Source organism: Helicobacter cinaedi CCUG 18818 = ATCC BAA-847, assembly GCF_000155475.1.
Lineage (GTDB): Bacteria > Campylobacterota > Campylobacteria > Campylobacterales > Helicobacteraceae > Helicobacter_C > Helicobacter_C cinaedi.
Window position 1 is genome coordinate 254,809 of the sequence record NZ_DS990392.1, and the last position, 55,351, is coordinate 310,159.

General features: G+C 40.2%; 59 protein-coding genes, 1 other RNA gene and 1 pseudogene. 41 read left to right on the plus strand and 20 right to left on the minus strand.

Annotated features, from left to right (window positions below):
- Positions 1-19 precede the first annotated feature (19 nt).
- The 5 genes from HCCG_RS05630 to pgp3 form a co-directional block, all read right to left on the minus strand.
- Entirely contained in the window at positions 20-892 is an 873-nt protein-coding gene (locus HCCG_RS05630) for a NeuD/PglB/VioB family sugar acetyltransferase (protein WP_034548174.1), read from the minus strand.
- Positions 892-2,103 carry a LegC family aminotransferase gene (locus HCCG_RS05635; protein WP_014666839.1) on the minus strand — a complete coding sequence of 404 codons (1,212 nt, stop codon included), beginning with the start codon at positions 2,101-2,103 and terminating at the stop codon, positions 892-894. Before HCCG_RS05635 ends, HCCG_RS05630 begins: the two co-directional genes overlap by 1 nt.
- Positions 2,104-2,167: 64 nt before the next feature.
- Positions 2,168-3,334, minus strand: a complete 1,167-nt coding sequence (locus tag HCCG_RS05640) for a radical SAM/SPASM domain-containing protein (RefSeq protein ID WP_002956480.1) — start codon at positions 3,332-3,334, stop codon at positions 2,168-2,170.
- 20 nt (positions 3,335-3,354) lie between these two features.
- Positions 3,355-4,359 (minus strand): NAD-dependent 4,6-dehydratase LegB, encoded by a 1,005-nt coding sequence (locus HCCG_RS05645; RefSeq protein ID WP_002956481.1) that lies wholly within the window; start codon positions 4,357-4,359, stop codon positions 3,355-3,357.
- A gap of 19 nt (positions 4,360-4,378) precedes the next feature.
- Positions 4,379-5,242 carry a peptidoglycan metallopeptidase Pgp3 gene (gene pgp3 / locus HCCG_RS05650; RefSeq protein ID WP_002956482.1) on the minus strand — a complete coding sequence of 288 codons (864 nt, stop codon included), beginning with the start codon at positions 5,240-5,242 and terminating at the stop codon, positions 4,379-4,381.
- 137 nt (positions 5,243-5,379) lie between these two features.
- On the opposite strand from pgp3, the gene rplU reads away from it, so the two are divergent.
- Together rplU and rpmA are read left to right on the plus strand one after the other, a co-directional pair.
- Entirely contained in the window at positions 5,380-5,694 is a 315-nt protein-coding gene (gene rplU / locus HCCG_RS05655; RefSeq protein WP_002956483.1) for a 50S ribosomal protein L21, read from the plus strand.
- A gap of 10 nt (positions 5,695-5,704) precedes the next feature.
- Positions 5,705-5,962 carry a 50S ribosomal protein L27 gene (rpmA, locus tag HCCG_RS05660; RefSeq protein ID WP_002956484.1) on the plus strand — a complete coding sequence of 86 codons (258 nt, stop codon included), beginning with the start codon at positions 5,705-5,707 and terminating at the stop codon, positions 5,960-5,962.
- 17 nt (positions 5,963-5,979) lie between these two features.
- On the opposite strand, the gene HCCG_RS05665 is transcribed toward rpmA, so the two are convergent.
- Together HCCG_RS05665 and HCCG_RS12565 are read right to left on the minus strand one after the other, a co-directional pair.
- Positions 5,980-6,783: a hypothetical protein gene (locus HCCG_RS05665; RefSeq protein ID WP_002956485.1), complete on the minus strand. Its 804-nt coding sequence runs from the start codon at positions 6,781-6,783 to the stop codon at positions 5,980-5,982.
- A 323-nt stretch (positions 6,784-7,106) separates the two neighbouring features.
- Positions 7,107-7,388 (minus strand): annotated as a pseudogene (locus tag HCCG_RS12565) (glycosyltransferase family 2 protein); the annotation flags it as partial.
- Between the two features lie 102 nt (positions 7,389-7,490).
- Here HCCG_RS12565 and obgE point away from each other — a divergent pair.
- Positions 7,491-8,645: a GTPase ObgE gene (obgE, locus tag HCCG_RS05675; RefSeq protein ID WP_002956486.1), complete on the plus strand. Its 1,155-nt coding sequence runs from the start codon at positions 7,491-7,493 to the stop codon at positions 8,643-8,645.
- A 135-nt stretch (positions 8,646-8,780) separates the two neighbouring features.
- Entirely contained in the window at positions 8,781-9,440 is a 660-nt protein-coding gene (locus tag HCCG_RS05680) for an LbetaH domain-containing protein (protein WP_002956487.1), read from the plus strand.
- Positions 9,441-9,456: 16 nt separating this feature from the next.
- Here the strand turns inward: HCCG_RS05680 and HCCG_RS05685 are convergent, their stop codons facing one another.
- The 3 genes from HCCG_RS05685 to HCCG_RS05695 are packed head-to-tail and all read right to left on the minus strand — an operon-like array spanning position 9,457 to position 11,719.
- Positions 9,457-10,194: an amino acid ABC transporter ATP-binding protein gene (locus HCCG_RS05685; RefSeq protein WP_002956488.1), complete on the minus strand. Its 738-nt coding sequence runs from the start codon at positions 10,192-10,194 to the stop codon at positions 9,457-9,459.
- A complete protein-coding gene (locus HCCG_RS05690; protein ID WP_002956489.1) occupies positions 10,181-10,888 on the minus strand; it encodes an amino acid ABC transporter permease in 708 nt (235 codons plus the stop codon). Before HCCG_RS05690 ends, HCCG_RS05685 begins: the two co-directional genes overlap by 14 nt.
- Positions 10,889-10,894: 6 nt before the next feature.
- Positions 10,895-11,719 carry an ABC transporter substrate-binding protein gene (locus HCCG_RS05695; RefSeq protein WP_015453415.1) on the minus strand — a complete coding sequence of 275 codons (825 nt, stop codon included), beginning with the start codon at positions 11,717-11,719 and terminating at the stop codon, positions 10,895-10,897.
- A gap of 168 nt (positions 11,720-11,887) precedes the next feature.
- Between HCCG_RS05695 and HCCG_RS05700 the strand changes: the two genes are divergently transcribed.
- From HCCG_RS05700 to HCCG_RS05710, 3 genes are read left to right on the plus strand one after another with little or no spacing between them, the layout of a single operon-like run.
- On the plus strand, positions 11,888-12,631 hold the full coding sequence (locus HCCG_RS05700; RefSeq protein WP_230197909.1) for a ribonuclease HII: 744 nt from the start codon (positions 11,888-11,890) through the stop codon (positions 12,629-12,631).
- A gap of 58 nt (positions 12,632-12,689) precedes the next feature.
- Positions 12,690-13,265: a hemerythrin family protein gene (locus tag HCCG_RS05705; RefSeq protein WP_002956493.1), complete on the plus strand. Its 576-nt coding sequence runs from the start codon at positions 12,690-12,692 to the stop codon at positions 13,263-13,265.
- A gap of 23 nt (positions 13,266-13,288) precedes the next feature.
- Complete coding sequence (locus HCCG_RS05710; protein ID WP_002956494.1) at positions 13,289-13,855, plus strand: hemerythrin family protein; 567 nt, start codon at positions 13,289-13,291, stop codon at positions 13,853-13,855.
- Positions 13,856-13,908: 53 nt separating this feature from the next.
- Here HCCG_RS05710 and HCCG_RS05715 read toward each other — a convergent pair whose 3' ends face one another.
- The 3 genes from HCCG_RS05715 to HCCG_RS05725 form a co-directional block, all read right to left on the minus strand.
- The gene (locus tag HCCG_RS05715) at positions 13,909-14,955 is read right to left on the minus strand and encodes a CapA family protein (RefSeq protein WP_002956495.1); all 1,047 of its coding nucleotides are present in this window, start codon (positions 14,953-14,955) and stop codon (positions 13,909-13,911) included.
- A 22-nt stretch (positions 14,956-14,977) separates the two neighbouring features.
- A complete protein-coding gene (gene trpF / locus HCCG_RS05720; RefSeq protein WP_002956496.1) occupies positions 14,978-16,486 on the minus strand; it encodes a bifunctional indole-3-glycerol phosphate synthase/phosphoribosylanthranilate isomerase in 1,509 nt (502 codons plus the stop codon).
- Between the two features lie 69 nt (positions 16,487-16,555).
- Positions 16,556-17,848 carry an autotransporter outer membrane beta-barrel domain-containing protein gene (locus tag HCCG_RS05725; RefSeq protein ID WP_002956498.1) on the minus strand — a complete coding sequence of 431 codons (1,293 nt, stop codon included), beginning with the start codon at positions 17,846-17,848 and terminating at the stop codon, positions 16,556-16,558.
- 262 nt (positions 17,849-18,110) lie between these two features.
- On the opposite strand from HCCG_RS05725, the gene HCCG_RS05730 reads away from it, so the two are divergent.
- The 10 genes from HCCG_RS05730 to HCCG_RS05775 all read left to right on the plus strand — a co-directional run bounded on the left by HCCG_RS05730 (position 18,111) and on the right by HCCG_RS05775 (position 28,696).
- Positions 18,111-20,267, plus strand: a complete 2,157-nt coding sequence (locus HCCG_RS05730; protein ID WP_002956499.1) for a carbon starvation CstA family protein — start codon at positions 18,111-18,113, stop codon at positions 20,265-20,267.
- Positions 20,268-20,563: 296 nt separating this feature from the next.
- Positions 20,564-21,385 (plus strand): hypothetical protein, encoded by an 822-nt coding sequence (locus HCCG_RS05735; protein WP_230197910.1) that lies wholly within the window; start codon positions 20,564-20,566, stop codon positions 21,383-21,385.
- Between the two features lie 11 nt (positions 21,386-21,396).
- On the plus strand, positions 21,397-22,293 hold the full coding sequence (locus HCCG_RS05740; RefSeq protein WP_034548182.1) for a hypothetical protein: 897 nt from the start codon (positions 21,397-21,399) through the stop codon (positions 22,291-22,293).
- 17 nt (positions 22,294-22,310) lie between these two features.
- A complete protein-coding gene (gene kcuS / locus HCCG_RS05745; RefSeq protein WP_002956502.1) occupies positions 22,311-22,511 on the plus strand; it encodes a KCU-star family selenoprotein in 201 nt (66 codons plus the stop codon).
- Positions 22,512-22,602: 91 nt separating this feature from the next.
- Positions 22,603-23,655: a microcin C ABC transporter permease YejB gene (gene yejB, locus HCCG_RS05750; RefSeq protein WP_002956503.1), complete on the plus strand. Its 1,053-nt coding sequence runs from the start codon at positions 22,603-22,605 to the stop codon at positions 23,653-23,655.
- Complete coding sequence (locus tag HCCG_RS05755) at positions 23,648-24,799, plus strand: ABC transporter permease (protein ID WP_015453418.1); 1,152 nt, start codon at positions 23,648-23,650, stop codon at positions 24,797-24,799. The genes yejB and HCCG_RS05755 overlap by 8 nt, the downstream gene beginning before the upstream one ends.
- Positions 24,799-26,382, plus strand: coding sequence for an ATP-binding cassette domain-containing protein (locus tag HCCG_RS05760; RefSeq protein WP_002956505.1), 1,584 nt, complete (start codon positions 24,799-24,801; stop codon positions 26,380-26,382). The genes HCCG_RS05755 and HCCG_RS05760 overlap by 1 nt, the downstream gene beginning before the upstream one ends.
- A gap of 22 nt (positions 26,383-26,404) precedes the next feature.
- A complete protein-coding gene (locus HCCG_RS05765) occupies positions 26,405-27,091 on the plus strand; it encodes a 3-methyladenine DNA glycosylase (protein ID WP_002956506.1) in 687 nt (228 codons plus the stop codon).
- A 183-nt stretch (positions 27,092-27,274) separates the two neighbouring features.
- Entirely contained in the window at positions 27,275-28,120 is an 846-nt protein-coding gene (locus tag HCCG_RS05770) for a fumarate hydratase (RefSeq protein ID WP_002956507.1), read from the plus strand.
- Positions 28,121-28,138: 18 nt separating this feature from the next.
- Positions 28,139-28,696 carry a Fe-S-containing hydro-lyase gene (locus HCCG_RS05775; protein WP_002956508.1) on the plus strand — a complete coding sequence of 186 codons (558 nt, stop codon included), beginning with the start codon at positions 28,139-28,141 and terminating at the stop codon, positions 28,694-28,696.
- Between the two features lie 3 nt (positions 28,697-28,699).
- On the opposite strand, the gene HCCG_RS05780 is transcribed toward HCCG_RS05775, so the two are convergent.
- Positions 28,700-28,960 carry a hypothetical protein gene (locus HCCG_RS05780; RefSeq protein ID WP_015453419.1) on the minus strand — a complete coding sequence of 87 codons (261 nt, stop codon included), beginning with the start codon at positions 28,958-28,960 and terminating at the stop codon, positions 28,700-28,702.
- A gap of 199 nt (positions 28,961-29,159) precedes the next feature.
- Between HCCG_RS05780 and HCCG_RS12570 the strand changes: the two genes are divergently transcribed.
- Genes HCCG_RS12570 through HCCG_RS05795 form a run of 3 tightly spaced genes read left to right on the plus strand, consistent with a single transcriptional unit; the run spans position 29,160 to position 31,055 of the window.
- Positions 29,160-29,501, plus strand: coding sequence for an exodeoxyribonuclease VII large subunit (locus tag HCCG_RS12570; RefSeq protein WP_015453420.1), 342 nt, complete (start codon positions 29,160-29,162; stop codon positions 29,499-29,501).
- Positions 29,494-30,012: an exodeoxyribonuclease VII large subunit gene (locus HCCG_RS12575; RefSeq protein WP_015453421.1), complete on the plus strand. Its 519-nt coding sequence runs from the start codon at positions 29,494-29,496 to the stop codon at positions 30,010-30,012. The genes HCCG_RS12570 and HCCG_RS12575 overlap by 8 nt, the downstream gene beginning before the upstream one ends.
- A 53-nt stretch (positions 30,013-30,065) precedes the next feature.
- On the plus strand, positions 30,066-31,055 hold the full coding sequence (locus tag HCCG_RS05795) for a catalase (RefSeq protein WP_034548187.1): 990 nt from the start codon (positions 30,066-30,068) through the stop codon (positions 31,053-31,055).
- Positions 31,056-31,165: 110 nt separating this feature from the next.
- Here HCCG_RS05795 and HCCG_RS05800 read toward each other — a convergent pair whose 3' ends face one another.
- From HCCG_RS05800 to corA, 4 genes are all read right to left on the minus strand, one after another.
- A complete protein-coding gene (locus tag HCCG_RS05800; RefSeq protein WP_015453423.1) occupies positions 31,166-31,438 on the minus strand; it encodes a hypothetical protein in 273 nt (90 codons plus the stop codon).
- Between the two features lie 37 nt (positions 31,439-31,475).
- Positions 31,476-31,931 carry a hypothetical protein gene (locus HCCG_RS05805; RefSeq protein WP_002956514.1) on the minus strand — a complete coding sequence of 152 codons (456 nt, stop codon included), beginning with the start codon at positions 31,929-31,931 and terminating at the stop codon, positions 31,476-31,478.
- A gap of 100 nt (positions 31,932-32,031) precedes the next feature.
- Positions 32,032-32,781, minus strand: coding sequence for a TerC family protein (locus HCCG_RS05810; protein WP_002956515.1), 750 nt, complete (start codon positions 32,779-32,781; stop codon positions 32,032-32,034).
- Positions 32,781-33,749 (minus strand): magnesium/cobalt transporter CorA, encoded by a 969-nt coding sequence (gene corA, locus HCCG_RS05815; protein ID WP_002956516.1) that lies wholly within the window; start codon positions 33,747-33,749, stop codon positions 32,781-32,783. Before corA ends, HCCG_RS05810 begins: the two co-directional genes overlap by 1 nt.
- A gap of 185 nt (positions 33,750-33,934) precedes the next feature.
- Between corA and pgsA the strand changes: the two genes are divergently transcribed.
- The 7 genes from pgsA (at position 33,935) to oadA (ending at position 40,489) form a co-directional block, all read left to right on the plus strand.
- A complete protein-coding gene (pgsA, locus tag HCCG_RS05820) occupies positions 33,935-34,480 on the plus strand; it encodes a CDP-diacylglycerol--glycerol-3-phosphate 3-phosphatidyltransferase (protein ID WP_002956517.1) in 546 nt (181 codons plus the stop codon).
- Positions 34,481-34,490: 10 nt separating this feature from the next.
- Positions 34,491-35,555, plus strand: coding sequence for an RIP metalloprotease RseP (gene rseP / locus HCCG_RS05825; RefSeq protein ID WP_002956518.1), 1,065 nt, complete (start codon positions 34,491-34,493; stop codon positions 35,553-35,555).
- A 12-nt stretch (positions 35,556-35,567) separates the two neighbouring features.
- Positions 35,568-36,245, plus strand: coding sequence for a YggS family pyridoxal phosphate-dependent enzyme (locus HCCG_RS05830; RefSeq protein WP_015453427.1), 678 nt, complete (start codon positions 35,568-35,570; stop codon positions 36,243-36,245).
- Positions 36,246-36,273: 28 nt separating this feature from the next.
- Complete coding sequence (locus tag HCCG_RS05835) at positions 36,274-36,657, plus strand: hypothetical protein (RefSeq protein WP_002956520.1); 384 nt, start codon at positions 36,274-36,276, stop codon at positions 36,655-36,657.
- Between the two features lie 39 nt (positions 36,658-36,696).
- On the plus strand, positions 36,697-37,875 hold the full coding sequence (locus HCCG_RS05840) for a DUF3298 and DUF4163 domain-containing protein (protein ID WP_002956521.1): 1,179 nt from the start codon (positions 36,697-36,699) through the stop codon (positions 37,873-37,875).
- Positions 37,872-38,621 (plus strand): YaaA family protein, encoded by a 750-nt coding sequence (locus HCCG_RS05845; RefSeq protein ID WP_002956522.1) that lies wholly within the window; start codon positions 37,872-37,874, stop codon positions 38,619-38,621. The genes HCCG_RS05840 and HCCG_RS05845 overlap by 4 nt, the downstream gene beginning before the upstream one ends.
- 68 nt (positions 38,622-38,689) lie before the next feature.
- Positions 38,690-40,489 (plus strand): sodium-extruding oxaloacetate decarboxylase subunit alpha, encoded by a 1,800-nt coding sequence (oadA, locus tag HCCG_RS05850; RefSeq protein WP_002956523.1) that lies wholly within the window; start codon positions 38,690-38,692, stop codon positions 40,487-40,489.
- A 68-nt stretch (positions 40,490-40,557) separates the two neighbouring features.
- On the opposite strand, the gene HCCG_RS05855 is transcribed toward oadA, so the two are convergent.
- Positions 40,558-41,139, minus strand: coding sequence for a hypothetical protein (locus tag HCCG_RS05855; RefSeq protein ID WP_002956524.1), 582 nt, complete (start codon positions 41,137-41,139; stop codon positions 40,558-40,560).
- A gap of 84 nt (positions 41,140-41,223) precedes the next feature.
- Complete coding sequence (locus HCCG_RS05860) at positions 41,224-41,706, minus strand: hypothetical protein (RefSeq protein WP_002956525.1); 483 nt, start codon at positions 41,704-41,706, stop codon at positions 41,224-41,226.
- Between the two features lie 84 nt (positions 41,707-41,790).
- On the opposite strand from HCCG_RS05860, the gene HCCG_RS05865 reads away from it, so the two are divergent.
- The 14 genes from HCCG_RS05865 (at position 41,791) to dapF (ending at position 55,180) form a co-directional block, all read left to right on the plus strand.
- Positions 41,791-42,171 carry a RidA family protein gene (locus tag HCCG_RS05865; RefSeq protein ID WP_002956526.1) on the plus strand — a complete coding sequence of 127 codons (381 nt, stop codon included), beginning with the start codon at positions 41,791-41,793 and terminating at the stop codon, positions 42,169-42,171.
- A gap of 133 nt (positions 42,172-42,304) precedes the next feature.
- Positions 42,305-43,099, plus strand: coding sequence for a signal peptide peptidase SppA (gene sppA / locus HCCG_RS05870; RefSeq protein ID WP_306307054.1), 795 nt, complete (start codon positions 42,305-42,307; stop codon positions 43,097-43,099).
- Positions 43,096-43,962: a formyltetrahydrofolate deformylase gene (gene purU, locus HCCG_RS05875; RefSeq protein ID WP_014666812.1), complete on the plus strand. Its 867-nt coding sequence runs from the start codon at positions 43,096-43,098 to the stop codon at positions 43,960-43,962. Before sppA ends, purU begins: the two co-directional genes overlap by 4 nt.
- Before the next feature lie 56 nt (positions 43,963-44,018).
- On the plus strand, positions 44,019-44,216 hold the full coding sequence (locus HCCG_RS05880; protein ID WP_002956531.1) for a hypothetical protein: 198 nt from the start codon (positions 44,019-44,021) through the stop codon (positions 44,214-44,216).
- A gap of 10 nt (positions 44,217-44,226) precedes the next feature.
- Entirely contained in the window at positions 44,227-44,529 is a 303-nt protein-coding gene (locus tag HCCG_RS05885; RefSeq protein ID WP_002956532.1) for a hypothetical protein, read from the plus strand.
- 106 nt (positions 44,530-44,635) lie between these two features.
- The gene (carB, locus tag HCCG_RS05890; RefSeq protein ID WP_015453432.1) at positions 44,636-48,334 is read left to right on the plus strand and encodes a carbamoyl-phosphate synthase large subunit; all 3,699 of its coding nucleotides are present in this window, start codon (positions 44,636-44,638) and stop codon (positions 48,332-48,334) included.
- A gap of 6 nt (positions 48,335-48,340) precedes the next feature.
- Positions 48,341-48,469, plus strand: a complete 129-nt coding sequence (locus tag HCCG_RS12835; protein WP_002956534.1) for a hypothetical protein — start codon at positions 48,341-48,343, stop codon at positions 48,467-48,469.
- Positions 48,470-48,665: 196 nt separating this feature from the next.
- A complete protein-coding gene (gene flgL / locus HCCG_RS05895; protein ID WP_002956535.1) occupies positions 48,666-51,233 on the plus strand; it encodes a flagellar hook-associated protein FlgL in 2,568 nt (855 codons plus the stop codon).
- On the plus strand, positions 51,230-51,988 hold the full coding sequence (locus tag HCCG_RS05900) for a polysaccharide deacetylase family protein (protein ID WP_002956536.1): 759 nt from the start codon (positions 51,230-51,232) through the stop codon (positions 51,986-51,988). The genes flgL and HCCG_RS05900 overlap by 4 nt, the downstream gene beginning before the upstream one ends.
- 47 nt (positions 51,989-52,035) lie before the next feature.
- Complete coding sequence (hsrA, locus tag HCCG_RS05905) at positions 52,036-52,716, plus strand: homeostatic response regulator transcription factor HsrA (protein WP_034548192.1); 681 nt, start codon at positions 52,036-52,038, stop codon at positions 52,714-52,716.
- Positions 52,717-52,763: 47 nt separating this feature from the next.
- Positions 52,764-52,861, plus strand: an RNA gene (gene ffs, locus HCCG_RS13105) — signal recognition particle sRNA small type.
- Between the two features lie 93 nt (positions 52,862-52,954).
- Positions 52,955-53,743 (plus strand): spermidine synthase, encoded by a 789-nt coding sequence (locus HCCG_RS05910; protein ID WP_015453435.1) that lies wholly within the window; start codon positions 52,955-52,957, stop codon positions 53,741-53,743.
- 8 nt (positions 53,744-53,751) lie between these two features.
- Complete coding sequence (coaE, locus tag HCCG_RS05915) at positions 53,752-54,360, plus strand: dephospho-CoA kinase (protein WP_002956540.1); 609 nt, start codon at positions 53,752-53,754, stop codon at positions 54,358-54,360.
- A 1-nt stretch (position 54,361) separates the two neighbouring features.
- Positions 54,362-55,180, plus strand: a complete 819-nt coding sequence (dapF, locus tag HCCG_RS05920; RefSeq protein WP_002956541.1) for a diaminopimelate epimerase — start codon at positions 54,362-54,364, stop codon at positions 55,178-55,180.
- Positions 55,181-55,351 lie beyond the last annotated feature (171 nt).

Below are 55,351 nucleotides of genomic sequence, written 5' to 3' on the forward strand. Positions count from 1 at the left end.
TTTATGCTGTAAAATCCACTCATACAGCAATCTTTACAGGATAAGATGAAGTGATATGTTTTGAGAAAGGGTAAAAAGATATTGCTTGGAATCTAAAGAAAGAAAAGCTGGAGTTACAAGGATAGAGATATTTTACTCTATCCCCCCCCCCCGTTAAATTTTTATCTATTTGTAAAGAGAGATTCTTATTGGAATAATGCGTGGTGGATTCTTGCAAACTACTTTGCGAATTGCTTTTGTTGGCTAGGCTTGGGCTTATGCGAGAGATATTTTGTGAAACTTCTAGCGGATTGTTATAAAGCAGAGAGTTTGGGGCAACAGCGGTATTGTGAGCTAAAATCATATTGCTCCCTAAAAAACTTCCTTCGCCGATGTGGCAGTTACCATTGATGACACTTGCGGTGGAGAGATGACAAAAATCTTCTACAACGCAGTCGTGTTCCACAAGGGCTTTGGAGTTAATGATACAAGCTGTGCCGATTTTAGCATTCGCATTCACAAGGGCGTGGTGCATAATGATACTTCCCTCCTTAAGATTCACTCCCTTTGCGATATAGGCAAGTGGGGATATGATAGTGGGGAGATTATAGCCTATGGTTTTAAGATTTTGGTAAATACGCATTCTGTGAGTTGGCGTTTTAATCTGTCCAAGGGCGATAAAGGCGATTTTGACTTGAGTATATAAAGATTCTAGCAATTCATCTCCGCCAAGTATAGGGTAGCCTAGCACTTCGCTAATGCCATTTTGTAAGGCATTAGAATCTACAATGCCACAAATCTTAAAGCGATTTTCCTTCTCTATCACATCAATACAAGCCCTAGCGTGTCCGCCACCGCCGATAAGCACAAGCTTTGGCTTAATATGATGAAGTATGTGGAATCTTTTAGCCATCAGCTAGACTTTTTAAGGCTATGGATTCTCGCACTGCTTGGGATATTGACAATCCTATCACGCAAGAATCTGGCATTTTTTAGCTCATCGCTTTGGCAGTGGCGATACATATTAAGTTCATTATTAAGCTTCCAAATAGGGCGTGTCATAATGCCTTGAGCGTTGCTCTGCTTTAAAAACTCATCACGCAAAGATTTGGAATCTAGTAGTAGGGCATTAAGCCAAAAATTAGGCTGTGTGCCTACTCTAGCACCTATAAAGCTACAATGTAATTGCGTAGCAAAAAACGCTTCATATTCTTTAGCAATGTCTTGCTTATCGCGTAAAAATGCTGGGAGCTGCTCTATTTGAGCTAGGGCTAGGGCTGCGTTGATATTTGGAAGACGATAATTGAAACCTAGCATATCGTGTTTATACTCGTAAGGGTGGGGGATTTTAGCCGTGGTGGTAAGGTGCTTAAGCTTTTTTGCTAATGCTTCATCTTGGGTAAGAATCGCCCCACCGCCACCGCAGGTTATGGTTTTGTTACCATTGAAGCTAAGGATTCCGCAGATTCCAAAGGTGCCGGTGTGGATTTGTGAATCTTTACTCTTTTGAGAATCTGTGTGGCATACATAGCTCCCTAAGCTCTCCGCACTATCTTCAATGAGTAAAATCCCCCATTCATCGCATATTGCTTTAATCTCTTGGATTCTTGCAGGGTGTCCAAAGGTGTGCATTGGCACACAGGCTTTAAGAATCTTGCCACTTTGCTTGTTGTAGGTAACGCCCCCCTTTTTTATTGCATAAGATTCTAAAAAGGCTTTGAGTGAGAGTGGGGATAGTCCCATTGTGTCTAAATCCACATCAATATATACCGGAGCGGCTCCCGTGTAGGCAATGGCGTTGCTTGTGGCGATAAAGCTTAGAGGCTGGGTTATCACTTCGCATTCTGCATTGACATTCAGGGCGTGAAGTGTAGCGTGTAGGGCTGAAGTGCCATTTGTGGCGGCTATGGCGTATTTACTAGAGCAAAACTTGGCAATTTCCTTTTCAAATGAATCTACAAACGCCCCTACACTTGAGACAAAGCCGCTATCAATACATTCTAAAAGATATGCCTTCTCATTCCCCATAAATCGTGGCTCGTGTAATGGGATAAAGCCCTGCGGACTATCATAAAGCTCACGGATAAAGCTAAAAATATCATTAAAATCACTCATAGAACCCATAGATTCTAACCCCTTTTTGTGTTGTTATCGTGCAATAATCTGGTATTGTAGCAAAAAAACTATCTTAGAGAAAATTATCGCTTGGGATTATAGCAGGTTTATTGCCTTGGAGCAATGTATCAATCGCTACATTATAGGATATAGCTCGGCAGTTTTCACACGCACCTTTGGCAAATTTCTCGTGTAGCTTGGCAATCGCTTCATTATGTCTTTTTGCATTCCATAAGTCTAAAAATCTCTGCTCGTTAAGATTGCCTAGGCTATATTCTTTGTTGCCTATAAGGGGTTGGCAGAGATACACTTCGCCATCATAGTTTATAAATACATTGCTCCGCATAGCAATGGCGTTGCATAACACGCTTTTTTGGAGTTTAGGCAGGTATGTGCTGCCATAATGCCCCACACCATTATTTTTGACATTAATAAGATTTGTCGTGGCGGGGTTTATGTGTGAAAGTCCATTTTCTATCTGCTTTAATACACTTTGCTTTTGCTCTTCACTCAAATTAATGGAGCGTTTCTCATAATCCACCGCAGGGATAAAGATAATATAATCAAAGCCCTCTTCCATAGCCTTTTTGTAGGTGTTAAAAATCTCTTGGTAATTAATGCCATTGATGACACATCTTGCCCCAACGATGAGTTTAGAATCTTGATCTTTTAGCTTTTTGGGCAGTGAGAATTGCCCCTCAAAATGATTAGCTCCCACGATTGCCTTATACTGCTCCTCTTTTGTGGAATACACTGACACGGCAATGTAGTTAAATTGTCGCAAGAGCTTATAATGCTCAGGCTTAATCGCCACAGAATTTGTGATAAGGGCTACTTCCATTTGTGAATCTAGCATCATTTGAGCATAATCGTGCCATTTGCTAAGGGTAGTTGGTTCTCCACCACCGGAGATATAGGCGGCTTTTGTGCCAAGGGAGCTTAAGTCTTTGATTGTTTGGGTGATGACTTCGGGGCTTAGGCGGGATTTGTTTTGGCGTCTTTGTCCGTAGCTACAATGTACGCAGTTGTAATTACAGCTCGCACACCAGTGAAATTCCGCAGCAATGGGTGGTAAAGAGTTTAGTATATCCCCCCCCCCCGTTAAAATTCTCTCTCTTATGCTTTCATAATGTGGAATAATTTTATTAGAATCTAGCAAGGTGGCGAGATTCACTTTTGGGCGATTCGTTTCTCCACTATTGACATTTTGTGTGGGGTTTGTGTTTTGTGAAGTTGGCATTTTTTCTCCTTTGGATTTTTTTAGATATTGTAAATATCACTTTTGTATTTAGCAAGATTATTTGGGTTTGAAAACCACTCAATTGTTTCCTGTAAGCCTTCTTTGAGTGTGTATCGTGGGCTAAAGCCTGTGAGAGATTGAATCTTTGTATTATCACACCACAAACGGAAGACTTCGCTCTTTTCGGGGCGGATTCTCTGCTTTTCTGTGATAAATTCCACATCACTTTTCATTAGCTCTTTTATCAGCTCTAGTGTATCGTGGATACTTATTTCAGCATTTGAGCCGATATTGATAACTTCGCCTATGGTATTTTCCGCTAAGGCTAGAGCGATAAATCCCGCACAAGTATCTTTGACATAGTTAAAATCCCGCGTTGGCGTCGTGTCGCCTAGCTTAATCTGCTTTGCCCCATTGGCAATTTGCGTAATGATAGTTGGGATAACCGCCCTTGCACTCTGCCTTGGTCCATAGGTATTAAAGGGTCGTGCTATGGTAAGGGGCAGACAAAAGGCGTTATGAAAACTCATTGCAATGGCATCTGCACCGATTTTACTTGCGGAATATGGGCTTTGAGGTTGTAATGGGTGCTTTTCATCAATGGGGACATATTGTGCCGTGCCATAGACTTCGCTTGTGCTTGTGTGGATAATGCGTTTCACACCTGAATCTAGTGCAGCTTGGCAGATATTGAGTGTGCCTTTGATATTAGTATCCACATAGCTATCTGGTGCAACATAAGAATAGGGAATGGCGATGAGTGCGGCAAGATGAAATACCATATCCACACCTTTACAAATATGCTTACAAAAATGCGGGTCGCGTATATCGCCACTTATCACTTCAATAGAATCCAAACAATCAATATCTTCAAGCCAACCCCACGAGTTAAAGGAATTATATAAGCTTAACGCCTTAATTTTTGCGTTAAAAAATACTGAATCTTGTATTTTGCTTTGCTCATAAAGGGCCTGTGTAAGATGAGAGCCGATAAAGCCATCTGCTCCTGTGATTAGAATCTGCATAAATCTCCTTTTATTTTTATTAAAACAACGCATTGACTTGTTCAATAAAGTCCATTGCATCAACATTTGTGCCATTTACCACAATGCCAAAATGCAAATGCGCCCCACTTACGCGTCCTGTATCGCCACTTTTGGCAATGACTTGCCCTTGCTTTACCATATCCCCTTGCTTGACTAGGAATTCATCAAGGTGAAAATACACACTATACACGCTAGAGCCGTGATCAATGTAGATTGATTTGCCTGAAAGGTAGCGATCCTGCACGAGGGCTACTTTTCCGTCATTTGTAGCAAGGATAGGTGTGCCAATACTGGCGCGTAAATCTGTGCCGCCGTGGTAGCTATTAACCTTGCCATTAAAGATTCTAGCACTCCCATAAGGGCTAGTGATAGCAGAATCTAGCGGCTTGATAAAAGGCTTATCCCACAAACGCCCTTTTGTGATGGTGGCATAAGTTTTCACAGCGGCATTTTTTTCTTGTTCTATGCGTTTTGCTACTTCATTAGAATAGCTCACTTTATCGTTGGCGACATTGATTTGCTCCTTTTTTGGATAGTCTTTTTGGAGAATCTTGATTGTTTGCGGACTAGATTCTGTTTGCTTTGGGCTATGCAAGGTTTTAACGCCCTCGTCATAATAGCCTATGGGAATAAAGGCTATAAATTCCCCCTTTTTACTAGGGTGAAGCATATAATGCAGGGATTTTTTGCCATTATTGTAGTTAAGTGGGTTTGGCGTAGAAGTTTGATAAATAAAGATTGTGCCATTATAGGCTGTGGGGACTTTAGGGCTTTGTGTCTTGGCATAGAGATTTGACATTTGAAATGTCATAAGCAAGGCTAGTAAAGCAGTTCTAAACCGAATCTTGTGAAAAAAAAGCATATAAATCCTTTGTGTTATAAGAATCTAAAAAGGCGGGATTATAGCAATTCAAAGCTTAGATTAAAGAATGTTGCGATAAAATCGCCACCTTTGTTTTCTAAAAGCAAAAATAACACTTCAATTCACAAGGATACGCGATGTATGCAATTTTTAAGAATGGAGGCAAACAATACAAGGTTGTTGAAGGGAGCATTGTGCTACTTGATAAGATGAGCCTTGAGCCGAAGTCAAAGGTTGAATTGAACGAAGTTTTAGCCATTGTAAGCGATGATAAGGCACAAATTGGTGATCCTTTTGTAAAGGGTGCTAAGATTGAAGCGGAAGTCATTAACGAAGGCAGGGGCAAAAAGGTCGTTACATTCAAAAAACGCAGAAGAAAAGACAGTAAGACAAAAAGAGGTTTTAGACGCGATTTTACTCGTGTGAAGATTCTCAAAATCATAGCAAAATAAAGGAGTAGAAATGGCACACAAGAAAGGTCAGGGTAGCACCCAAAACAACCGCGATTCAGCTGGACGCCGCTTAGGTGTGAAGAAGTTTGGTTCTCAATTTGTGCGTGCGGGGAGTATCATTGTCCGCCAAAGAGGCACGAAAGTGCATCCGGGCGATAATGTAGGACTAGGCAAGGATCATACGATTTATGCGTTGATTGATGGGATTGTGAAATTCCAGCAAAAAGACAAAAACCGCAAGAAAGTTTCTGTTATCCCCGCTTCTTAAAACTTTTAGATTCTGCATTACGGCAGAATCTGGCTATTTTGAATTTTTCCTATTCTCACCCTCTTCCTTTTCCCATTTATCCATTTTAAAATCTTAAAAATCCTTGGCATAAAATAGGCTATTTTGTTAGCTTTACTTACTTTTTGCATATAAGGTTCTAAAGGCTTTAATAGTGGGCGGACATATTTAGGATCAGATTCAAAACTCACAGCACCAAAAGCATATACAGCCCTCACTTGTAAAAATTCTATAAGTTTATTTTTTAATGCTAATTGAGAATCGTCCAAACTCTCAATATAGGCTAAAAGTCCAAGACAAATATAAGTGCAGGAGTAGGCAAAGTGATAGTGCTTGATTTTATAACTATTAGCAAATGTGTAGGCTATCTCTGCAAGATAGGGTGGATAGGGCTTGAGCGTGGAATCTTGTTTAAGCGTATGATCGCTTGTAGAATCTGCCCTTAAGCGATAGATATATAGGGGATTTGGTAAAATTTTGATAGCTTTTGCCTTAGCAAAAAGGAGCATACCAAAGAGTGCATCTTCACTTTGGATTTGCGGAGCAAATCGGAGTTTTTCACATAATGATATATGAAAAACTCCCCCACACACACACGAGAAGCCTTCTATATTAGCCCATATCTCACTTGCATTTAATGGCTTTTCAATCGCTTTGCTATCAAGTTTAAGCCACTCTAAAATACTTTGTTCATAAGGGCTTGGGCTTATGCCATCTTCATAAATATACTTCGTATCGTGCCAAATAATATCGCATTCCCCTATATTCTCTATACATTGCTCTATACAATCAACGCTTAACATATCATCAGAATCTACAAAATGTATATATTCAACTTGTTTTGGTGGTGTAGGGGAGTGAGAAAAAATAATGCAAGAATAAATGGAATAATCAAGCGGTTTAGATAAAGAATTTAGCTTATACCCCCCCCCCCAATAGCTACATAGCTAGAAGCAAAAGAAAAAGTCTCTCCTGTAAGATAGTCTATATGATTGGCACTAAGGGCATTTGGCTTAAGCGTAGCCTGAAAGGTAAAAGGCATAGATTGATAATCAAAAGTGGTATATGTAGGGTTTATAGAATCTACTGTATCTAATGCTGTGCATTTTGGCTCAAAAAGTGGCGTTAGAACAAAGCCATTGCTTACATATTCAATCCCCGCATTTCTCGCACTCCCTTGTCCTCCATTGCTTTTGCATATAAGTGTGATTCTATAATCTTTTTCAAAATATGCTTTTGCTATATCAGTGCTTTTATCTGTGCTTCCATCATCAACGAGTATAATCTCTAGATTCTTATATGTTTGATTGATAAGAGAATCTAAGCAATCTTTTAAATACTTCTCCACATTGTAAATTGGCACGATAATGGCGACTTTTGGCTGATATGAATTTGTATCTTTTGACATTGTAACGCTCCTTGGTTGGTTGATTGTAGGGAATGTTTGGAATTATAGCGTATTATTTTATTAATGTTTTGATTTTGCAAAAATTAGAGTGTAGGAAAGTGTATGTTTGTAGATAGTGTGGATATTTTTATCGCTTCTGGTAAGGGTGGAGCTGGGGCTGTGAGCTTCCGCAGGGAAAAGTTTGTGATTCAAGGTGGTCCTGATGGCGGCGATGGCGGCGATGGCGGCGATGTGTATGTGGAGGTGGATAATAATACTGATACGCTTTCAAAATTCCGCGGAGCAAGGCATTATAAGGCTAAGAATGGGCAGCCCGGTGGGGCTAGGCGGTGCAGTGGCAAGAGAGGGGAGGACATTACTATTAAAGTGCCTTTGGGGACGCAGATTCTAGATTTTGACACAAAAGAGATTATTATTGATATGGATAAATGCCCTATGCGTTCGCGTTTGCTGAAAGGTGGCAAGGGTGGGCTAGGGAACTCGCATTTTAAAAACTCCACAAATCAAGCACCAACTTACGCTCAAAGTGGCTTAAGCGGGGAGGAGCGACATATTGCTTTGGAGTTAAAGCTGATTGCTGATGTGGGGCTTGTGGGCTATCCTAATGTCGGTAAATCCACACTCATTTCTGTGCTATCAAACGCCAAGCCAGAGATTGCGAATTATGAATTTACCACGCTTGTGCCAAATCTTGGTGTGGTTGATGTGGGGGATTATAGCTCGTTTGTGGTGGCGGATATTCCGGGCATTATTGATGGGGCAAGTGAAGGCAGGGGGCTAGGCTTAGAGTTTTTAAAGCATATTGAACGCACTAAAATGTTGCTATTTGTGCTTGATGTGAGTAGGGATATGGATATTTCCTTACAATTTGAAAGCTTGTGTAATGAGCTAGGAAAGTTTTCACACACGCTTCAAACCCGCCCCTTTGGCATTGTGCTAAGTAAAAGTGATACTTTGGGTGGAAGTGATTTAGAATCTAGTTTTAACGCATTTGTGAAAAAGCATTTTCCTGCGATGCGGGGTTTATCGGGGGAATGTGAGATTGTAGCAGAATCTTTAAGGCAGGAGAGTTTAGATTCTATGTTTGACACGCAGAGCGATATACAAAAGACACAAGATTCTAAAAATTTATGTTTTGTTATGACAATCTCTAGCGTGGCAAATCAGCGGATTGATAGGCTAAAAAGTCTTTTGGCAAAGAGTTTAAGTAATTCTCATTCAACTCAAAATAAAACAAAGGAATACAATGAAAAGTAAAATAATATTGCGGGGGGGGGTGCCCTTCAAAGCTAAAAAATAGAATACAAAGTCTTTGTGCCTTCTTACAGATAAATAATTTCTTTGTTTGTGCTAATTTTTTAAATATTGACACAAACTTTTTAGGGGTGGGTTATGCTAACCTCTAAAGTTTTGTTGCTTGTGCAAGGACAAATAGATGTGTTCTTTTCTAGGCTAGATTCTCTAAAGCTAGAATCTAGCGATGTGAAAAGGGCGTTAGACGCATTTTGGCGTTGCAATAAGCAAATTTGCCTTAAGTATTATGAAACTCAATTAAGCATAGAAGATTTTTATCATACTGATAAATATGCGACATTTTTGTATTTTCTTTCACACTCTCTGTATAAAGCAGATAAGGCAAAACTCGCCACAAAGGTGTATTATTTAAATAAGATTCTACACGGGATTGATATATATTATGAGATATGTCTGCCCGAAGTGTTTTATCTCACTCACCCTGTGGGAAGTGTATTTGGCAGAGCAGGATATGGGAATTATCTTTGCGTGTATCAAAACTGCACTATTGGGGGCGATACACGAGATGGCGAGATATGTTATCCTACTTTGGGTGAAGGCGTGGTGCTATGTGCGTCAAGCAAGGTTATTGGGACGTGTCAAGTTGGCGATAATGTCATCTTTGGTGCAAATGCGTTTATTATCAATACAGATGTGCCGAGCAATTCCATTGTGGTTGGCTCGTATCCACATCATAGAATCCTGCCTAGCAATCACAATGTGCTAAAAGAGTTTTTTGGGATAGACAAAGATTTGTAAATAAAGATTCTAAAGACTAGTTTCTAATTTTGCTTAGAAAGTCTTTAAGTCTTGGGGTTTGGGGGTTTTCAAAAATTTCTTGCGGAGTGCCTTGCTCTATGATTTTACCCTCACTCATAAAGATAATGCGACTCCCCACTTCCCTAGCAAATCGCATTTCGTGCGTTACACACACCATACTCATACCCTCATTTGCCAAATCCCGCATTAAATCAAGCACTTCGCCCACCATTTCAGGATCAAGTGCAGAAGTTGGCTCATCAAAAAGCATAACTTCAGGCTTATTCATAAGCGCTCTGGCAATGGCTACGCGTTGCTTTTGTCCGCCGCTTAGGCGGGAGGGATACACATCTTGCTTATCAAGTAGTCCTATGCGTTTAAGCAGTGTTTGGGCTTTTTGTTTAGCTTCATTTTCATTTAAGAGTTTTAAAAGTGTGGGGGCAAGGGTGAGATTTTGCAAAACGCTAAGATTATTAAAAAGATTAAAATGCTGAAACACCATACCCATTTTTGTCCTAGCCTTGTTTAAGTCCCAAGAATCTTGCTTGTTTTGAGGGAAAATCATCTTACCATCAAGCCAAATCTCGCCAGAACTAGGCACTTCTAGGAGATTCAAACAACGCAGCAGGGTTGATTTACCACTCCCGCTTGGTCCTATGATGACAACCTTTTCGCCTATTTTAATATGGAGATGAATATCTGCTAATACAAGCTTAGAATCAAAATATTTTTTTAGCCCACTAATGCGTATCACTTGCTCGTAACTTCCTTTCATAGAGTTTCACAAGATAGCTTGCACACATCACAAGTAGCAAGTAGGCTAGGGCTAGGAAAAAGTATGGAAACATATATTCATAAGTCGCACTGCCTATGCTTTTAAACGCATAAGTCAAATCGTGAACCGTGATGTAGTTTGCCACGGAAGTTTCTTTCAATAAGGCGATAAACTCATTACCCAAAGTTGGCAGGGAATTTTTCAACGCTTGGGGGAAGATGATATAACGCATACTTAAACTTGAGCTAAGCCCCAATGCCCTTGCAGCTTCATCTTGCCCTTTATCAATGCTTAAGATTCCACTGCGGATAATCTCACTCACATACGCTCCACTATTTAGCCCAAAAATCACCACCGCCACAAGTAACGCACTCATACCCTTTAGCCCAAAGGCTGGGAGAATCACAAAGTAGATAAAAAGTAGCTGCACCACAATGGGTGTCCCGCGGAAAAAACCAACATAGGCTTTTAAAAACACACATAAGATTCTATGCGGGATTGAAGGGGTTTTGTGCGTAATGGCAATGGCTACAAGTGTGCCGACAATCACGCCAATGATGAGAGCGGCAATAGCAAGCAGCAGTGTCGTGCCAAGCCCTTCTAGGATAAGCTTGTAGCCGCCATTTGTAATAAACTGGTGATAGAAAAGCTCGTATTTTTGTGTGAGTTCCATATAGTCCTATTGTGCGTAATATTTATTGATGATAGATTCTAATGTGCCATCTTGCCGGATTTCATTGAGAATAGCATTTATAGAATCCTTAAGCTCTTTATCATTAGGTGCTATGCCAATAGCGTATTTTTCATTCGTCAAGGCAATATCAATGAGCTGTGTGCCACTATTTGCCTTGACAATCTCACGCGCTGGCATTTCATCAATAATCACAATGTCAATCTGCTCATTTTTCATAGCAATTGCAGCTAATGCCCCATTTGAGAAGCTTTTTACCTGTGCGTTATGGAATCCTTCAAAGCCCCAATCGCTATCGCCTTTAGCGTAAAACTCGCCCGCTGTGCCGACTTGCACACCAATTTTAAGATTTGGAATAGATTGAAGTGTTTTTAAAAGCTCTTCTTTTGTGGTGATATTTGCAAATCGTGTATCATTAGCCCTAGCAATTACCATTTGTGAAGCACTAAAATAAGTTTGGCTAAAATCAATAACTTTGGAGCGCGTGTCGTTAATCGTCAAGCCTGAAAGGGCGATATGCGCGTTTCCACTTGCAAGTGAAGTAACCACAGAATCAAACTCCATATCTTTAATTACAAGCTTTTTGTTAAGCTTTTTGGCAATGACTTCAGCAATATCCATATCAATACCCTTAAATTCCTTGCCATCAATATATTCAAAAGGTGCAAAATTTGCCGAAGTGGCTACAACAAGATCATTATCACTGCACGCATTGAGAGTAAATATACCTAGCGTTGCTGTAAGTAATGCTAGGCTTTTAGCCCATAGCGTGAGAGATCTACAAGATTCTAGCAGCTTCATCAATGTTTTCATTTGAATGTCTCCATAAAAGATAATTTAAGATTTTATAAATTAAAGGGCTTAATTGTAATGTCTTAAGCTTAAAATAAAGCCTTGAGCTGTGAATTTTGGATAGATTTATGCGAAATAGTATAGAATCTGGGCAGTTTTGGTATGCCTTGTGGGGCATAAAGATACTATTTGAAGTTAAAAGGTGCAGATTCTATGTGGTTAGCAGGGATTGATGAGGCTGGGCGAGGCTGTATTTGCGGGGCGTTGTTTGTTGCTGGTGTGATTGGGAGAGAGGAAAATATTGCACATTTTGGTGCAAAAGATAGTAAAAAGCTATCCCCAAAGCAAAGAGAGCGTATCTATCAAACTTTGTTAGAATCTCAACATAAGGGCGAAATAGGGTTGTTTGTGGCACAGATTGAAGCGTGGGAGATTGATAAGTTTGGTTTAAGCATTGCGATGAAAAATGGCATAGAGCAGATTCTGTGTAGAATTGCGGATTTTGCTACTTTGCAAAATCTTATAGGGCAAAATGTGGAACAAAACACCGCAAAACACAATCTTTTAGAACAAGATGTAGAGCAGAATCCTACAGATTCCACGGATTCAAAGAATGCTTTACAGGAAATAATAATGGATGGCAATACAACCTTTCAGGCTAAGATTCCACATATCCTTACACAAAGTGGCGTTGGGGTGCAGACTTTGGTGAAAGCCGATGATATTATGCCCATTGTATCCTGTGCGTCTATCGTGGCAAAAGTGAGTAAGGATAGGCAAATGCACGAGCTTGATAAGCTGTATCCGCAGTATTTTTTAGCTAAAAATAAGGGCTATGGGACATTGCAACATAAAAAAGCCATCGCCAAAAATGGATATTGTCCCCATCACCGCAAAAGTTTTAAGATTCTTATGCAAGAATGTTTATTTTAACTTAAAATTAAATATAAAAGAGATAAAATCCAAGTCGCTTTCAGTTTAAAATAAGGAAATGGGGTTTGCTATGTTGCCGAGTTGGAGTGAAAAATTTAGCGTTCATCACGAGATTATTGACCAGCAACATCAAATATTATTTGACCTTGCACATAAGGCGTATAAGATTGCCAACAGCCACACTACGCGCAATGAAGTCAAAGATATGATTACCCAATTTTTTGATTATATGAAAACGCACTTTAAAGATGAAGAGCAGTATATGCAGGCGATTGGCTATCCACGCTTGGAGGAGCATAGGAAGATTCACCGAAAAATCGTTGCTGATATGGCAGCTATGGTAAAAAGTATTCACTCGGCAAATGAGCTAAAAGACAAAATTATGATTATGGCGCAAGACTGGCTTTTGACACATATTTTGCAAGAAGATATGCAGATTGAAAAATATCGCAAAGAAGCTCAAAGTAAGAATCCAACCAAACAACCTCAAAAATTTTACCTTTATACTTGTGCGTGTCCGGGCAAGGAGCATAAACTCACAGAATCTATGCATATTTTTGTGAAAAATAGCACACAAAGTATTCGCTGCAAAGAGTGTCAGCAGAGCATTAAGGTTCAAAATGCACTTGGATAAATCACTTAGCTTAAGGGGGAGATATGCTACCAGATTGGAGCGATGATTTTAGCGTTCATCACGAGATTATTGACCAGCAACATCAAATGCTTTTTGCTTTGGCTCATAAGGCGTGTCGTATCGCTAATAGCCCTAGTTCAGCCAATGAAGTAAAGATGATCCTTATTGAGTTTTTTGATTATATGAAAACGCACTTTAAAGATGAAGAGCAGTATATGCAGGCGATTGGCTATCCACGCTTGGAGGAGCATAGGAAGATTCACCGAACAATTGTTGCTGATATGGCAGGAATGGTAAAAAATGTGCATTCTGTGGAGATTCTAAAAGAGATGATTTCAACAATCGCTAAAGACTGGCTTTTGACGCATATTTTGCAAGAGGATATGCAGATTGAAAAGTATCGCGAAGAGCAGTTGGAGAAAAATGCGAGTTGTGAAGTGCGAGATGTCAAGCACTATTATTATACTTGTGCGTGTCCGGGCAAGGAGCATAAACTCACAGAATCTATGCATATTTTTGTGAGTAATTCTACCCACCCCATTAATTGCAAAGAATGCCATCAACGCATTCATTTTAAAGCACAACGCTAGAATCTTTGGCTAGAATCTTACCTACCGCTAGATTCTAGTAGCTCATCTTAAATCTATAACCCAATTTGAATCTCACTTTTTCCTTGAGTGATAATATTTATATATTGCTTATAAATTTTCTTATAATCAGGCAGAATTGCGTTGTTGAGGTCGCTAAACCACATTAGCTTAAAATCCTTAAAGTGTGAATTGTAGTAGGTATAAATCAGCTCTGCCCTAGGATTTTTCACTTTCACCTTGCCATTTTCAAGCTTTTCAATCTCCACGCTTCCTAGCATTCCTATGCGTTTATTTGTGCCTTTTTGTGCGGAGATAAGATTCCCAAGTGAGTAAAATATTAAAGTATCTCCTATGTATTCTGCGGGTTGCACAACATGCGGATGTGTGCCGATGACTAAATCCACTCCCAAATCCGCCAAAAGCTTAGCATATTTTCTCTGCTCTACACTTGGCTCAAACTCATACTCAATCCCCCAGTGCATTGATACAATCAGCAAATCCACTTTATCGCGTATAGCCTTAATGTCCTTTTCAAGCATTGCCTTTGTATAGACATTCACAAGATATTCTTTGCCCTTTGGAACGGGGATTCCATTTGTGCCGTAAGTGTAGGCTAAAAGTGCGTATGTAATGCCATTTTTTTCTAGAATCTGTGGAGTATCACGCGTTTTTAAAGATTCATAGCTTCCAGCGGTGAGAGCAGGTTTGTCTTTCCAGTATGCAAGGGAGGAGCGTATAGCCTTTTCACCCCTATCAAGCGTGTGATTATTGGCTAATGAGATAAGATTAAAGCCTAAAGAGAGTATATTATCGCCAAATTCTTGTGGGGAGTTAAAGGCAGGATAAGTGCTTAAGCCAAGCTCCTTGCCACCTAAAATCGTCTCTTGATTATAAAAAGCAAGGTCATATTTTGGGACAACATCTTCAAGTGCTTTAAGCATAGGGCTAAAGTCGTAATGGTTATTTTCCCTTTTTGCATCATTATATACAGAAGCGTGCAGCAGGGCGTCTCCAGCCATAATAAGTGTGAGTTTAGAATCTGTGTAAGCAGAAAGCGAAAGATTTAAAATGACACAAAATACAAAAAACAGCTTTTTCATTGATATTCCTTTGTGTTTGGGATTATATTGCTTTAGGGTTATGGCTAGATTCTAGTGTGTTAAGAATCTGCTGAATTGCGTTTATATCTTTTAGCCCTGCGGATTTTTCCACGCCAGAGTTTATATCAAGTAGAGAGGGTTTGAGTGCTAGAAAGCTTTTTAGATTCTGCGGATTAATGCCCCCAGCAACGCACAAATACCGCTCCTTAAGCGATAAAAGCACATCTTTTGCCACGCTTTTACCAGAGCCTCCCCCTTGAATACTTTTAGAATCTATAAGGCAGAATGCCCCTGCGTATTCCTTGCTAAAATCCTCTAAATTCTCTACATTTTGTGCTACATAGTAGCAATACAGGGCGTCTTCAAGCGAAGTGTTGGCATACATTTTTGGTGTTTGTGGATTAAGGCTATGGAGCTGAATCCCATCAATATAACCCTCTTTATACAGCGTTTTAGCGGTGTTTAAGGAGTGTTTATCATTCACCACAGCTATGCGTAAAATATGCGGATAAAGCTTTTGCAGGGCTTTTGCTATGTTTTGAATCTGCTTAGATTCTATAAAACGCGGAGAGTTTTTAGCTAAAATAAAGCCTAACATATCCACCCCACCATAAGTTTCTAACTCGCCTATTTGCAGGGCATCATCAAGGCTTGTAATACCACATATTTTAATAAGAATCTTTTCTCTGTGCCATTTGTGAAACACATCATTACAGAATCGTGGCTTTTGCGTAAAGCCAAGCTCAAAGGCTTTTTTAAGTGATTGAATAGCGTGAGTTGGGTTTTTGTGAGCTACAAGGTAGCTACCGCATAATAATCCATTAAAGCCTAGAGAGCCTACCATAAAGCCACTTGAAGCTGAATCTATGCCAGATTCAAAAATGACTTTGCTTGTGGGCAGAGAATCTTGTAAAGATTGTCGCAAGATACAAGCGGAGGGTATATCAATCTCAAAAGTGTGGAGATTGCGTGAATTCACACCCACAAGGGCGGGTTGCAATGGAGAGATAAAGTCAATCTCTCTTTGATTATGCACTTCAAGTAAGGGCGTAATGCCAAAAGATAGGCATTTTTCATAAATCTTTTGAAGTTGCAAAAAGCCATCTTTTTCATCAATAAACATCGCCGCAATAAGCAGCACCATATCCGCCCCAGCACGATAGCTAATCTCAATCTCTTGTGAATCTTGTATAAAATCTTTGCGTAAAACACAGGCATTTGGATAGGTAGCTTTAACCTGCATTAAATCTCTCAAACTCCCATTGAAATGTCGCTCTTCGCACAGCACAGATATGGCTGAAGCTCCGCCATTAAGATAGCTCTGTGCTAAATGTGTAACTGAATGTATATCCCCTATATGCCCAGCTGAAGGCGAGGCGCGTTTAATCTCTGTGATAATGAGTGGCTTATCTAGCTTTGGTGGGATAAGTGGGTGGATTCTATTTTGTGGGATAGTATGTCCAAAGTCTAAGCCCTTTGTGGCGATATCTTGTGATCGTTTGGCGATAATTTTAGCTAGGACTTCTACCATAAGCTTATGTATTCCTTAAGTGATATGAGATAGGTGGATAGGGCGTATTCTAGCATAGCTTGGGCAATATTAAAAATAATATGAAAGATTGAGTGTGCCTGAATATGTCTTAAATTGCGTGTGAGATTGAGCGTATAGGGCATAAAGGCTAAGTGAGATGTGTTTATGTAAAGGCACAGAGCCACCTAAATGAAGTGTGTAGCCAAGCGTTTGCGGGTTTGTAAAGTAAAGTGGTGAATTGCCAAAATAGGCTGTTGTCTGCGAGGTAGAGGTTGGGACATATTGTAGATTTAGCCCACCAAAGAGAATATGACGAGATCCAAAATAATAACACATTTGAGTGCCTAGCAAGAGACTTAGCGTGTGGTATTGCTGGGCTTTAAGAGAAAGTGTTGGCATAGTTGCATTATTTGCTTGAAATTCAGCAAATTCCCCCTGCGTACCAAGCGTGTAAGAAAGCCCTAAAAATGGCTTAAGATAGAATCTGTGATAGTTTATAGGATAGCCAAGTGTGCTTTGCAATCCTAGCTCGTTGTAGGAGAGTTTGCCCTGAAAGGTGCTTGAGCTAAAAAAGACTTCGCGTTTGCTTGTATGCTGTGTGTTACCATAATAAGCAAGGAGTGTTAGCTTAAGCTTTGGGAAAGTGAGTTTGCTATATGTGCCGATAAGCGATGCGGTTGAGTTAAGGTAGGTTTGTGTAGAATTTAAAGCACTTGTGCCTTGAGAAGTTGCATAAGTGGCAAATACACTGAGAGAATACGCATTGTGTTGCACTGAAGTGCTTAGGCTTGTGCCATAAAGTGGGGTGGAGAGGTTTGCACTACTTGCATTTGAGACAAAAGGAGTGAGATTAAATGAAAATCTTTTCATCGGCGGCTGATAGATAAGGGGCAATGTGGTGTTTTGCATAATGCTCCAAAGGCTTAAGCTAGGGGCTTGTGTGCTTAGTATATTCGCAGAAGTGTCAATATTGGAACTCAAATTTGTGAGAAACGCCCTATCGCCATAAGTATAAAGGCTCTTTGAATCTTGCCCTAAATTACTTTCAAGGCTTGTTAGAATACTGTTTTGATTTTTATCTAGGCTTTGGAGAAAGGTATCAATAGCTTGGGTGTTCTTTTCAAGCTTGATAGAGCCATTGCCTTGCGAGCTAGAGTTTATAAACTCACTTTTGCCCCCACTAGCTAGAATCTCTATATTTGTATTTCCACTTAATGTGCCTGTGATAAGCTGATGTGAGCCTAGTTCTGCTCTGGCAATATCTACTTGAATCTTGCCTTGATTATCTACATTGCCGATGAGTTGTCCTAGCTTACCATTATATGAGCCAAAGATAAGGCTACTATCTGCGGCATTTGTCATACTACCATCTACCCTAATGCTCCCACCATATAAAATCCGCGGATTCTATTCCAGCATAGCTTAAGGCAAACTGCGTAAAAGCCACAAAATCACGCAAAAATCATTACAAAATGAAACAGATAGAATTTTCTCATATTAATGATGTTACTAAACTGCCATATTTTTCAAAAAAATCAAACATTTATTTTATTGCGTGATAGCCTTTAAGTTTGAAGTGTTTAGACTTAGAGCCATAATCCATCTTACAAAATAAAGGAGTGTTATGAATAAGATTCTTAGCATAGGATTGTGGGCGATTGTTTCGCTCATTGGTGCTTACTGCTTTGGTGTTTTGGCTCTGCATACGGGTGAAAGCATTTCAGCAGTGTGGATTGTGGTAGCGGCGGTATGTATTTATGCCATAGCGTATCGTTATTACTCTAAATACATCGCTTTTAAGGTGTTAGAGCTTGATGATAATCGTGCGACACCTGCGGTTGTGAATAATGATGGACGCGATTTTGTGCCGACAAATAAAATCGTGCTTTTTGGACATCATTTTGCTGCTATTGCTGGGGCTGGTCCGCTTGTTGGTCCTATCCTTGCGGCACAAATGGGGTATTTGCCAAGTATGATTTGGATTGTTGTGGGTGTTGTGATAGCTGGGGCGGTTCACGACTTTACCGTGCTTTTTATCTCTATGCGTAGGAATGGTAAGTCTATCGGTGAAATCATTAAGCTTGAGCTAGGTAAGGGTGTTGGAAGTATCGCAATGGTTGGGATTCTAGGCATTATGATGTTGATTATTGCGATTTTGGCTCTTGTGGTGGTAAATGCCTTGGCTGAATCTCCGTGGGGACTTTTCACAATCGCTATGACAATTCCCATTGCCATTTATATGGGGCTTCATATGCGTTTTATCCGTCCGGGTAAAATTGGCGAGGCAAGTGTCATTGGCTTTGCACTCTTGCTTTTAGCCTTGTATTATGGGCGTGATGTTGCGGCAAATCCGCAGTTAGCAGAGATTTTTACACTCTCTCCGGTAACACTTACTTATGTAATGATAGTTTATGGCTTTGTTGCGGCGATTTTGCCGGTGTGGTTCTTACTTGCTCCGCGTGATTACCTTAGCACATTCTTAAAGATTGGTGTTATTGTGCTTATGGCAGGTGGAATCTTGGTGGTTATGCCTGAAGTGCGATTTGAAAGCGTTACAAAATACATTGATGGCACAGGACCTGTCTTTAGCGGACAGCTTTTCCCATTCTTGTTTATCACCATTGCTTGTGGGGCTATTAGCGGATTCCACGCTTTAATCTCAAGTGGGACAACGCCAAAAATGCTAGAGAAAGAATCTCACGCACGAATGGTGGGTTATGGCTCTATGATTATGGAATCTGCAGTGGCTGTAATGGCACTTATCGCAGCGGTGATTCTCACCCCCGGGCTTTATTTTTCAATCAATGTCGCTCCTGCAGCACTTGGCACAGCTGGGGTAAAAGATGTCGCAGAAGCAGCAGCCATTGCTGCACAGACGATTAGTAGCTGGGGCTTTGTCATCACGCCTGAAGACATTCTTGGTATGGCAAAAGAAGTAGGAGAGCCAACGATTCTAAGTAAGACCGGTGGAGCACCGACATTTGCTATTGGACTAGCGACCATCATCTCTCAAGTGCCACTTTTCAATCAAGGCTCTATGGCATTTTGGTATCACTTTGCGATTTTGTTTGAAGCGTTGTTTATTCTTACTGCTGTTGATGCGGGGACTAGAGCAGGACGCTTTATGGTGCAAGATGTGCTAGGGAATGTGTATAAGCCTATTGGTAACATTCACTCAATGTTTTGGGGTGTCGTGGCGACATTAATTTGTGTGGCTGGTTGGGGTTATATCCTTTATCAAGGTGTTACAGACCCACAAGGTGGGGTAAAATCACTTTGGACACTCTTTGGTGTTTCTAATCAAATGTTAGCGGGAATGGCGTTGCTCACCGTGATTGTGGTGCTTTTCAAAATGGGTAAAGCAAAACAAGCTTGGGTAGCTATCGTCCCGGCAGCTTGGGTGCTTATTAGCACGCTCTATGCTGGAATCTTAAAACTTCTCCCAGCAAATGGTGAAAAGGTGCACGATGCGGTAAGCCACATAGCATTATGGCAGATTAATAGCCAAAAGGCAGCGGCAACTATGCAAAAGATTCAAGAAACAACAGATGAAAGTGTCATTGCAAACCTTACAGCTGAAGCGGCAAAATTTGCTACTATTGCAAATAATAATCTCATCAATGCTTTGCTTTGTGGCTTGTTTATGGTGGTTACTTGTTTGATTTTGATTAAATGCGTGATGATTTGTTGGCGTTGTGCTAATGGAGAGAAACTCCCAATGGCTGAAAGTCCATATCGCAAGGCAAGTGATTTTGAAGGGCGTATGGCAGGAGCACATTAAAAGTGCGTTAGATTCTGCCTTTTAGATTCTTGCTTATGATTCTAAGCTTAGTTGCTTAGAATCTCCGCCTTTGTAGGAGTGGCTTTTAGGCTTATCTTACGGGGCGGAAATCCATAAAGACTCTGTTAAGCTCAATGTAAAGTGAAAAAATGTGAAATCCTGTATCGTTTTGAAATAATGTAGGGTAGGCGTAAGGCTCATTATATTTTTTTTTATATAAAATGTTGTGATCACAAAAAAAAGTTACAAGGCAATCTATGGAATAAAGGTATATAGGACTTATGCGGAGGTTTGAGATGAAAAGGTATATTTTTTTGCTGTGTGGAATCTCTCTGTGTTTATTGCAGGGGCGTGAGAGCATTGATAGGATTGGGATTCAGGAGGCGTGGTTTAATCACAAGGCTGGAAAGAGTGAGTTTAACGCCGCACATACGATGATTTATTATGAGTATGAGACGATTTATGATAATCGCTTCGCACATAATATGTTTGTAGGTCTTGGTGGCAGTGCTGGGAATCTTAATGGTATTGCTCCTGTTGCGGGTTCTGAATTTTTAAGCACAGCACCGGTGCGTGGGGGTATGGGGCTGAATATTGATTTTAATTTTGGCTTGGGCTATTACTTCATCACACGCACAAGGGATAACCCGCTCTATCTTGGCATAGGATTGCGTGAATCTGTTGGGGCGATTGGCTATGTCAATATGCCTGTTATGGGGGAGTTTAGTGGGACTTATCTGCCTTTAGAATTACGCGGTGATGTAGCCTTAAATCATAAAGTAAAGCTAGAATACATTGCTGCGTATGATGTGCTTTTGGCTGCAAGTGGTGCGACAGTTGTGTATGGCGGTGGAAATGCACAGCATAAACTTACATTTGATGGAGGGCAAAATGCTCTGCGTTTTGTGCTGGGGCTTCGGTATTATGTGAATGCCACTTCCTTTTTCTTTACTCAGCTTTATGCGAGATTTGAAAGCTTAGGTGCATCTTCAAGCGTCAATGTCAGTATGCCAGCAGATTCTACCACGCCGGGTGTAAAAGCGAATGCAACTGCTACAATCCATTATCCTAAATCCCACACAAGCTTTGTAGGCTTACGCGTGGGCTTTGGGTTTTAGAAGGTGCTGTGATGAAAACTAGAATCTTAACTCAATTTAAAGCCTGTGTGCTAGGTATGCTATGTGTGGGTTTTGGCATATTTGGCGTGATAGAAGGCATAGCAGATGAAGAATATATCGCTTATGGCAGTCAAAAAAGCCTTATGAAAAGTGGCTTGTATCGCTCTTTGGGCTTTTATACGGGCTATCATCATTATGGCGAAGTAGGGCGTGATGGCTCTAGGGTAATGAGAATAGATACCGCAACTTTTGGGCTTATGGGGGAGCTTGGCTTGGTAAATCCTTTGGGAATAAAGCTTGAGGGGAGTGCAAGGCTTGGGTATGCACTTGGAATCTACACAGGCAGCATACTTGATACAGACAATACACAAAGGAATGGGCAAAAGCTTGTCAGTATGATGGGTATGTTTGCTGGTGATGTGGAGCTAAGGGGCGGATATAATCTTTTGAAATATTCTCAAAAGGCGAGTTTGTATCTCCAAGGTGGTTTGGGCTATTTTTTCAACCGCACAGAATTTATGGCAATGGATAGACTTCAAGGCTACTTGTATGTGCCGCTTGAGCTTGAGGGTGAAGCACATATAGGCAATAAAGGTGTGTTAAACTATGGCTTAGGCTATCGGTATTTAATTTTTGGTAATCATCTCTCCACCGCCTCGGAGTATGGATTCAATGATGATTATTATGTAACGCAAAAAAATGGCTTTGGACTAAGTGTCTTTATCGGTCGCACATATTATGGTGAAGATTCTACAGTGCGGTCTATCCGCTTAGTGTATAAGTATTGGCACATTGGTGCAGCAGATCCTATGCGAACAAGCAGTAGCATTACAAGTGCTCCCACAGCAATCTATGAGCCAGAAAACTCAACGCATAGGCTACTTTTGCAGTATAGTTATAGATTCTAAAAAGAGAGTGTAAAAAAGTGAAAAAACTATTTGCTAGGCTTAAAGCTCTCTATCGGCGAAGTGATAGATTCTTTCACTTGCTGGTGGGTATGCCAAGCTATGATAAATATGTGGAACATATGAGAATCCACCACCCCGATAAGATTCCAAAAACGCAAAAAGAGTTTTTTGCCGAGGCATTAGAGGCAAAATACGGAGCGGGTAGGACAAAGTGCTGATAAGGATAAACTCGCAAGGTTTGCGATGACAAAAACTTATCTTCATTTTGCTACAATATGGCTTTAAACTCTTAGATTCTAAAGGAAAGCGGTGCTAGACTATATATTCAAGCGTTTGTTGTTGCTTATCCCCACACTTTTGGGAGTTATGACTATCAACTTCTTACTTATGCAACTCTCCCCGGGCGGTCCAGTGGAGCAAAGTATCGCTAAAATGGAAAATCTCTCTCAAATTACCGAAGCCCCAACAGGCTCAAATACACTTTACAAAGGCTCTGTGGGGCTAGATTCTGAACTTATTGAAGAGATAAAAAAGCTCTATGGCTTTGACAAATCTTTAAGTGAGCGATATGTTGAAATGCTATGGCGTTTTGTGTGCTTCGACTTTGGCGAGAGCTTTTACGCACAATCAAGCGTGTTATCAATCATCGCTCAAAAACTCCCTGTGTCTATCTCTCTAGGTGTTTTTAGCACATTGCTGATTTATCTTATCAGCATTCCATTAGGCATTGCAAAGGCGGTGCGTAATGGCTCAAAGTTTGATGTGCTAAGTAGCGTTGTGATTGTGGTGCTAAATGCTATTCCGGCGTTTATGTTTGCGGTGGTGCTTGTGGTGCTATTTTGTGGGGGGAGCTATTTTGATATTTTCCCTTTGCGTGGGCTAGTGAGTGAGAATTTTGAATCTTTAAGCGTTTTTGAAAAGATTGTAGATTATTTATGGCATTTATTTTTGCCGGTGCTGTGTATTTCTATCGGTGGGCTTGCGACTTTGAGTATGCTAAGTAAAAATTGCTTTTTAGAAGAGATGCATAAAAGCTATGTGATGAGTGCTAGGGCAAAGGGCGGAAGTGAAAAGCATATTTTGTATAAGCATATTTTTCGCAATGCGATGCTTTTGATTGTGAGTGGATTCCCTGCGGTGTTTGTAGGGGCATTTTTAAGCGGGAGTTTGCTTATAGAGATTATTTTTAGCCTTGATGGGCTTGGGCTGTTAGGCTATGAGAGTGTGGTAAATCGCGATTATCCCGTGGTGTTTGGGACATTGTATATTTTTACCTTTATAGCCCTTGTGATAGGCATTATTAGTGATATTTTGTATTGCTTTATTGATCCTAGGATTCACTTTGGAAGTAAAAATGTCTAAGATTCAAAAACACATAAAATCTACGCATATAGAATCCATAAAGCCAAGCAATTTGGAGCGGAGCAATTTACAACTGCGTTGGGCGGTGTTTAAGCAAAATAAACGCGCGTTTTACTCTTTGCTTATCTTTCTTGTGTTGCTTGTGTGTAGCATTTTTGCGGAGTTTATCGCTAATGAAAAGCCACTTTTTATCTATAAAGATTCTAAGATGTATTTTCCTGTGTTTGTGGATTACCCAGAGAGTGCGTTTGGTGGGGATTTTCAAACGCCTTGTGATTACCTTGATAGCTATGTGAGAGATGAGCTACTTAAAGACGCCTTTGTGCTAAGAGCGATTATCCCTTATAGCTATGATAGTATTATTATGGATTTAGACGCTCAAGCCCCAACGCCCCCAGATTCTAAGCATTGGCTTGGCACAGATGATAAGGCAAGAGATGTAGCAAGTCGGCTACTTTATGGATATAGAATCTCCATTATTTTTGCTCTTATTTTAAGTGTGTGTAGTGTGGTGATAGGCGTTGTGGTGGGAGCGTTGCAGGGGTATTATGGTGGGGCTTTAGACTTGGTGGGACAAAGAATGATAGAGATTTTTAATGCTGTGCCTATTTTATTTGTGATTATTATCATCTCAAGTGTGTTTGAGCCTAGCTTTTGGTGGATTCTGTGCGTGGTAGGGGCGTTTTCGTGGATTTTACTTGCGAATCTTGTGCGAGCTGAATTTTTAAAGGCTAGGAATTTAGAGTATGTCAAAGCCGCTCACGCAATGGGAGTGAGTGATATAAAAATCATCTTTTCATATATCTTGCCTAATGCGATGAGTGCGACTTTGACTTTCACACCTTTTATTATGGCAGGAAGCATTGTAACGCTAAGTAGCCTTGATTTTTTGGGCTTTGGTATGCCGGTTGGAAGTGCGAGTTTGGGTGAGTTGCTTTCCCAAGGTAAAAACAATCTCACTTCGCCACATTTAGGCATAAGTGCGTTTTTGGCTTTGTGTGTGTTGCTTTCAATCCTTGTATTTATCGGCGAGGGGTTGCGTGATGCACTTGATCCGCATATTAAAGCACATCTTAAAGCTCACATTAAAGAAGCTAGGCGAGAATCTAGCCTAGATTCAAAAGATTCAAAGCAAGGCGTGTAATGCTAAACATCTCTCATCTTAATGCTCATTTTCTGCATTCTACTCGTTTTAGTTTGCAAGATATTTGCTTACACATTAAGCCCGGCGAGAAAGTGGCGTTAGTTGGAGAATCTGGCTCGGGTAAGAGTATGTTAGCTCAACTTATTTTGAATCTTAATCCGCATATTGCTTTGCAAAGTGGTAGTGTGGAGTTTGAGAATAAAAATCTAGCGACACTCACGCAAAAAGAGCTAGAATCTCTGCGTGGCAGGGACATTGCCTATATTCCACAAGAGCCGCTTTCAAGCCTTAATCCCCTGCATAAAGTCGGCAAACAAATAATGGAGAGCTTTTATCTCCACGCTAATGAGCTTTACCCCAATCTTAAGGGCAAGGCGTTACACAACAAATCAAAAGAGCGACTAGCAGAACTTTTAGCATTAATCGGGCTAGATTCTAGCTTGGCTCACGCTTATCCCTTTGAACTAAGCGGGGGGCAAAAGCAACGCGTAGCCATTGCTATGAGTATTGTGAATAATCCAAAATTGCTGATTTGTGATGAGCCTACGACTGCCCTAGATGTGCTGGTGCAGCGGCAAATTATGGAGCTACTCTCAAGCCTAGCCAAGCAAAGTGCGATTGTGTTTATTAGCCACGATTTGGGCGTTGTGCGTGAATTTGCCGATAGGGTTGTGGTGTTAAAAGAAGGCAAGATTATAGAATCTGCTTTGAGTGAAAAGCTTTTTAACGCCCCACAGCATTCCTATACGCGATTTTTAATTGAATCTTTAAGGCTCCCTAAACGCAAAGCTCTCACACAAACAAGCCAAGATTTTACACAACAAGACATTGTGCTAAGAGCCAAGGATTTAAGCGTGGGGGTAAAAAAGCAGGGATTTTTCACAAGCACTTATAAGCAGATTCTATCCCCATTAAGCTTTTGCCTGAAAAAAGGGCAGATTCTAGGAATCGCCGGGGAATCTGGCAGTGGCAAGTCTAGCCTTGCCCTAGGGCTTTTGCATTTACTTGAGACAAAAGGGGAGTTATATCTTAATGAAAGGCAGGTTAAACGCACAAAGGCAGATGTGAAGCTTTTGCGAAAGCAGATCAGTATGGTGTTTCAAGATCCTTTTTCTTCACTCTGCCCGCGGTTTCGTGTTGGCGATATTATTAAAGAAGCTTTGGGAAAGCTCCCCAATGAAGCATATAGGGAAAAAATCGCGTGGGCGTTAGAAATGACAGGGCTAGATTCTAGCTTGGCTCACGCTTATCCCTTTGAACTAAGCGGGGGGCAAAAGCAACGCGTAGCTATTGCTAGAGCCATTGTAAGAGAGCCTAAGATTTTGTTACTTGATGAGCCAACAACCGCCCTTGATAAAAGCTCTCAAAAGCTCATACTCACGCTTTTATTAGAACTACAAGAGAAAATGCAGGTGAGCTATATATTTATCACGCACGATTTGGAGATTTTGCGAGAGTTGAGTGATGAAGTGCTGATTTTACACAAGGGCGTGGCGGTGGAATATGGCAGGAGTGAGAATGTGTTTGAAACTCCGCAGAGTGTGGAGGCAAGGGCTTTGATTGAAGCATTTTTTGGTAAATAAAAGAAAAGGGGAGTGAAAAACAATGCTAGATTCAAGTTTTGATTTATTTATGGCGTTAAAAAAGCAGAATCTATTAAGTGGACTGCCTAGCTGGTGGTGGGAGGGCTATGGTAGCTTTGATGTGGTGTTGGGCAGTATTTTAACGCAAAATACGCAATGGAGCAGGGTGGAAAAAAGCCTAGATTCTATGCGAAAAGCTGGGATTTTAGAAAAGAGTAGCAAAAGTGAATCTAATCTTGTGTCTGTGGCTAGGCTAGAACCTTATGTGCTTGAAAGTCATATCAATGGATTTCAAAAGCAAAAGTCTGTGCGGATTGTGAATCTTGCTGCTGCGATTGTCCGCGATTTTGGGAGTTTTAGCGCATTTGTAGAATCTGTAAGTTTGGAGTGGCTTTTAGCACAAAAGGGCATAGGCTTAGAGAGTGCGTATAGCATTTTGAATTATGCGTGTTTGCGGGAATATATGGTGGTAGATAAATATACTTATAAGCTTTTATGTGCGTTGGGGCGACAGATAGATGACTATGAGGAGCTAAGGGAGTTTTGTGAGTGTGGGATAAGGGATAATCTAGATTCTGTGCTTGAGCTGTATAAGGGTGAGATAGATGATATAAGTTTGGGGCAGATTTTTGCGAGATTCCACGGGAAAATTGTAGAGTTTGGGAAGAAAAAGAGCGATATTGCGAGTTTAAAAGAAGCAATGGGTTAAACTAAGCTAAGAATATTTTAAGTAAGTATTTGACTTTGTATTTTTAAAAACACAAAGAAGGCTTTTTGCTACCTTTGGTTTGAGTATTTGAATCTCATATAAGCAAAAAAGCTTATTTAAAGCGTTTTTTACATTTGGGGTAGTAGAATTCTGCTGTTTTCAAATACATTTAAGGAGGAAGTAATGAGAGAAGTGCGGTTTGAAGATATTAAATCTGCTGTTGCCAAACTTGCCATTGATGCGTGCTGTATCCAAACACCGGATATTAAGCGTGCTTTTGTCGCTGCAAGCAAAAGTGAGAAGTCCCCGCTTGGGAAAAATATCCTTAACACACTAATGGAAAATGGAAAAATTGCCGAAACAAATATGATGGCTATCTGCCAAGATACGGGAATGACCGTGGTGTTTGTGGAGATTGGGCAAGATGTGCATATCGTCGGGGGTTACCTTGAAGATGCGATTAATGAAGGGATTAAAGAGGGTTATACAAATGGCTATTTGCGAAAGTCGGTTGTAGCCGAGCCACTCTATGAGCGTAAAAATACCACAAATAACGCTCCTGCTGTGATTCATACACGCATTGTAAGGGGTGATAAACTGCATTTAAAAGTCTGCCCTAAAGGCTTTGGAAGTGAAAATAAGAGTATTTTAAAAATGCTTGTTCCTGCTGATGGTATTGAGGGGGTGAAAAAGGTTTTTACAGAAGCGGTTAAACTTGCTGGACCAAATGCGTGTCCGCCTATGGTGATTGGTGTAGGGATTGGTGGGACAATGGAAAAAGCTGCTCTTTTAGCAAAACAAGCCGCAGTGCGTGAGATAGATTCTAAAAACGCCGATGAGCGATATGCCAAGCTTGAGGAAGAGCTCCTTGAGATTGCGAATAAAACGGGTGTTGGACCACAAGGGCTAGGTGGCACGACAACGGCATTTAAGGTCAATGTAGAGTGGTATCCCACACATATTGCCGGGCTTCCTGTTGCGGTGAATATTAACTGCCACGCTGCACGACACGCTGATATTGAGCTATAAGCATTGAAGGAGGAGAAAATGACAGAGCCGAAGAAAATCACAGCCCCTTTAAGTAAAGAAGTGGCAAAAAGCCTAAAAGCAGGGGAAAGCGTACTTATAAGCGGAACGATTCTAGCTGCTCGTGATGCTGCACATAAGGCATTGACTGAAGCATTGGCAAGGGGAGAAAAGCTCCCTGTGGATTTGGCAGGTGAGACGATTTACTATCTTGGTCCTACTCCTGCAAAGCCGGGCAATGCGATAGGTTCAGCAGGTCCTACAACAAGTGGGAGGATGGATAAATACACGCCTACAATCATAGAGCAGGGTATTCACGGAATGATAGGCAAGGGCTATCGTAGCCAAGAAGTGGTGGATTCTATGGTGAAGCACGGCGTTGTGTATATGGTAGCTGTGGGCGGTGCAGCGGCACTCATTTCTAAATGTATTACAAAGTATGAGGTGCTAGCTTACCCAGAGCTTGGACCTGAAGCGGTAGCAAGGCTTACAATTGAGAATTTTCCAGCGATTGTGGCTATTGATTCACAAGGGAATAACTACTATGAAGTAGGACAAGCCCCCTACAAACTCGTCTAACTTCTAAGAAGCCTCCAGCTTCACCACCCAGTCCATAGATAAGCCTGATGGGGTGGTGAAGTTTAACCCAAAGTTTGTCTTTAATCCTAAAATCTCATAAGTGCGAGTTTTATAAAAAATCTTTGGGACGGGCTGAAGTGTTTGCTTGGCATAGCCATCAACAATCGCTCCATTTTTACCGCCAAATTGTTCACAGCCACCTATAGTGTTTCCAGCAGCACCACACATATTTGTGTCAGAAGCTTTCTTGCAGCTTAGTTTCATACCCTTATCCCTACTTACCACATCAAACTTAAATGTAGGGATATAGATAATACTTGCATCTATTTCTAGCTCACGCTTATCGCCATATTCGCGGGATTATAATATGTAGAATCTGCCCCATACGCCCCGGCGAAGTAAGCAATCTTACTATTCATAGTAGCGGTTTTATTTTTTTAGCCTTAAGGATAGCAATTCTCAAGTGCGCTGTGTTATTTTTAAAGGGAATGCAAGCAAGCTAAGATTCCAAATGCAAGAGGGGCTAAACCTCATTGTGCGTGGAAGCGTGAGTGCATACATACCGCGTGGCGAATACCAGATAAACTGCCTAGAAGTCCTGCCAGATGGTATAGGAGAGCTTTCGCTCACTTATCAGCAGTTAAAAACCTCACTTCAAGCAAGGGGATATTTTGATAACAAAAAGCCAATCCCAGCATTCCCAAAGCGTGTGGCAGTGCTCACTTCTATCACAGGCGCGGTGATAGAGGATATTAAAAAAAGTCGCACAAAAGCGGTGGAATCTTGCGAAGTTTTTTGTGCTTAATACCCTCGTGCAAGGCGAGAAAGCAAAGGAATCTATCGCTACAAATATTGCATATATTGATAGCTTTTTTGGTACGCCTAAAGGCTTTGATGTCATTATCATTGGCAGAGGTGGAGGCAGTATGGAGGATTTATGGGCGTTTAATGAAGAAATTGTCGCAGACGCCATTTATAATGCTAGGATACCAATCATTAGCGCAGTGGGGCACGAAAGCGATACGGTGATTAGTGATTATGTCGCTGATATGCGCGCACCCACACCAAGTGCTGCGATTGAAATGTTGTTGCCCGCTCCAAATGCTCTAACACAGGGGATAACACATAGATTTGAGTGCGCCACAAATGATATAAAGCAATTATGTAATGCCATAAATGCGCGAGACCCACAGCGTTTAGGTGCGTTTGTGCAGATTGAAAAAGATGGGGAAATAAGGACATTGCAATCCTTAGTAAGCGGTGATGAGGTGCAACTCATAGGAATCTCACAATCAAAGGGTGCGAAGATTCTCTAAAGAAAGTTTTATGCTACAATGTTTGGGTTAGAAATTATTGTAAGGAAGTAAGAATGCAAAAAAGAATTTCACAAACTTTTGTTTGGAATGGGCTAAAAGTGCTTGTTGTGGTGTTTTTGGGATTTGTTGGTGTGCTAAGAGCAGATGTGCAAGATGATGCACAAGAGATTGTAGAGTATTTTTACACACTTAATGCAGAGGAGGCAAATCCACATAAAAAAATCAATCACGCTAAGGGTTTTTGCGCTATTGGAGAGTTTATCCCTAATAAAGAAGTGGCAAAGGACTTTGCTATCCCGCTTTTGCATAATAAAAGCAAGGTGAAAGTGCGATTTTCTCTAGCAGGTGGGAATCTAAAACAAAGCGATAAATCAAAAAATCGCTCCTTAGCACTAAAAATACAGGGCAAAAATGATAGTTGGGAAATGGCAATGACAAATGCGAGGATAAATTTTGCTACCAATGCAAGTGAGTTTAAGCAGTTTATGCGATTACAAGTGCAACAAAAAGAGGGTAAAATCACGCAAGATAAGGCAGATAAACAACGAGCAAAAGTGCGCTCGTTTGCAAACTTTGCCAAAGAAGTCCAATCTCTGCCAATTACACCTAGCTTCGCAAATAGCGCGTATCATAGTGTGCATACATTTGGGTTTTTACAATCAAATGGAGATTTGCTTTTGGCGCGCTTTAGCTTTATCCCAAAGGTTGGCATAAAGGGTTTAAGCAAAGAGGAATTAAATGGGCTAAATGATGAATTTTTAGAATCTGCATTTAAAAAAGCGTTATCAAAAGCTCCTGTGGAGTTTGATTTAACACTTGTTGTGCCAAATAAAAACGATAAGATTAAAGACACTGCTCAAGTTTGGGAAGGAGCAAGAGAGAACATCGTTCTTGGTACGCTAAAAGTTAGCAAGTTTGATGGGTATGGTTGTAATGGTGAGGTTTTTATGCCAAGTAATTTGCCACATGGCATTCAAGCACCAAATGATGATATTTTTGAGCTACGCAATCTTGTGTATGCGCTTAGTGCCTCAAAAAGATAATGTTAAAGTCTAGCAATTTTAGTGATTGTTGAGATTTTAGTAGATTGTAGTGAAATCAAGTGTTTGCAGCACCTTTAGATTCTGGAATCTAAAGGTGCTTGGCTTATATTTTATGCTTCTTGCAATGCTTTTTCTTGCATTTCTTTTTTTGCGTTTGAAAGCATTAGTTTAATGCGATTTTCTTGATTTACACGCGTAGCACTTGGGTCATAATCGATTGAAACAATGTTGCTTTGCGGGTTTTTCTCTTTGATAGTTTTCATCATTCCGCGTCCTACGATGTGGTTTGGCAAGCAACCAAAAGGTTGTGTGCAGATGACATTATTCACACCTTGCTCGATAAGCTCAAGCATTTCTGCTGTCAGCAACCAACCCTCGCCCATATTCATCGCCTCACTTACATAGCCATCAGCAAGCGATTTAGTGTGTTTGAAAGCCGCTGGTGTGCGGAAAACCCCGTGTTTTTTTAATAATGTTGATAAGGTCTTGTTGTTTGCGACAAAAATACTCAAACACGATTTTATAAATAATCCTTGCGGAGAGCTTGCCACCATACATTTTGTTTTCCACAATGCTATCGTTTATGCAGTAAAGACAAAAATCTAAGAATCCCGGTATCACAACCTCGCAATTCTCTTGCAACAAGAAATCCTCTAGGTTGTTGTTGCCAAGTGGCGAGAATTTGATATAAATCTCTCCCACGATTCCCACTTGCACCTTGCGTTCTTTGCTTCTAGGGATAGCGAAGTTGAGTGCTGTGCCGTTTAGACTTCGCTCTGTTAAGCGAAAGCCTGAAGTTAAAAGATTTGAGCCAAAAAGACATAGGCATATAAGATAAAAGATTCTCATCAATCGCATATCGCCCCCAAACTGCATTCTCTCTTAGTCGCTTTGTCATCAAATATCCTCGAATTTGATTTAAAATAATAGTTGTGTATGCAACTAATTTGAAAAGCGGAATTAAAACATAGAAGAATTAATGAGAATCTTTGGTGCGAGTTTTAGCAAGATAAATATTAATCATCTCAACACCCAAAGAAAAGGCAATAGCAAAATAAATATAGCCCTTTGGTATATGGAAGTGCATACTATCTGCTACAAGCGTAACACCAACAAGGATTAAAAACGCAAGGGCTAGAATCTTAATGCTAGGATTAGATTCTATAAAGCGTGAAATGCTTTGCGATACGAAGAGCATAACAAACATGCTCACAATAATGGCAATAATCATCACAGGGAGAATATCTACCATACCCACCGCGGTGATCACTGAATCTAGTGAAAAAACAATATCTAGCACCATAATTTGCAATAGCACTATGCCAAAGGCGGCGTATTGCTTGGCGTGGGGCTTTGAATCTTGGGGCTGCGTCATAGCGTGGATTTCTGTCGTGGCTTTGTAGATAAGGAATAATCCCCCTAGAAATAGCACAATATCACGCCCACTTACCGCAAAATCTCCTAGTGTGAAAAGGGGCTTTGTAAGCTTCATCACCCAAAAAAGTGAGACAAGCAGGGCAATGCGAGAAAGCATAGCAAGGGCTAAGCCAAAGATTCTAGCTTTTTCACGCTTAGATTCAGGCAGACGAGCGATGATGATAGCTAGGAATATAAGATTATCAATGCCTAGCACAATTTCTAAAAATATAAGCGTAGCTAGGGCTACCCAAGCATTAAAATCATCAACCCAAAAAAAAGCTTGATGAAAAAGATGAGAAAAATCCATTAAATCCAACCTTTTTTCTTAAAGTAGATAATGGGGAAGATTGTGGATAGAATCATAATCACAAGCACCACAGGATAGGCAAAATCCCAATGTGTTTCAGGCATATAGTCAAAGTTCATACCATAGATTGTGCCAATGAGTGTGGGGGGCATCATTGCCACGGTAACAACCGTGAATAGCTTAATGGTTTTATTTTGCTCAATGTTGATTTGGTTTGTGAGAATGGTTTGAATATTATCTAGGGCGTGCATATTTACCGCGGTAAATTCTACAAGAGAGTTTAAGTCTTTAAGCACGATGGTAATATTTTTTTTCATATCGCTATCGGCTTTATCACTTTTAAGGATAGCAGTAATGGCACGCCTTTTATCAAAAAGGGAATCTCGCACACTCATATTCAGCTCTTGCAAGGATGAAAGCTCTTCTAGCATTTCATCATAATTGATTACTTGTGAGTTGAAAACTCTTTTTCGCAACGCTCGGGTGTTTTTGGCTGCAGATTCTAGCAAGTCGGCGTCCTTTTCTACGCGGATTTCAAAGATTTTACCGATTAAATCAAAGCCATCTTCAAACACTCTGGGCGTGGCTAGGACAATTTGCTGAATCTCATCAAACACACGGAATTCACTATAACGCAGGGTGAAAAGGATATTTTTACACAGCAAAAAGGTGATTGTTTCGTTGTGGAGTTCAGATTCTAAAGAGCGGACAAGGAAGTAGGTATTAATGGTGATACTGCCGCTGTCTTCCCAATATCTCGCGGATTGCTCAATCTCTTCTCGTTCTTCTTTTGTGGGAATTTCAAGGTTGTAAGTTTTGGAGATGTGGTTAATCTCATCGGTTGAGGGGTGAAAAAGGTCAATCCATAGAATCTTATCTTGCTCTTTTAATATGGCGGCACTTGTATCGTTGAGTAGTAGGCTTTCACGCACGATTAAGCCATTGCGTCTTACAAAAATATTAATCATCGTTGTTCCTTTGCTGTATTGTGCTTTAAAAATGTTGTGATTGTAGCAAAAACTCGTATAATTCTTGTATAACTCTTATATAACTTTTGCTTGGTTTTGTGTTAAGTTAAACAATCCGTTGTAGAATCTGACCTTATTTTTCCGCATATTTTGATTAAGATTCACAAGTATAAAAGGGATTGAGAGTGAAGCATTTGCCTAATATCTTAAGCATTTCAAGGATTTTTCTAGCAATTTTATTACTTTTTGTTGCTTTGCATTATGATGTGATTTTGCCTGATTTTGTGGATAGGAGCTGGGTGAATTACCTAACCTGCCTTATTTTTTGTGTGGCGTCATTGACAGATTTTTTTGATGGGTATATCGCAAGGGAGTATAGATTGCATTCGCGTTTTGGGGAAGTCTTTGATCCATTGGCGGATAAAATGCTTATTTTATCGGCTTTTATTGCGTTGCTTATTTTGGATAGGGCTTCGCCTTGGGCGGTGTTTTTGATACTCTCAAGGGAGTTTTTTATTACCGGTTTAAGGGTGATTATCGCTGGGAGTGGGGCGAGTGTAGCAGCAAGTGCGAGTGGGAAGTATAAAACGGGTGTGCAAAGTGCGGCGATTGGCTTTTTGCTCGCGGATTTCTTTCCGGGTGGGGAGATTTTGCTATGGATAGCAGTGGCACTCACATTGTATTCTGGGGCTGATTACACGATAAAATATGTGAAAAGCATAAATGTATAAGTAGGGATATATGAGTATTTTTATCGCTCTTTTAATCCTTTCATTTCTTGTGTTTTTCCACGAACTAGGGCATTTTATAGTCGCTAGAATCTGCGGTGTAAAAGTAGAAGTCTTTAGCATAGGCTTTGGTAAAAAGCTTGTGTCGTGGCAGTTTAGGCAAACAGAATATGTCTTATCAATGATCCCACTAGGTGGATATGTCAAGCTAAAAGGGCAAGATGATAGTAACCCTAAGCTAAAAAATTATGAAGCGGATTCCTATCTTTCTAAGTCGCCTTGGCAACGCATAGCAATTTTACTTGCTGGTCCATTTTTTAATCTCTTTTTGGCGTTTTTGTTGTATATGGCTGTGGGGCTTTTGGGAAAAGTAAGCTTGTTGCCTGTGGTTGGAGAAGTGAAAGAAAACTATCCTGCTGTGAAAGCTGGGATAAAAGCAGGAGATGTGATTGTAGCGATAAATGGCAAGGAGATTAAGACTTGGGAAGAGCTAGATTCTATGATTATAGAATCTCAAGGGGAGTTGGAGCTAAAGATTCAAAGGGGGCAAGGGGAATTAAAAGAAAGTCTTCGTGTGCGTGTTTTGCCTATGGAGCAGGAAGCTCAAAATATTTTTAGGGAGAATATTACTCGCAAGATTATTGGCATAAGCAGTGCTGGGGCGGTTGGAATGGTGCATTACAAGGGGCTAGATTCTATTGTGTTTGGGATAGATGAGAGCATTAAGGCAAGCACGCTTATCGCACAAAGTATTATAAAGCTTATAAGCGGAGTAGTGCCTAGCAGTGAAGTTGGCGGGGTGGTAAGCATTGTCTCTGTGATTAGCGCGGCTTCGTCATCTGGGCTAACGCATTTGCTTTGGCTCACTGCCTTAATCTCTGTGAATCTTGGAATCTTAAATCTCCTGCCTATTCCCGCCCTTGATGGAGGGCATATTATATTTAATCTCTATGAAGTAATTATGCGGAAAGCCCCAAGTGAAAATGTGGCGTATTATCTCACGCTTTGTGGTTGGGCAGTGTTGCTTGGGCTAATGCTGCTTGGGCTGTATAATGATATTTTTAGGCTTTTAGCATAAAGGGGGAAAGAAATGTTAGCTTTGCAACTTGAACGAATCTTGCGGCGGATTGAAAGGGCGAGATTGGCTTATAACGCACATCAAATCATCTCGCTTGTGGCGGTGAGTAAGTATCAAAATGTGGATTCTATAAGGGCGTTGTATGAGTGCGGACAAAGGGCGTTTGGTGAAAATAAGGTGCAGGACTTACGCTTGAAGGCTCAAATCTTAGATGATGTGCCTTTGGAGTGGCATTTTATAGGGAAGTTGCAGGAAAATAAGATAAATGCTCTTTTAGCATTAAAGCCTAGTCTTATTCATAGTGTAGATTCACTCAAAACCGCTCAAGCGATTCAAAAGCGTTTGCAAACGCTTTTGGGGGAAGCAAAGGTTAGGGCGTTACTCCAAATCAATGCAGCAGATGAAATAAGCAAAAGTGGCGTGAGTGTAGAATCTGCTAGGGAAGTGTATGATGAGATTCTAAAAACCTGTCCTAATATCATTATGGAAGGGGTGATGTGTATCGGGGCAAATAGCCCAAATCGCAAAGAGATAGAACAAAGCTTTCAAAAAACAAGTGATATTTTTCATTCCCTGCAAGATAAGGGGGCTAAGATTCTCTCTATGGGAATGAGTGGGGATTTTGAAATTGCCATTGCTTATGGGGCAAATCTCGTGCGTATCGGCTCAAAGCTGTTTGAAGGACATTAAACATAAAGCCATAAAAAGGAGTAGGGGAATGAAAATCTTGTGGATTGCTGGAATCTTTGTGTGTGGGGCTTTTGCTCAAAGCTCTTTGGTGCATATTATGCAAAATATGGAATATGCGATGAATCAAATGGAAAAAGGCTTTTTGTATAATAAAAAAGAGTGGATTGATGAGGGGTTGGCGGAGTTTAAGATGCTTAATAAGGAATTGCAACGCACAGATCCAAATACTTATCTTGGTGCGACACAAAGGCGGAATATTAATGTCGTAAGTGGGATTGTGGATAGGAGTGCTGAAAATATTGAAGTGCTGGAGCGGTTTTTGAAACAAAATGAAATGATGAAAAGTGCTGATGTGTATGGGCGGATTCTCTCTGGGTGTGTGAGCTGCCACGCTATCGCAAGAGGCTGGTAGAAATGTTAGTGGAGAGAGAATCTATTTAAGGAGTAGAAAATGAAAAACTATCTTTTTGCTTGTGGGGTTGCTTTGCTTTTTGGTGGAGTGATATTTACAGGCTGTGGGGATAATGGGGATTCTAAAAAAGAAGAATCTACAATAGAATCTGGGACAAAACAAAATCAGCCCCTTGTGCTAAAAGTCCGTAGTGAGAGTGAGTTTAGCCAAATGCTTGGGCTATTACCAAATGAGCAAAGATTTTATGTCGCTATGGGGGTTGTGGGAGATAAAAATACAGAGGCGTATGTCTATCTTACGAGAATGGATAATGGGGCATTGGACATAGGCATTACGCTAACAGAGAATGATGAAATCTCGCATTTTTCACTCTCACAGGTTGAATCTGGGCTAGAATCTCAAGCATTGGTGCTAAAAGGCGTGTGGAATGCGGATAGTGAGCTAAAGGGTAAGGAGTTTGCCTTTAAGGTATGTGAGAGCTGTGAGCTGTATGAGGTTGATTTTTTCACAGAGCGTTTTAAGAGTAGCCAAAATGTTGAAGGGCAAAATGTGGAATATGTAAAAAGTATCACAAAAGCCTTTATCCCGCAGAATAATAAGATTCCACAAGGGGCGATTGAGAATCTAAATCTTGCTTTGAATAATGGAGCAAAAGATAAACAAAGCCTTATAAATAGCCTAAAAAAAGAGCTACAAGATAGCTTTAGTCAGCTCACACAAGATGGCGGGGGATTGATCTTTAATAGCGAGTATGATAGTAATATAGAAGTGGTGGCGAGAAATAAAATCATTACCTTTAGGCAAAATGAATATGCCTATGAGGGTGGGGCACACGGCAATACCGAGATTGCATTCCGTAGCTTTTCACTGCAGAGTGGCAAGGAGCTTTCAAACAAGATTGAAGATGTGTTTGATATGAGTAAAAAGGATAAGATTCTCTCTTTGCTAAGTCAAAAACTAGAGCCACAAAAGAATGAGCTTTTTGCTGAATCTTTGCCCTTAAGGGAGATGTCTAATTTATTTTTCATTACAAGGGCTGGAATTGTGATGATATGGCAGCCCTATGAGATTGCCCCTTATGCGAGTGGCTTTATACGCGTGGTTATGAGTGCTGAAGATTTGGGTATTAAGGGGCGTGGGCAGTTAGGGGAATGGCTAAGAAAAGATTCTATTTATACGCCTATTATTGATGAAGTGCTGGGATTGGGGCTTAAATGAAGATTCTATTTAGCCCAAGTGAAGGTAAGATAATCCCAAATGGGGATTTACGAGTGTTTGACTTAGAATCTCTAGAATCTAATGGCGTGTCTTTAGTGGTAAAAGAGGCGGTGAAGCAATATATAGTATTTTTGCAAAGTGGGGCTGAAAGCAAGATCTCCACACTTTTTGGCACTAAAAAACTAGATTTAGATGAACTTGCTTTAGCACAAAACTGCTTGAATGCCCCTTGTGTTGAAGCGGTGAGATTATATAATGGCGTGGGGTATAAGGCTTTAGATTTTGAAAGATTAGATTCTAAAGCAAAGAGTTATGTGCGAGAACATCTCTATATTTTTAGTAATTTATTTGGAATGGTTAGGGCAGATACACCCCTGCCTTATTATAATCTTCATCAGGGTAAGGGCAAGGGGACTTTTGCTTTGAAAGCATTATATAAGAATCTTAAGTCAAGTATTGATGAGATTTTAGAAAATAGTGAAGTGCTAGATTTGCGTGCAGAAGCGTATCTCAAAGTCTATCAAGTGGAAAAATGTAAACATTATACACAAGTGGTGTTTTTAAAAAATGGTAAGAGAGTGAGCCATTATGCTAAACATTATCGTGGAATCTACGCAAGGGCAGTGGCTCAAAAAGGGTTAGATTCTACAAAAGAATTAGAGCATTTAGAGATAGCAGGGCTAGTTTTGAGTGAAGTAAAACACGGCAAAAATGCTACAATCTTAACCTACGAGGTTGTATCCTAAGGGGATTTTACCTTTTGTAATATCAAATGCGATACAATTTTTAATCTCAAAATTAAAGGTTTGGCGTAATGATAAAAATCACAGAAAATAGTTTGCGAGATGGACATCAATCACTTCTAGCTACGCGTATGCGGACAGAGGATTTACTTCAAGCGGCGGAAATTTTTGATTCTATTGGGTTTCATAGCTTGGAAGTTTGGGGTGGGGCGACTTATGATACTTGTTTGCGGTATTTGAAAGAAGATCCTTTTGAGCGTTTATATGCATTTAAAAAAGTCTGTGTGAAAACGCCTTTGCAAATGCTACTGAGGGGGCAGAATCTCATCGGCTATCGGCATTATGCTGATGATGTGGTAGATGAGTTTATCAAGCTATCCTCTCAAGCGGGAATGGATATTTTTAGAATCTTTGATGCGTTTAATGATGGCAGAAATCTTAAAACTTCCATTGAATCTGTCAAAAAATATGGCAAACACGCACAAGGGGCGATTTGCTACACGACTTCGCCGGTGCATACGATACAAAGCTTTGTGGAATACGCTAAAGAGCTAGTGAAAATGGGCTGTGATTCTATTGCCATTAAAGATATGGCGGGACTTTTAACGCCTTTTGTAGCCTATGATTTGGTAAAAGCATTGAAAGAAGAGATAGGTGTGAGTTTAAGTCTGCATACGCATTCAACGGCTGGATTTGCTTTTGGCACACATTTAAAGGCAGTCGAAGCTGGTGTAGATGTGCTAGATTTGGCAAATTCTGCTTTAAGTGAAGGCACAAGCCACCCCTGTACGCAGTCAATGGTCGCCACACTGCAAGGAAGCAAATGGGATAGTGGCTTAGATTTAGAGCCAATGGAAAAGGCAGCGGAGATTTTGCGTAAAAACCGCAGAAAATATAAAAAGTTTGAATCTCAATATAATCAAATTGATACACGCGTTTTGCTTAGTCAAATCCCCGGCGGTATGATTTCAAATATGGCAAATCAGCTCAAAGAGCAAAATGCCCTTGATAGAATGGATTCTGTGATGAGTGAGATTCCAAAGGTGAGAGCGGATTTTGGCTATGTGCCTTTGGTAACGCCTTCAAGCCAGATTGTAGGGACACAAGCGGTGCTAAATGTGCTAATGGGAGAGCGGTATAAGACTATCACAACTGAAACGCGTAATGTCATCAAGGGCTTGTATGGTCGCACACCTGCGGCATTAAATGAATCTTTAGTCAAAAAGGTGCTAGGTGAGGGAGAGAAAATCATAGATGTGCGTCCGGCGGATTTATTAGAGCCAGAGCTAGAAAAGGCAAGGCAAGATTCAAAAGAGTTTGCTAAAAGTCCGCAAGATGTGATTTCTTTTGCGATTTTTGGGAATATTGCTAAGACTTTTTTACTAGAGCGGAATGCCAATGCGTTAAAGCCTGAACCATTAGAATCTTTTGAAGAAAAATGCGATAGCAAATTGCCTAAGGATTTTAATATTGTTGTCAATGGGGAGCATTATGAGATTAAGGTTGAGGGCAGTGGGGAGAGAACTGATGAGGTGCGTCCGTTTTTTATCCGCGTAGATGGGGAGCTAAAGGAAGTTTTTGTAGAGAGTATAGATACATCATTAGAATCTAAGATTTATAAAGAGCAAAAGGCAGGGGCATTGCCACAAGCTACTGCTCCCGGACACGCTAAATCGCCAATGCCCGGCACACTCACAAAGCTTAAGGTGCAGGTGGGCGATAAGGTGAAGCTTGGCGATACTTTGGCGATTGTGGAGGCTATGAAAATGGAAAATGAAGTGTTAGCCCCCATAGATGGCGTAGTTAAAGAGATTTATGCCACGCAAGGAATGCAGATAGGAAGCGATGTGGCGATAATGCTGCTTGGCTAGTGGCTTGTTGTGGATTCTGCTTGTTGTAAGAATCTGCTTTTTAAGCCCATAGCATAAAAATAGAATCTTTAGAGAAAAGTCCAAACAAAGTTTAAGCTATGGATTGTCCCTAAATCTAAATCATTAGATTTGCCATAGATATTTGCACGATAGGTAATATCGGTATTGACTAAAAACGGAATTATTTTTGCTATGCCTAGACCTACTTCAATATATGCTCCATTTGCTTTGAGATTATGTTTCTCGCTAAAGTTTGCTCCGACACCAATTATAAGATTAAGGGCACCAAAATCTCTTGGAGGGTGAATATACAGCATTCCACCCACAGAGTGAGTGGGAGCATAGGTATCCATATAAAGATATTTAAGCCTTGCACCAAATCCTATTTCATAACCAGTAAAAGGAATGGATACAGAAGGCTTTAAACCAAATCCATCATCTACAAAGAAATTCCACCCTACACTTGCACCAATGATTCCGCCAAATCTATCTTTAGCTACTTTATCTGAATCTATCTTGTTTAAATCTCTGCTAAAGCCATAGTGAAAGGAAGCTATTTGTAGCCAATTTCCCACTATATGTGGCTCTTGCCCAGCTCTTAAACCGCCACATATCATAATGCTAAATATAAAGATTCTTAATAGTCTCATTTTTTACCCCTTAAAAACGATTTGCGTAAAAACTATTTATAAGACAAATAATTTTTGTAAATTTAGATTCTAGTCTTCTAAAATTTAGCGTAAAATATCTAGTGTCTGCTCTTCTTGCTCGTAGATAATCTTGCTTTTATCCCACTCTCTATTACCCTCGCGTTTTTTAATCCCACTTGAAGTTTCTATTGCTTTTTCATTGCCTGTGGCGGATTTTGCCTTGCCTTTGATATTTTTGTGATAAATTGTTGTGGGGCTACCGCCAAAATGGCTTGTATTGCTTTTATACTCATCTTTTTTGCCACCCATTACATCAGCTTCACTTTTGCCTAAAAGCTCCTTTGGGATAGGCAGACGCTTGATTGAGCCATTTGGGGCAATCTCCATAATGCCAAGTAACACACCCCTTTTATGGTCAATCATTAGCGTTTGATTGGGCTTGAGATTAAGCTCAATGCGTTCAATAGTCTCAAAATCAAGAATCATATTATCTGCTAAAACATTAATGCTAAAGCCCATACACACCGCTAAAAATACACCCTTGACACTCGCACTTGTGATACGCATATTTGCCCCTTTAAGATGAAGTTTGTGATTAAGATTTTACTGCTAGAATTATATCTTAAGTTTTTTTTATTTTAAAGGAATTTTATGGAAAATACACAGCCTATTAGCACATTAAATGCCCCTCAAGCTATCGGTCCTTACTCTCAAGCCTATATCTATAATGGTGTAATCTACACTTCTGGGCAAATCGCCCTAACACCACAAGGCGAGTTTATAGACGGGGATATTACCGCTCAAAGCACACAAGTTTTAAACAATCTTAAAGCCATTTTAGAATCTGCAGGGAGCAGTCTGCAAAAGGTTATTAAGACAAGCGTTTTTTTAAGTGATATGGAGCATTTTAATGCGTTAAATGCGGTGTATGCGGAGTTTTTTGGCTCACATAAACCTGCTAGAAGCACCATTGCAGTTAAAACACTTCCCAAAAATGCCCTTGTAGAAATTGAGTGTATTGCCGTGCTTTAAGAGATTCTAGGATTTTGAAACGACACATATAAAGGAGACAAATAATGGAGGATTTGCGTAATATTACTCGTATTTTTACCGCACCGCTTGATTTTATTAACAAATATTTTAAAGCATTGCTTTTTTGTTTATCGTGCTATTTGTGATTGTTGTTGGCGGTGATGAGAGTGAGAATGATCCGCCAAATGTGGCAAAGCTTCATCTTACGATGCCAATTTATGAGAGTGAGAGTTTCGCACAGGCGGTGAAAAAAATCAAAGAAAATGAAAATATTAAAGGTGTGTTGCTTGTGATAGATTCACCGGGTGGGCTTGTTGGAGCGAGTATTGAAATTGCTGATATGATAAAGGATTTAGCTCAAAAAATGCCCGTGATTGCCTATGTGCAAGGCTCAATGGCGAGTGGAAGCTACTATGCAGGAATGTATGCAAATGAGATTTATGCTAATCGTGGAGCGTTAATAGGCTCTGTGGGCGTGATTTTTAGCGGGGTAAATATTGAAGAGCTTATGCAAAAAGTGGGTGTGAAAGAGCAGGGTATTAAGGCTGGGGCGTTCAAGGAAATAGGCACGATGACACGCAAATGGAGCGATGAAGAAAGGCAATTCCTTGAAAATCTTTTACAAGAGCAGTATGCTATGTTTTATAATGATGTCCTGCAAGCTAGAGGGGAGAAGCTAAAAAGCAAGGATTACCACGATTTTGCTGAAGGGAAAGTTTTTTCAGCAAATAAAGCCTTGGAGCTTGGACTGATTGACAAGGTAGAATCTATGCAGGGGGCAATGGAAGCGTTGCGGCAAAAAGTGGGGCTAGATAAGCTTATTTGGCTTGAAAAGGATAAATTTGAAACCTATATGGATAAGCTTTTTGATACTATGAATTCTAAGATTCTATCCCTTTCACTCCCATCGCTTAAGGCTAGTCTATGAAAGGACATCTCATTCAGGCTACTCAACAGCGTGATGAACGCGTGATACTCATTAGTGCACCGGATAAAAAAGGGCTTATTTATCATATCTCATCGGTGCTATATGAGCTTGGGTTAAATATTGAACGCAATGATGAGTATGTGGATAAGGAAAATGAGCGATTTTTTATGCGGACGCATACTTATGGTGAGGCTAACGATGAGATTTTACAAAAGAGATTAAAATCTATTCTGCCGCGTCAAAGCACACTTAAGATTCAAGATGTGGGTAAAAAAAAGATACTTATCCTTTGCACAAAAGAAAATCATTGTGTGGGGGACTTGCTCCTTAGGCACGATAGCGGGGAGCTAAATGCACAGATTGAGGCTATTATCAGCAATTATGATGTGCTAGAACCTTTGGCGATGAAGTTTGGGAGACCTTTTTTTCATATTTCTGCAGAGGGGTTAAGCCGCAAAGCACACGAAGATAAGCTTTTGGAGTGTATTTCTAGCTTTAATCATAGCTATATTGTGTTGGCAAAGTATATGCGGATTCTCACAAATGAATTTGTCTCGCATTTTGAAAATCGTATTATTAATATTCATCATAGCTTTTTACCTGCATTCATTGGGGCTAATCCCTACAAACAAGCACACCAAAGGGGTGTTAAGCTTATTGGTGCGACGGCACATTTTGTTAATGAGAATCTTGATGAAGGTCCTATTATTACCCAAGATGTGATACATATTAATCATAGCTATTCGTGGCAGGATATGCAAAAGGCGGGCAGGGATATTGAAAAGATTGTGCTTTCTCGTGCGTTAAATTTAGCACTAGAAGATAGAATCTTTGTGTATGGGAACAAAACGATTGTGTTTTAAGAATCTAGGTTAGGTAAAAATGGATTCAAAAACTACTTTGCTTGAGGTGCTGATTGATGGAAGTGCTAATTGATGTATGTATAGGTATTTTTTGTGCATTGCAGTGGCTGGTGTATCTCATCTTTGGCTTCAAAGCCCCACCACATACAAGCAAAACTTTTCAAAAACATTTTTACACACTCCGTCTAGCCTTACCATTGCGACTTTTGGTTATTTTTTTGTTGTATATTTTGCTGATTAAGCCTTTTGTGTAGAGATTAAAAAATGCCTAGGAAAACAACTCAAGCCCAAAAATCCAAAAAAGAGCAAGATTCTAGAAGTATCAAAGAGCTTTTTATTTTGCGTAAAAAGGCTTTGCTTTCACAGCATAAGGTGCGTAAAACAAGCAAAAAGAGCAAAAAGACATCTCTTTCTTGGCTAGATTCTATGCAAGATAGAATCTATAATGGATTTTCACAAACGAGTGTTTTTGTCTCGTGGAGTATCTCTTGGCTACTTTGTTTTGGGCTATGGGCGGTGCTATTGTATCTTGTGTGGCAGGAGCTTTTATGGTGGGGATTTGTATGAAGTGGGTTTTACATATTTTACGCCCTATGAATGTTTTCTAGTAATTTTTAAGCACTTTTAAGCTAGAATCCGCGGATTTATCCAAAGAATATGAAAAAGGATTCCTATGCCAAAACGCACCGATATTCACACGATTTTACTCATTGGTTCAGGTCCTATTGTGATAGGTCAGGCTTGTGAGTTTGACTATTCAGGCACACAGGCAGTAAAGACGCTAAAATCTCTTGGCTATCGTGTTGTGCTTATAAACTCAAATCCAGCGACTATTATGACAGATCCAGACTTTGCGGATCGCACTTATATTGAGCCGATTACTGAAGAGATTATTGCGGATATTATTAAAAGAGAGAGTGTTGATGCGATTTTGCCGACTATGGGCGGACAGACAGCCCTTAATGTGGCAATGAGTATGTATGAAAAGGGAATGCTTGAGGGCATAGAGTTTTTAGGTGCAAAGCCTAGTGCGATTAAAAAGGGTGAGGATAGACAGGCTTTTAAAGAAGCTATGCTAAAGATTGGTATGGACTTGCCAAAATCCCGCTATGCTTATACAGAAGAGGAAGCCCTAGAGGCAGCAAAAGAGATAGGATTCCCCCTCATTATTCGGGCTAGTTTTACCCTTGCAGGTGGGGGCAGTGGCGTGGCATATAATATTGATGAGTTTAAAGCGGTGGCAAAAAATGGCTTAGAAACAAGTCCGATTAATGAAATTTTAATTGAAGAGTCCCTGCTTGGCTGGAAAGAATATGAAATGGAGGTTATACGCGATAAGTTTGATAACTGCATCATCGTGTGTAGCATTGAAAATCTTGATCCTATGGGTGTGCATACAGGAGATTCTATCACCATTGCACCGGCTTTAACACTCACGGATAAAGAGTATCAAAGAATGCGTGATGCAAGTTTTAAAATCTTGCGAGAAATCGGCGTAGATACAGGCGGGAGCAATGTGCAGTTTGCTATAAATCCAAAAAATGGCAGAATGACTGTGATTGAGATGAATCCGCGTGTATCGCGTAGCTCCGCCCTAGCGAGTAAGGCGACAGGCTATCCTATCGCAAAAGTGGCTACAATGCTAGCAGTGGGCTTTAGCCTAGATGAGATAAAAAATGACATTACAGGCACACCGGCGAGTTTTGAGCCTAGCATTGATTATATTGTTACAAAAATTCCTAGATTCACATTTGAGAAATTCCCACAGGCAGATTCCACACTCACAACAAGTATGAAGTCTATTGGCGAAGTAATGGCGATTGGCGGAAGCTTTAAAGAGAGTTTGCAAAAGGCGTTGTGTAGCCTTGAGACAGGCATTTTTGGGTTAAATCAAATCTGCAATGACTTAGAGACTATCAAAAAAGAGATTAGACGACCAAATGCGAATAGACTGCTTTATATCGCTGAAGGCTTTGGGCTTGGAATGAGTATTGAAGAAATGCACGAGCTATGCAAGATTGATAAGTGGTTTTTACACGAGATAAAAGAGATTGTAGATTCTGAATCTAGTATTACTTCGCAGATTCTAAGCGATGAATCTCTTATGCGGCGGATAAAAAGCTATGGCTTTAGTGATAAGATGATAGCCCATTGGCTAAAGCATAATGATGGAATGGAGATAAGTGAGAGTGAAGTGTATCAGGCTAGAATTGGGCTTGGTGTGGAGTGTGTGTATAATGAGGTGGATACTTGTGCGGCGGAGTTTCCAAGTCTTACGCCCTATCTTTACTCAACAATAGGTAACTTTCAAGTTCTAGGTGGGCATTCAGTATTGAGCGATAAATCGGCGATTCTGCGTTCGCCAACTGCGGCACTTACCTCTAGTAAGCTTCTTGTTGGCTCACTTGAAAACGCTGATTTCTCATCTCAATCCTTAGAATGCCAAGATTCTAGCTTCTCCTTAGAATCTGTGGGCAACACCACAAATACTAGAATTGCGGATTCTGTAAGTTTAGAATGCCAAAACTCTCAAACAGATTCCACCCCTTGTCATTTTGAGCGTAGCGAAAAATCCACACACCTAGAGTTTAAAGATTCCACAAAACAAGATTCTAGCACTAGAGATTCTAAGGCGGAAGTATCTTTGAGTGATTTTAGTGGTTTTCAAACGAAAGGCGAATGGAGTTACCTAAAGGGTAATGACCGAGCCTTGAGTGTAGAATCCGTTAAAAGCACCAAAGAGACAACGCCTAAAAAGGTTATGATAATTGGCGGTGGTCCTAACCGCATCGGTCAAGGCATCGAGTTTGACTACTGCTGCGTTCATTCAAGCTTTGCCCTAAATGATTTAGGCATAAAAAGCATAATGTATAATTGCAATCCAGAGACCGTTAGCACAGATTATGACACAAGCGATGTGCTTTATTTTGAGCCAATTGATTTTGAACGCGTCCGGGCTGTGATTGAGAGAGAAAAGCCAGATGGCATAATCGTGCATTTTGGGGGACAAACGCCCTTAAAACTTGCAAATTCTCTAACAAAAATCAATGCTAAAATCATCGGCACAAGTGCAAAGGTCATTGACACCGCAGAAGATAGAGAGAAATTTGCGAGTTTTGTAAATAATCTAGGGCTAAAGCAGCCCCAAAATGGCATAGCCTATGAGAAAGAACAAGCATATAGTGTGGCTAATAAAATCGGCTTTCCGGTGCTTGTAAGACCGAGCTATGTGCTTGGCGGACGGGCTATGCGGATCGTGTATGATGATGATGAGCTAAAGCAGTATATGGACGAAGTGATTGCTGTGAGTGATAGCTCTCCGGTGCTTATTGATAAGTTTTTGGAATACGCCATTGAGCTTGATGTAGATTGCATTAGCGATGGGGAGAGTGTGTATATCGGCGGAATAATGGAGCATATTGAAGAGGCAGGGATTCACAGCGGGGATAGTGCGAGTTCCCTGCCGACAATAAATATTAGGGAATCTATGCTAAAAGAGATAGAGCAAAGCACTGCTAAAATCGCCTTGAAACTTGGCGTAGTGGGGCTTATGAATGTGCAGTATGCAATCTATAATAATGAGTTGTATTTGATTGAAGTAAATCCGCGTGCTAGTCGCACCGTGCCTTTTGTAAGCAAAGCTACTGGACTCCCTTTAGCAAAAATTGCCACAAGAGTTATGTGGAATCATAGTGTAAAAAAAGCAGAATCTAAAGATTCTATACTAGAAGAGGCATTGAGATTTTATGATAAATACAAAAAAGTTGATTTCACGCAAAGCCCCCTTAAGCCAAAAACCCTTCAGTATGTGTGCTTAAAAGAATCTGTTTTCCCTTTTACAAAGCTTAGTGGAGCGGAGCTCTCACTTGGACCAGAGATGAAAAGCACAGGTGAAGTTATGGGGATAGGCAGGAGCTTTGGGCTAAGCTTTGCTAAAAGTCAGCTTGCGTGTAAAAATGCCCTGCCTTTAAGTGGAGAAGTGTTTTTATCCCTTGCTAGTCTTGATAAGAAAGAGGGCGTGGCGTTAGCAAACGACTTTATAGAGCTTGGGTTTTCTATCTGTGCCACGGAAGGGACATATAAGATTCTATGTGAAAATGGCATTGAAGCAAGTCATATTTTGAAAGTAAGTGAGGGGCGACCAAATATCATAGATCGTATGATGAATAATCAAATTGCCCTTGCTATCAATACAAGCGATAATCTTTCAAACAAAGATGACACACATCTTATCCGCACACAAATTATCAAAAGCTCTATTCCGTATTTTACGACTTTGGCTGCGGCTCGTGTGGCGATTGAAGCCATTAGGGATATTAAAAAATATAATCTTTCTCAAGCCTTTTCTTTGCAGGAATATTTGGAAAGTTAAGCAGATTTGGCGAAGCTAGAATCTGCGTTGTCTTTTGAGATAAAATCGCGGATTCTGCATTTGCCAACCGCAACACTTACTTCTAGTAAGCTTCTTGTTGGTTCATTTGGTGCAGACGAAGTCAAGCTCGGCTAACGCAAAAACCACGATTTTATCTCAAAGATACTTCCACAGGGCGTTTTGGAGTTTTTAGAATCTAGAAACTATTGACTGGCCTTTTGGTAGGCAAAAATTGGGGCTTTGCTAAAAAAAGGTATTGTTTTTGCTTAAAGTGCCGATATAGATAAGGCAGAGTTGTTTCAAGGACGAAAAATATGCAAGGAACAGGACAATGAGAGTTACATTTGGCACGAAGTATAACCAAATGAATTATTATCAAGGCACGATGCAAAGCAAACTTATGGACATAAATACTAAGATTGCTTCGGGGCTTAAGATTCAGTATGGTTACCAAGATAGCAGTGTGTTTAATCAGAATCTCAAGCTTGAATATGAAAAAATCAATCTTGATCAAGGCATTGATGTGGGTAATGATGCCTATACTTCTACGCTTAATACCGATAAGGCTCTAGCCGAGCTTTCCCAAACCGCCGAACAGTTTAATACAAAGCTTATTCAAGCGGCAAATGATATTCACTCTCCTACTTCACGCGAGGCGATTGCTAGGGACTTAGAAAAGCTTAAAGATCATATGATAAATATCGCTAATACTTCTATTGGCGGGGAGTTTCTCTTTGCTGGGAGTAATGTCAAAATCCGCCCTTTTGAGCCTGATGGCACATATAAGGGTAATGATGAAACTTTGGAAGCGTTGGTAAGCAATAATAATCCTATACCTTATAATATTACGGGGCAGGAGCTGTTTTTTGGGCGAGATTCCGACCATCATAAGAGTATCACTACAAATATCCGCAAATTTAATCAAACAAAGCTGAACAACGACATTATGGATAGGATTAAACGCGGTGATATACCCGAAGAAGTGTATATTAAAGCCGGTGATACCTTGCGTGATTTGCTAGGCGATAATGATGATGACACAAGTAATAATGGCAAGGAGTATTTTTACTTACGCGGTGTGCGACCAGATGGCACGAGCTTTAAGAGTAAATTTGACTTTGATGTGGGCTATAAGAATCCAAATAACGCCACAAAGGTGCAGGACTTGCTAGATAAGATAGGCAAGGAGTTTGGGAATACGAGTAAAAATAAAGTCGTTGATGTGAGTTTGAACTTTTGGGGGCAGATTGAGATTAAGAATCTTCAGCCGGGCAATGCGAATTTGGATTTCAATCTTATATCAAGTGATATGGATGTTGAGAATCTTGATGATCTTCCAGCCCTTGGAGCTAGGGTTACGAGTTTTCAAAAAAGCCCATTTATGGGGGAATTTTCACAATCTCATCTTGAGGCGATAAAAGATAATTATGATCACAGAAATCTCACTTTCCCTTCAACCTTGCTGACTAAGGATAACTTCCCTGCTACGCTTAATACAAAGCTCAAAGATGTGCTAAGTGAAGATGTAAGCACACTTGTGATAGCAGGGACTCGTCCAAATCACGATGATGGCACAATTAATGAAGAGCCTATTGAAGCTTTAAGTGTGGCGGTGAGTGATGATTTAGAAGTGCAGGATTTACTTGCTATGATTAAAAAGCATTTTGGTGGCAAGGTTGAAGGCGAGATTATCCGTGGGGAGCTTGTGCTGCGTGATATGAATGTAACGCATAAAGATAGGGATATGATGAATCCACCATATAATGGTCCTAGTGGCTTTAGTCTTTCGCTCACAACGCTTAATGATATGGGGCTAGAGACAAAGGGTATAAGGCGGGACTATCGCACAGAGTATGATCAAGTCAGCTTTGATAATCAAGGCTCAAAGCTTATCTCTAATGTATCGCAGATTCTAGCAAATGGTATGGGGTATGCGAATGATGAGACAAAGCTTTCTGCCGTGGTTGGGGGAAGTTTAGATGGGCAGACCTATCATCTCGTGCTTGAAGACCATAATGGAATCCCTGTTAATGCGCGTATTGAGTTTAGCAATAAAGGGAGCTATCTTATCTTGTCTAATGCAGATTTTGACTTGAATGATCCAAAGTCCCAAGCGGAGTTTTCAATCCCACTTTATAATCCCCACGATGAGCCACCAGCAGTAACAATCAGCAAAGCTGATGATGTGTCCTATCGGCAACTACTTGATGCGATTAACATTGCCCTTAATTATAGCAATCAGCCTATGGAGTATTATCAAAACGCCCAAGCTCAAAAGGGTGTGCCAACGCAAGAAGGCAAAAATGCCTATGAATCACTTCTAGCCCAGACAAAAGGGCGTGTAAGTGCGTATTTGACACAAGATGGGCGTATTGAGATAAGTGATGAAATGCGTTCTGTATCGCGTATGAAATTTATGATGTATAATAATGCAAGTAATGATTTTAGTGAGCAGGGGATACGCAACTACCGCTCTTCTTTGACTTTTAATGCCAATAATGCACTCACTATTGATGAGCCCGATGTGAATTTTTTCAAATCCCTTGATGGTATCATTGAATCGGTTAGAGCAGGGGTGTATCGACCAGATGCGTTTGGGGACGAATATACAAGTGAAATGCGAAATAAGGGGATTCAAAATGCTATTGAACTTTTTGGGCATTTAAGCGATCATATAGAAAAGATGATAGCACTTAATGGTGCGCATAGCAGGAGTTTTGAGAATGTGATTAGACGCAATGAAGTCTTGCGTGTGCAAATAGAATCTATTAAGAGTGACACTATTGGCACTGATGTTGCAGAGACTTATAATCACTTCTCAAATCTCACAACAAACTACAATGCTGTGCTTGCTTCAACAAGCCGTATTAATCAAATGTCATTGGTGAATTATCTATGAATTGTATTCCTATACTCCGTTACACACATATCCGTGACATGCAGGATTCTCATAGTGTTTCATTAGCAGTTTTTGAAAAGCAGATTCAGTATTTACAGAAAAAATCTTACACTTTTTTAAGCCTTGATGATATGATAGCCATCAAACAAGGACAGATGGAGCTACCGCAAAAATGTGTGCTTCTTACATTTGATGGGGCGTGGAGGGATATTTACCAAAATGCCTATGAGATATTAAAACATCATTGGGTGAAAGCGGGGCTTTTTGTGGTAACAGAGTGGATAGATGAATCTTCAAAGCAGAAGCAAGAATACCAACCTATCCCACATAGTGAGTGTAAAAATACGCTTTTGCATAGCCCAAGAAGTGTGATGTGTAATTGGGAAGAGGTGCGTGAAATGCAAGATGTATTTAGTATCGGCTCTATGACGCATACTTATCAGTTTTCAAATGTCGTGTCTGTGTCGTGGCACGATGATTTTGAACTCTCAAAACGCTTGATTAAAGAACGGCTTGGTGTGGATACAAAACACCTAGCTTGGCCAGATGGAAACTATAATCAAGGTTTGCTCCGCACAGCTAAGAGTATGGGTTATGAAGCGTTTTACACAATGCAGGGTGGTTTAAATCAAGTAGGAGAGAGCAATGATGCACTTAAGCGTTTTGATGTGAAAGATAATCTTTTTTGGTTTAAAAAGGTGTTATTTGCTACTTCAAGCACAAGAAATTTTAGAATTGGGAAATTGTTATTATAAATTATGCTATAATTGAAGCTGATTTTAAGTATTGAGAGGAAAGGAAAATGAGAATCTTGGTCATTGAGGACGATTCGGCTTTATGCAAGAGTATTGAGGATATGTTAAATGGGCATAGCTACCAAACTGATATTGCGGAGAATCTAAAAGATGGGGAATACTTTATCAGTATTCGTAACTATGATTTGGTGCTATCGGATTGGGATTTACCAGATGGTTGCGGAGTTGATATTATCTCTCAAGTAAAAGAAAAATCCCCACGCACACCTGTTGTGATAATGTCTAGCAAGTCTTCTGTTGAAAATGAGCTTCACGCATTTAAAGAAGGAGCTGATGACTTTGTTTCTAAGCCTTTTAATGCTGAAGTTTTGCTTGTTAGGATTCAGGCTAGATTGCGATTTTGGGGTTCAAGTGTGATTGAAATTGAGGATTTAGTCATTAACCCAGATGAAGAGAAAATCACATACAAGGGGCAAGAGATTGAGGTTAAGGGCAAACCTTTTGAGGTGCTTACTCACCTTGCGCGTCATCGCGATCAAATTGTTTCAAAAGAACAACTGCTTGATGCGATTTGGGAAGAGCCAGAGCTTGTAACACCAAATGTCATTGAAGTGGCAATCAATCAGATTCGTCAAAAAATGGATAAACCTCTTAATATCGGCACGATTGAGACCGTTCGCCGCAGGGGCTATCGCTTTTGTTATCCTAAAAAGCCAAGCGAGAGCTAACTTCTTCAATCACTTTTAAGCACTTTAAGATATAATTCCACCGCTTCCTTGCAGACTTATGCAATAAGTTTGCAAGACAACGCTTCAGGGTGGGAACACAGCAGAGCATCTTGTAATTTTGTGTGCCATAAGCACCTGCAAGGGAGTTTTTGAGATTCATTTACTTCTTATTAACTTCATCTTTAAAAATATTTTGTAGAGTTTAGCCCTTGAGATTTAATGTTAAAAGGTTTTTGTTATGTGGATTACACGACAACTCACCCCAAATTTTAGGCAAGAATACACCATTGAAAGAAAGCTTGTAGATTCTCGTAGCACACATATCGTGGAGATTTTTAAGAGTGTTGATTTTGATGAAGTGGCGATGATTGATGAAAAGCATTTAATGCTTAAAAAATATCTCTATATAGAATCTGAGCTTCTCTCTCATATTCCACTTTGCGTTATCCAAAAGCCAAAAAATGTATTGCTTTTTGATAGTTTTAATCTTGAGATTGCTTATGAATGTTTGAAACACAATGTAAGCGTTGATTGTGTGCAAGGGGACAGAAAGAGCTTAGATTCACTGATGAGCTTTTTGCCCCATTTTCATCAGGTTATGCAGCATAAAGATTTTAGGCTTGTAGCTCAAGCAATGGACTTAGAGATTAAAAAGTATGATGTTATCATCGCAGATTCTATTTTGAATAAACATCAAATTGATGGCTTATCGCGTATGCTGACAAGTGAGGGGATTTTGATTATCCGTAATCATCATCCTTTGCTTGAAGAAAATCTATTTATTGAATCTCTCAAATATTGCGAAGATTTTTTTCAAATCATTATGCCTTTTTTCTCGCATATCAGCATTTTGAGCGATAAGAGTTATATTTTTGCTTCTAAAAGACTTCACCCTTGTGCTGATATGCTTTTACAAAAGATAGATCTTCTTCCGCAGTTGCAATATTATAATGCCAAGATTCACGAAAATGCCTTTGTGCTGCCAAACTTTTTATTTGATAAACTTAATGGTATTGCGCGTTTTTAGGGGGTAAAATGGGGGAACTGCGTTATGCTATTGCATTGACAGGATCTATTGGGAGTGGAAAAAGCACACTTGTGAGCTTTCTTTCATTGTATGGATATGAGAGTGTATGTGGGGATAGCATAGCTCACAAAGTGCTTGATGAGAATGCGGTGGAAGTGATTAAGGCATTTGGAGATTGTATTGTAGATGAGAATGGAAAGATTAATCGTAAAAAATTAGGAAAAATTATTTTTAGTTCATCTAAGGAGCGTGAAAAACTTCAAAATATTCTGCATCCGCTCATTCAAGCTGAGATTCTCTCAAAAGCGTGGCAGCTTGAGGAAAAGGGCGTGTGGTATTTTTTGGATATCCCACTTTTTTTTGAAGTTGGTGGCAAGGAGGCTTACCCTGTGGCACGCTCCCTTGTTGTTTATACGCCAAAAGACAAAGCCATTGCTAGAATCATAAAGCGTGATAATTTAAGCCTTGAAGATGCCACAGCACGACTAGAGGCACAGATTCCCATTGAGCAGAAATGTCGCTTGGCAGATGATATTATAGGTAATGATGGGGATTTGCGTTCCTTGCAACAACGGCTAGAATCTTATTTGCAATCTTTGCCATCATATAGGCGTTAGTATGCAGTTTGTTAAATATAGTAGCAGTGGTAATGACTTTTTGATTTTTCAAAGTTTTGAACGCGATAATGGGGGGCGTTCTAGCCTTGCAAAGCGTGTGTGTGAGCGACACAATGGCATTGGTGCTGATGGTATGGTTGTGCTTTTGCTGGGGCAGGATTCTAAAGATTCTAAAAAGTATGCGTATGAGTGGGAGTTTTATAACGCTGATGGTTCAAAGGCTAAAATGTGTGGCAATGCGAGCAGAAGTATCGGGCATTACGCATTTGTGGAGGGTATAGCTCCTAGGAAGCATAGCTTTTTAAGTCAGGCTGGGATTATAGGGATTATAATAGATGAGAGTGATGCCAACTTAGTGCAAAGTGATTTGGGTGCTTATAAGCTTGTGGAAGAACACATAGTAGAATCTAATCCTTATGGCGTTAAAGCGTGGGCTTTACTTGATAGCGGAGTGCCACACCTTGTGGGCTTTGTGAATGATAAAAAAATGCTGACATACTCAAAAGATGAGTTTTTGCAAACTTTGCGTGAAAAATATAATGCGAATGTGAATCTTGCCTACATTGATGAAAGTAGCGATAAAAGCAGGATTTTGTATATGACTTATGAAAGGGGAGTGGAGGACATTACCCAAGCGTGTGGGACGGGTGCAGCTGCGGTATTTGCTATGGCTTTAAGGCTAGGCTTGTGTGGGAAAAAGGCTTTGCTTATCCCACCAAGCAATGAGATTTTAGAGCTACAAATGACAGAAAATCAGCATATTTTATTTAAGGGCAAAGTCCAACGCATCGCCATTTGCGAGTGGCTTAATTCTATATAAAGGAGAGATGAGTGAAAAATACACATATTAAACAGCGGGGGGGGGGGGCATAACCTCAATGTAGAAAAAGATTTAAATGTAGCTAAGATACGGCAAGATAGCTTCTTTGATAAAGACAAATTTTCACAGGCTAGGATACGATTTAAAAACACCAAACTCAAAACTCTAGTA

Coding starts and splice junctions, on each gene's coding strand:
- corA (WP_002956516.1), bottom strand. CDS start 33,749: ATGATTAATATTTTTGTAAGACGCAATGGCTTAATCGTGCGTGAAAGC.
- HCCG_RS05910 (WP_015453435.1), top strand. CDS start 52,955: ATGTGGATTACACGACAACTCACCCCAAATTTTAGGCAAGAATACACC.
- HCCG_RS05765 (WP_002956506.1), top strand. CDS start 26,405: ATGCTAGATTCAAGTTTTGATTTATTTATGGCGTTAAAAAAGCAGAAT.
- HCCG_RS05640 (WP_002956480.1), bottom strand. CDS start 3,334: ATGCCAACTTCACAAAACACAAACCCCACACAAAATGTCAATAGTGGA.
- rseP (WP_002956518.1), top strand. CDS start 34,491: ATGAGTATTTTTATCGCTCTTTTAATCCTTTCATTTCTTGTGTTTTTC.
- HCCG_RS05690 (WP_002956489.1), bottom strand. CDS start 10,888: ATGGAACTCACACAAAAATACGAGCTTTTCTATCACCAGTTTATTACA.
- HCCG_RS05755 (WP_015453418.1), top strand. CDS start 23,648: ATGTCTAAGATTCAAAAACACATAAAATCTACGCATATAGAATCCATA.
- HCCG_RS05840 (WP_002956521.1), top strand. CDS start 36,697: ATGAAAAACTATCTTTTTGCTTGTGGGGTTGCTTTGCTTTTTGGTGGA.
- pgp3 (WP_002956482.1), bottom strand. CDS start 5,242: ATGCTTTTTTTTCACAAGATTCGGTTTAGAACTGCTTTACTAGCCTTG.
- HCCG_RS05845 (WP_002956522.1), top strand. CDS start 37,872: ATGAAGATTCTATTTAGCCCAAGTGAAGGTAAGATAATCCCAAATGGG.
- HCCG_RS05710 (WP_002956494.1), top strand. CDS start 13,289: ATGCTACCAGATTGGAGCGATGATTTTAGCGTTCATCACGAGATTATT.
- purU (WP_014666812.1), top strand. CDS start 43,096: ATGAAAGGACATCTCATTCAGGCTACTCAACAGCGTGATGAACGCGTG.
- oadA (WP_002956523.1), top strand. CDS start 38,690: ATGATAAAAATCACAGAAAATAGTTTGCGAGATGGACATCAATCACTT.
- trpF (WP_002956496.1), bottom strand. CDS start 16,486: ATGGTAGAAGTCCTAGCTAAAATTATCGCCAAACGATCACAAGATATC.
- HCCG_RS05725 (WP_002956498.1), bottom strand. CDS start 17,848: ATGACAAATGCCGCAGATAGTAGCCTTATCTTTGGCTCATATAATGGT.
- HCCG_RS05805 (WP_002956514.1), bottom strand. CDS start 31,931: ATGCAGTTTGGGGGCGATATGCGATTGATGAGAATCTTTTATCTTATA.
- rpmA (WP_002956484.1), top strand. CDS start 5,705: ATGGCACACAAGAAAGGTCAGGGTAGCACCCAAAACAACCGCGATTCA.
- HCCG_RS05780 (WP_015453419.1), bottom strand. CDS start 28,960: ATGAAACTAAGCTGCAAGAAAGCTTCTGACACAAATATGTGTGGTGCT.
- HCCG_RS05830 (WP_015453427.1), top strand. CDS start 35,568: ATGTTAGCTTTGCAACTTGAACGAATCTTGCGGCGGATTGAAAGGGCG.
- HCCG_RS05735 (WP_230197910.1), top strand. CDS start 20,564: ATGAAAAGGTATATTTTTTTGCTGTGTGGAATCTCTCTGTGTTTATTG.
- HCCG_RS05885 (WP_002956532.1), top strand. CDS start 44,227: ATGCCTAGGAAAACAACTCAAGCCCAAAAATCCAAAAAAGAGCAAGAT.
- HCCG_RS05865 (WP_002956526.1), top strand. CDS start 41,791: ATGGAAAATACACAGCCTATTAGCACATTAAATGCCCCTCAAGCTATC.
- HCCG_RS05855 (WP_002956524.1), bottom strand. CDS start 41,139: ATGAGACTATTAAGAATCTTTATATTTAGCATTATGATATGTGGCGGT.
- HCCG_RS05730 (WP_002956499.1), top strand. CDS start 18,111: ATGAATAAGATTCTTAGCATAGGATTGTGGGCGATTGTTTCGCTCATT.
- HCCG_RS05810 (WP_002956515.1), bottom strand. CDS start 32,781: ATGGATTTTTCTCATCTTTTTCATCAAGCTTTTTTTTGGGTTGATGAT.
- HCCG_RS05705 (WP_002956493.1), top strand. CDS start 12,690: ATGGGGTTTGCTATGTTGCCGAGTTGGAGTGAAAAATTTAGCGTTCAT.
- HCCG_RS05740 (WP_034548182.1), top strand. CDS start 21,397: ATGAAAACTAGAATCTTAACTCAATTTAAAGCCTGTGTGCTAGGTATG.
- HCCG_RS05860 (WP_002956525.1), bottom strand. CDS start 41,706: ATGCGTATCACAAGTGCGAGTGTCAAGGGTGTATTTTTAGCGGTGTGT.
- HCCG_RS05795 (WP_034548187.1), top strand. CDS start 30,066: ATGCAAAAAAGAATTTCACAAACTTTTGTTTGGAATGGGCTAAAAGTG.
- HCCG_RS05900 (WP_002956536.1), top strand. CDS start 51,230: ATGAATTGTATTCCTATACTCCGTTACACACATATCCGTGACATGCAG.
- carB (WP_015453432.1), top strand. CDS start 44,636: ATGCCAAAACGCACCGATATTCACACGATTTTACTCATTGGTTCAGGT.
- HCCG_RS05760 (WP_002956505.1), top strand. CDS start 24,799: ATGCTAAACATCTCTCATCTTAATGCTCATTTTCTGCATTCTACTCGT.
- HCCG_RS05635 (WP_014666839.1), bottom strand. CDS start 2,103: ATGGGTTCTATGAGTGATTTTAATGATATTTTTAGCTTTATCCGTGAG.
- HCCG_RS05715 (WP_002956495.1), bottom strand. CDS start 14,955: ATGAAAAAGCTGTTTTTTGTATTTTGTGTCATTTTAAATCTTTCGCTT.
- HCCG_RS05695 (WP_015453415.1), bottom strand. CDS start 11,719: ATGAAAACATTGATGAAGCTGCTAGAATCTTGTAGATCTCTCACGCTA.
- obgE (WP_002956486.1), top strand. CDS start 7,491: ATGTTTGTAGATAGTGTGGATATTTTTATCGCTTCTGGTAAGGGTGGA.
- HCCG_RS05775 (WP_002956508.1), top strand. CDS start 28,139: ATGACAGAGCCGAAGAAAATCACAGCCCCTTTAAGTAAAGAAGTGGCA.
- rplU (WP_002956483.1), top strand. CDS start 5,380: ATGTATGCAATTTTTAAGAATGGAGGCAAACAATACAAGGTTGTTGAA.
- HCCG_RS05680 (WP_002956487.1), top strand. CDS start 8,781: ATGCTAACCTCTAAAGTTTTGTTGCTTGTGCAAGGACAAATAGATGTG.
- dapF (WP_002956541.1), top strand. CDS start 54,362: ATGCAGTTTGTTAAATATAGTAGCAGTGGTAATGACTTTTTGATTTTT.
- HCCG_RS05800 (WP_015453423.1), bottom strand. CDS start 31,438: ATGGGCGAGGGTTGGTTGCTGACAGCAGAAATGCTTGAGCTTATCGAG.
- HCCG_RS05665 (WP_002956485.1), bottom strand. CDS start 6,783: ATGTTAAGCGTTGATTGTATAGAGCAATGTATAGAGAATATAGGGGAA.
- hsrA (WP_034548192.1), top strand. CDS start 52,036: ATGAGAATCTTGGTCATTGAGGACGATTCGGCTTTATGCAAGAGTATT.
- HCCG_RS05630 (WP_034548174.1), bottom strand. CDS start 892: ATGGCTAAAAGATTCCACATACTTCATCATATTAAGCCAAAGCTTGTG.
- flgL (WP_002956535.1), top strand. CDS start 48,666: ATGAGAGTTACATTTGGCACGAAGTATAACCAAATGAATTATTATCAA.
- HCCG_RS05880 (WP_002956531.1), top strand. CDS start 44,019: ATGGAAGTGCTAATTGATGTATGTATAGGTATTTTTTGTGCATTGCAG.
- coaE (WP_002956540.1), top strand. CDS start 53,752: ATGGGGGAACTGCGTTATGCTATTGCATTGACAGGATCTATTGGGAGT.
- HCCG_RS05645 (WP_002956481.1), bottom strand. CDS start 4,359: ATGCAGATTCTAATCACAGGAGCAGATGGCTTTATCGGCTCTCATCTT.
- HCCG_RS05835 (WP_002956520.1), top strand. CDS start 36,274: ATGAAAATCTTGTGGATTGCTGGAATCTTTGTGTGTGGGGCTTTTGCT.
- HCCG_RS05770 (WP_002956507.1), top strand. CDS start 27,275: ATGAGAGAAGTGCGGTTTGAAGATATTAAATCTGCTGTTGCCAAACTT.